General features: G+C 44.4%; 36 protein-coding genes and 1 pseudogene (1 of these 37 only partly in view). 23 read left to right on the forward strand and 14 right to left on the reverse strand.

The window, feature by feature from the left end; genetic code table 11:
- Positions 1-298 carry the 5' portion of a fluoride efflux transporter CrcB gene (gene crcB / locus ACRD7P_RS04950; protein WP_430906403.1) on the reverse strand. 74 nt of this gene lie to the left of the window's left edge, so the window shows 298 of its 372 coding nt (coding positions 1-298); it begins with the start codon at positions 296-298; its stop codon lies beyond the left edge, outside the window.
- Positions 299-1197: 899 nt separating this feature from the next.
- Here crcB and ACRD7P_RS04955 point away from each other — a divergent pair.
- Together ACRD7P_RS04955 and ACRD7P_RS04960 are read left to right on the forward strand one after the other, a co-directional pair.
- Positions 1198-1584 (forward strand): hypothetical protein, encoded by a 387-nt coding sequence (locus ACRD7P_RS04955; RefSeq protein WP_430906404.1) that lies wholly within the window; start codon positions 1198-1200, stop codon positions 1582-1584.
- 118 nt (positions 1585-1702) lie between these two features.
- Positions 1703-2368 (forward strand): hypothetical protein, encoded by a 666-nt coding sequence (locus ACRD7P_RS04960; protein ID WP_430906405.1) that lies wholly within the window; start codon positions 1703-1705, stop codon positions 2366-2368.
- A 172-nt stretch (positions 2369-2540) separates the two neighbouring features.
- Here the strand turns inward: ACRD7P_RS04960 and ACRD7P_RS04965 are convergent, their stop codons facing one another.
- A complete protein-coding gene (locus ACRD7P_RS04965) occupies positions 2541-3608 on the reverse strand; it encodes a branched-chain amino acid aminotransferase (protein WP_430906406.1) in 1068 nt (355 codons plus the stop codon).
- A 107-nt stretch (positions 3609-3715) separates the two neighbouring features.
- On the opposite strand from ACRD7P_RS04965, the gene ACRD7P_RS04970 reads away from it, so the two are divergent.
- The 10 genes from ACRD7P_RS04970 (at position 3716) to ACRD7P_RS05015 (ending at position 13841) form a co-directional block, all read left to right on the forward strand.
- Entirely contained in the window at positions 3716-4219 is a 504-nt protein-coding gene (locus tag ACRD7P_RS04970) for a DUF4920 domain-containing protein (RefSeq protein WP_430906407.1), read from the forward strand.
- 1 nt (position 4220) lies between these two features.
- A complete protein-coding gene (gene mnmD / locus ACRD7P_RS04975) occupies positions 4221-4889 on the forward strand; it encodes a tRNA (5-methylaminomethyl-2-thiouridine)(34)-methyltransferase MnmD (RefSeq protein WP_430906408.1) in 669 nt (222 codons plus the stop codon).
- Positions 4890-5009: 120 nt separating this feature from the next.
- Positions 5010-5969: a TIGR01777 family oxidoreductase gene (locus ACRD7P_RS04980; protein WP_430906409.1), complete on the forward strand. Its 960-nt coding sequence runs from the start codon at positions 5010-5012 to the stop codon at positions 5967-5969.
- Positions 5970-6529: 560 nt separating this feature from the next.
- Positions 6530-7087 (forward strand): nucleotide exchange factor GrpE, encoded by a 558-nt coding sequence (locus ACRD7P_RS04985; protein WP_430906410.1) that lies wholly within the window; start codon positions 6530-6532, stop codon positions 7085-7087.
- Between the two features lie 6 nt (positions 7088-7093).
- Positions 7094-8218 carry a molecular chaperone DnaJ gene (gene dnaJ / locus ACRD7P_RS04990; protein WP_430906411.1) on the forward strand — a complete coding sequence of 375 codons (1125 nt, stop codon included), beginning with the start codon at positions 7094-7096 and terminating at the stop codon, positions 8216-8218.
- A gap of 403 nt (positions 8219-8621) precedes the next feature.
- On the forward strand, positions 8622-9557 hold the full coding sequence (locus ACRD7P_RS04995) for an ABC transporter ATP-binding protein (RefSeq protein ID WP_430906412.1): 936 nt from the start codon (positions 8622-8624) through the stop codon (positions 9555-9557).
- Positions 9550-10890, forward strand: a complete 1341-nt coding sequence (locus ACRD7P_RS05000) for an ABC transporter permease (protein ID WP_430906413.1) — start codon at positions 9550-9552, stop codon at positions 10888-10890. The genes ACRD7P_RS04995 and ACRD7P_RS05000 overlap by 8 nt, the downstream gene beginning before the upstream one ends.
- On the forward strand, positions 10875-11783 hold the full coding sequence (locus tag ACRD7P_RS05005) for a mechanosensitive ion channel family protein (protein WP_430906414.1): 909 nt from the start codon (positions 10875-10877) through the stop codon (positions 11781-11783). Before ACRD7P_RS05000 ends, ACRD7P_RS05005 begins: the two co-directional genes overlap by 16 nt.
- Positions 11780-12667, forward strand: a complete 888-nt coding sequence (locus tag ACRD7P_RS05010) for a DUF6268 family outer membrane beta-barrel protein (protein WP_430906415.1) — start codon at positions 11780-11782, stop codon at positions 12665-12667. The genes ACRD7P_RS05005 and ACRD7P_RS05010 overlap by 4 nt, the downstream gene beginning before the upstream one ends.
- A 10-nt stretch (positions 12668-12677) precedes the next feature.
- The gene (locus ACRD7P_RS05015) at positions 12678-13841 is read left to right on the forward strand and encodes a sigma-54-dependent transcriptional regulator (RefSeq protein ID WP_430906416.1); all 1164 of its coding nucleotides are present in this window, start codon (positions 12678-12680) and stop codon (positions 13839-13841) included.
- A 70-nt stretch (positions 13842-13911) separates the two neighbouring features.
- On the opposite strand, the gene ACRD7P_RS05020 is transcribed toward ACRD7P_RS05015, so the two are convergent.
- Positions 13912-14607 carry a hypothetical protein gene (locus tag ACRD7P_RS05020; protein ID WP_430906417.1) on the reverse strand — a complete coding sequence of 232 codons (696 nt, stop codon included), beginning with the start codon at positions 14605-14607 and terminating at the stop codon, positions 13912-13914.
- Between the two features lie 194 nt (positions 14608-14801).
- Here ACRD7P_RS05020 and ACRD7P_RS05025 point away from each other — a divergent pair, with 194 nt between their 5' ends.
- The 4 genes from ACRD7P_RS05025 (at position 14802) to ACRD7P_RS05040 (ending at position 19916) form a co-directional block, all read left to right on the forward strand.
- Positions 14802-15686, forward strand: coding sequence for a PPK2 family polyphosphate kinase (locus ACRD7P_RS05025; RefSeq protein WP_430906418.1), 885 nt, complete (start codon positions 14802-14804; stop codon positions 15684-15686).
- A gap of 122 nt (positions 15687-15808) precedes the next feature.
- Positions 15809-17194 (forward strand): M28 family peptidase, encoded by a 1386-nt coding sequence (locus ACRD7P_RS05030; RefSeq protein WP_430906440.1) that lies wholly within the window; start codon positions 15809-15811, stop codon positions 17192-17194.
- Between the two features lie 88 nt (positions 17195-17282).
- The gene (locus ACRD7P_RS05035; RefSeq protein WP_430906419.1) at positions 17283-18215 is read left to right on the forward strand and encodes a peptidylprolyl isomerase; all 933 of its coding nucleotides are present in this window, start codon (positions 17283-17285) and stop codon (positions 18213-18215) included.
- Positions 18216-18383: 168 nt separating this feature from the next.
- A complete protein-coding gene (locus tag ACRD7P_RS05040) occupies positions 18384-19916 on the forward strand; it encodes a S8 family peptidase (protein ID WP_430906420.1) in 1533 nt (510 codons plus the stop codon).
- A gap of 1244 nt (positions 19917-21160) precedes the next feature.
- Here ACRD7P_RS05040 and ACRD7P_RS05045 read toward each other — a convergent pair.
- Positions 21161-21355: a cold-shock protein gene (locus ACRD7P_RS05045; protein ID WP_430906421.1), complete on the reverse strand. Its 195-nt coding sequence runs from the start codon at positions 21353-21355 to the stop codon at positions 21161-21163.
- Positions 21356-21654: 299 nt separating this feature from the next.
- On the reverse strand, positions 21655-22293 hold the full coding sequence (locus ACRD7P_RS05050; RefSeq protein WP_430906422.1) for a peroxiredoxin: 639 nt from the start codon (positions 22291-22293) through the stop codon (positions 21655-21657).
- A 108-nt stretch (positions 22294-22401) separates the two neighbouring features.
- Between ACRD7P_RS05050 and ACRD7P_RS05055 the strand changes: the two genes are divergently transcribed.
- Positions 22402-22944 (forward strand): YfiT family bacillithiol transferase, encoded by a 543-nt coding sequence (locus ACRD7P_RS05055; protein ID WP_430906423.1) that lies wholly within the window; start codon positions 22402-22404, stop codon positions 22942-22944.
- Between the two features lie 414 nt (positions 22945-23358).
- On the opposite strand, the gene ACRD7P_RS05060 is transcribed toward ACRD7P_RS05055, so the two are convergent.
- The gene (locus ACRD7P_RS05060; protein ID WP_430906424.1) at positions 23359-23913 is read right to left on the reverse strand and encodes a thioredoxin family protein; all 555 of its coding nucleotides are present in this window, start codon (positions 23911-23913) and stop codon (positions 23359-23361) included.
- 381 nt (positions 23914-24294) lie between these two features.
- Here ACRD7P_RS05060 and ACRD7P_RS05065 point away from each other — a divergent pair, with 381 nt between their 5' ends.
- Positions 24295-25338, forward strand: coding sequence for a lysophospholipid acyltransferase family protein (locus ACRD7P_RS05065; protein ID WP_430906425.1), 1044 nt, complete (start codon positions 24295-24297; stop codon positions 25336-25338).
- Positions 25339-25461: 123 nt separating this feature from the next.
- Here the strand turns inward: ACRD7P_RS05065 and ACRD7P_RS05070 are convergent, their stop codons facing one another.
- The 3 genes from ACRD7P_RS05070 to ACRD7P_RS05080 all read right to left on the reverse strand — a co-directional run bounded on the left by ACRD7P_RS05070 (position 25462) and on the right by ACRD7P_RS05080 (position 30311).
- Entirely contained in the window at positions 25462-27993 is a 2532-nt protein-coding gene (locus tag ACRD7P_RS05070) for a M14 family metallopeptidase (protein WP_430906426.1), read from the reverse strand.
- 102 nt (positions 27994-28095) lie between these two features.
- Complete coding sequence (locus tag ACRD7P_RS05075) at positions 28096-28479, reverse strand: PUR family DNA/RNA-binding protein (RefSeq protein ID WP_430906427.1); 384 nt, start codon at positions 28477-28479, stop codon at positions 28096-28098.
- Between the two features lie 77 nt (positions 28480-28556).
- Positions 28557-30311 (reverse strand): ABC transporter ATP-binding protein, encoded by a 1755-nt coding sequence (locus tag ACRD7P_RS05080; RefSeq protein WP_430906428.1) that lies wholly within the window; start codon positions 30309-30311, stop codon positions 28557-28559.
- A 298-nt stretch (positions 30312-30609) separates the two neighbouring features.
- Here ACRD7P_RS05080 and nusB point away from each other — a divergent pair, with 298 nt between their 5' ends.
- The 4 genes from nusB (at position 30610) to ACRD7P_RS05100 (ending at position 34533) form a co-directional block, all read left to right on the forward strand.
- Positions 30610-31557 (forward strand): transcription antitermination factor NusB, encoded by a 948-nt coding sequence (gene nusB / locus ACRD7P_RS05085; RefSeq protein ID WP_430906429.1) that lies wholly within the window; start codon positions 30610-30612, stop codon positions 31555-31557.
- A gap of 269 nt (positions 31558-31826) precedes the next feature.
- Entirely contained in the window at positions 31827-32312 is a 486-nt protein-coding gene (locus tag ACRD7P_RS05090) for a DUF1573 domain-containing protein (RefSeq protein WP_430906430.1), read from the forward strand.
- 24 nt (positions 32313-32336) lie between these two features.
- Positions 32337-32630, forward strand: coding sequence for a preprotein translocase subunit YajC (gene yajC, locus ACRD7P_RS05095; RefSeq protein ID WP_430906431.1), 294 nt, complete (start codon positions 32337-32339; stop codon positions 32628-32630).
- A 553-nt stretch (positions 32631-33183) separates the two neighbouring features.
- Complete coding sequence (locus tag ACRD7P_RS05100) at positions 33184-34533, forward strand: Gfo/Idh/MocA family protein (protein ID WP_430906432.1); 1350 nt, start codon at positions 33184-33186, stop codon at positions 34531-34533.
- Between the two features lie 33 nt (positions 34534-34566).
- Here the strand turns inward: ACRD7P_RS05100 and ACRD7P_RS05105 are convergent, their stop codons facing one another.
- Both ACRD7P_RS05105 and pepT read right to left on the reverse strand, forming a co-directional pair.
- Positions 34567-35175 carry a YdeI/OmpD-associated family protein gene (locus tag ACRD7P_RS05105; protein WP_430906433.1) on the reverse strand — a complete coding sequence of 203 codons (609 nt, stop codon included), beginning with the start codon at positions 35173-35175 and terminating at the stop codon, positions 34567-34569.
- A 46-nt stretch (positions 35176-35221) separates the two neighbouring features.
- The gene (gene pepT, locus ACRD7P_RS05110; protein WP_430906434.1) at positions 35222-36454 is read right to left on the reverse strand and encodes a peptidase T; all 1233 of its coding nucleotides are present in this window, start codon (positions 36452-36454) and stop codon (positions 35222-35224) included.
- A gap of 476 nt (positions 36455-36930) precedes the next feature.
- Between pepT and ACRD7P_RS05115 the strand changes: the two genes are divergently transcribed.
- Entirely contained in the window at positions 36931-39753 is a 2823-nt protein-coding gene (locus ACRD7P_RS05115) for a TonB-dependent receptor (RefSeq protein WP_430906441.1), read from the forward strand.
- Positions 39754-40182: 429 nt separating this feature from the next.
- On the opposite strand, the gene ACRD7P_RS05120 is transcribed toward ACRD7P_RS05115, so the two are convergent.
- The 3 genes and pseudogenes from ACRD7P_RS05120 to ACRD7P_RS05130 form a co-directional block, all read right to left on the reverse strand.
- Positions 40183-43413: an HET-C-related protein gene (locus tag ACRD7P_RS05120; RefSeq protein ID WP_430906435.1), complete on the reverse strand. Its 3231-nt coding sequence runs from the start codon at positions 43411-43413 to the stop codon at positions 40183-40185.
- A 15-nt stretch (positions 43414-43428) separates the two neighbouring features.
- The gene (locus ACRD7P_RS05125) at positions 43429-44136 is read right to left on the reverse strand and encodes a hypothetical protein (RefSeq protein WP_430906436.1); all 708 of its coding nucleotides are present in this window, start codon (positions 44134-44136) and stop codon (positions 43429-43431) included.
- Between the two features lie 113 nt (positions 44137-44249).
- Positions 44250-44714: pseudogene (locus tag ACRD7P_RS05130) on the reverse strand (hypothetical protein); the annotation flags it as partial.

Here is a 44714-nt window from a genome sequence, read left to right on the forward strand (position 1 = left end):
GGGCGGAGGACCAAAGATCCCCGGAACGAAGTAAGGAATGGCCTTCCAGGGCATAAGTTGAAAAGGTAGTAAAGCCACCACAAAAGCCGGTGACCAAAATCAAAAGCTGGTTACTGGAGAGCAAACCGTTTTTGAGGGATAGTCCCATAATCAGACCAATAAGTAAACAACCGACGCCGTTGACCAAAAAAGTTCCCAGAAAAAAATGTTCGAAATAGTTGTTGAAGGCCTTACCGATAACATAGCGGAGCACGCTCCCAACGCCCCCTCCTAAAAATATAAGTAATACCGGCTTCATTATAAGGGTTTAAACCAAAACTGTATTTGTGGAACGCCTGCCAATGGCGTCTTTTGGTTTTTAAAGATATAAAACTAAACCGCTTTTTTGTACTTGGAGGAAGTTAAGTTGATCGGGTAGATTTTAGAATCGGATTTCTTGGAAACTTCCTTTTTGGTTTTTCCAGCTTTTTCTGAAACTCCGTTCAAACTAAAAAACATAAAAACAGCGTTCGCCCCGATTAAAATGAAAAGTATGCTAAAAAATGTCATCATGTTTACCCCGTTTGTAAGATGAATAACGCAAAATTACGTTAATTGTTATGATATACGCTAGAAATCAGCATATTGTTGTGAAAAGGGGGATTTTTGTGGTAAGCGTAAGCTTTCTGTTAATTTTTAATGAAAAACTTAATCACGAACAGGCTGATTATGAAAATAACAAAGAAAATACCCACCCATTTAACACCTTTATAGTTTTTCCGATGCAACTTTTTGTCTTTTCGATAGGTAGAAACGATAATAACTGCAAAAACGACTACAAACAATAGCGCAAAAATCAATTGCCCAGTGCTGAACATATTCCTTATTTTTAAGCAAAATTAGTGAAGTGTCCCGAACTTTGTACTCTTTATACCATTTCTGGTGTTAAATTACGCAAATAAAAACCAGGGATTTTTTGGGTTGGCGAAAAAGAAAATCCAAGCATAGCAATAGCTATGGTTAGATTTTATTTTGAAGCATACGCGGAAAAGAACAATTTTTAATGGGTAATTTAACACCAGAAATGGTATTACATGCGATTTAGGGGAACGATCTCTTTATCGACCTGTTTTTGCCTAAAGGAACGTAGGGTGTACTAGGGTCGCGCATCAAAAGTCGCTTTCGGCGCTAAAATGGTTTAACTATAATTACCACAACATGAAAGATAAAATACAGGCGGTAAAGGAATTTCATACCGCTTTCGGACTCGGGGTTTCCGAAACCCTTCGAGCGGATTTGGGAACGGAGAAGAACCGATTACGGTTTAACCTGATGGACGAGGAGAATAAGGAATACTTGGAAGCGGCGGCCAATAACGATATGGTGGAGGTAGCCGATGCTCTTGGTGATATGCTGTATATTTTGTGCGGTACCATCATCGAGCATGGTATGCAGCATAAGATTGACGACGTTTTTGAAGAAATACAACGGAGTAATATGAGCAAGCTCGGCGCCGACGGGAATCCGATATATCGCGAAGATGGTAAGGTATTGAAGGGCCCGAACTATTTTAGACCCGACATCAATAGTATTTTGGAGAAGTAAGAGAAGGGCTTTAGGGGCTCTTTGGGTTTAGTATTTCTTAACTGTCATTCATTTAAAAAAAATAGTACTGAAAAATAAATTTATTAATAAAATTGAGATTGACTGGGACTACAGAGATTTGGACCCTGAGGGAAAAGGTGCTGTCAAAAAAATTGATTATAACAAGCATCCCAAACCTTGGATATTCACAGAAGATAAAAAGGTTATTCAAGCCTTCGCGCATATACATAATGGAGAACCAATAGTTATACCTGAATTAGACCCTACAATTTTATATCTTACTTCTGCAAAAAATCTATTGAGCGAAATAATAGAACTGAAAGAACAACTCTTAGAATTGGCAGGAGTAAAAAACTACGCGCAGACCGCTGATGTTTTCATAAAATTCTTTCCAAGGCAATCGATATTTATAACGAGCTTGTTTACGGCATTGGAAGCATTTAATAATGGGCAAATACCGGATGAATATACTTTCAGAAGTAAAAGGAAATCGTTTGATAAGGAGAAAATTCAACGCTACGTAAAATTCAATGATAAAACTGAAATAATAATTCCGGATATTTTCAAGCGGTCTTTTGTAATGGACAAAAAGGAGAAGTATGAATCTATAAAGGGGATTAAAAAAATGCGAGATGACATAATTCATACAAAAAATCGGGGAAAAGGCTATGCGCCCTCTTATAGCGGAATTTATAAAGATTCACTTTCTGTTGATTTTGAAAAGGTATATAGAGTAACAGTTGATTACATAAATTACTATAGACCTAATTGGATTGAAGAGTAAAAACGAAACATAACAAAACCTCCCGTGAAACAATATGGGCTTTGGGCGTAGTTTAAGTATTTAATGATATCCACAAAATTTTAGGCCCCGATGTTTCGGGGCCTAAAACTTAACGATATGTCTAGCGGGAGGCAAACACTGGTTAACTGCTGTATGATGAAAAGCCCAACCGTTACTTCACCTCATAACGCCAACCGAATTTGTCGGCGGAGCGATTGTATTGAATATCCGTAATTCGTTTTTTGAACAATGCCGCAAAACTATCGGTAATTTCGGGCAGTTCATAATCTACTTTCTTGTATCCAAAACCGGCGATAGGGGAAATTACGGCCGCCGTGCCCGCTCCAAAAAGTTCTTTTAACGAGCCATCTTTGGCCGCGGAAACAATTTCGGTGACACTTAGCTTTCGTACTTCGGTACGGATGCCCTCATCTTCGGCAATTTCCAATATGCTTTTTCTGGTGATACCATCTAAAATACGGTCGCTGGTCGGAGCGGTGATCAAGGTGTCCCCGATGCGTGCAAAAATGTTCATCGCACCGGCCTCTTCAATATATTCGTGGGAGTTGTCGTCCGTCCAGATGACTTGGTTATACCCTTTTTTTACGGCGAGCTGGGTTGGGTAAAACTGTCCCGCATAATTTCCACCTGCCTTGGCATATCCGACACCGCCATTGGCGGCCCTGGAATACGTTTCCTCGATAAGTACTTTTACCTTTCCCGAAAAATAGGAACCGGAAGGTGCCAGACAAATAATGAACTTATACTCATCCGCAGGGGAGGCGTGAAATCCTTTACCGGAGGCGAACATAAAAGGTCGGATGTATAGCGAACTTCCGGCCGCCTGCGGAATCCACTCCGAATCCAAACGCACCAGTTGTTTGAGTCCCTCCATAAAATATTCCTCGGGCAATTCCGGAATGGCCATCCTGTCGGCCGAGATGTTCAATCGCTTAAAGTTATCGAGCGGTCGAAACAGCCAAATTTTTTCATCAACATCCTTATAGGCTTTCATCCCTTCAAAAATCGACTGGCCATAATGAAAGATTTTTGCGGAGGGCTCCAAGCTTATCGCCTGATAGGGCATGATTTCTGGAATTTCCCATGCGCCATTTCGAAAATTACAGACCAGCATATGATCGGTAAAGACAGAACCAAAGTTCAAGTTGTCAAAATCGACCTGATCGATCTTGGATTGTTTTGTTCGCTCTACGGGGATCTTTAATGTTGTGGTTTCCATGCGCATGATATTTTAAAGAAATAAAATTAAATAAATATACGGTTTAGCCTTTCGTTTTTCCTCTAAAAATGTCCAATTTTGTATGCAACCGCTCATTATTAGGGAATATGAAAAGATTTAACATTTTGCTTGTGCTTTTTTTGGCGGTAACCGCCGCCTTTGGGCAAGAGAACGTTCCACAGGACGAAACCGAAAGCGCAATTCAGGTTCAACAGGCCATTTTTGGAGCAGCCACCACGGAGGAAGGCAGTCTGGGCAATTCAGAAATGCTGGAACGCTATCAGGGGCTTTCCCAAAACGATTCGATTTCGGTAAAGTTCAAGGGGACCGTACAGGAGGTTTGCCAGGCGAAGGGATGTTGGATGAAGGTGGCACTTGCGGACGGACAAAACGTTATGGTGCGCTTCAAGGATTACGCATTCTTCGTTCCCAAGGATATTGCGGGAAAAGAAGTTGTGGTACAAGGTCTTGCCTATACGGATGTGCTTTCCGTGGAAAATCGACGACACTATGCCAAGGATGCGGGAAAATCCGATAAGGAAATTGAGGCCATACAAGAACCGCAAAAAACCTTCGGTTTTCGTGCCGATGGTGTACTTGTAAAGGAATGATTTGAACAGGCGCATCATTACTACCGGCGACGGATCGAAAACCATTCACCTCGAAGAATGGGACGAACAGTACCACTCCAAACACGGGGCCATACAGGAGGCGTACCATGTTTTTATCAAGAACGGTCTTTTTGAGCTGGAGACGGAAAACGTGGCCATCCTGGAAATAGGCTTTGGTACCGGACTCAACGCCCTGATTACTTATTCGGAAGCGGAAAAAATTTCAAAGTCCATACGGTATACCGGCGTGGAGGCTTATCCTGTAGTACCGGAAGAGTGGGGGCAAATGGGTTATGTATCCCAATTGGAAGGCCAAAACTTGCAAAAGGTTTTTGAACAGCTGCATACGTCAAAATGGGAGACGCCCACGCCCATAGGAGAGCGGTTTCTATTGCTCAAACAACAAAAGTATTTTAAGGACGTTTCAGAAACCAATTTGTTTAACCTTATTTATTTTGATGCCTTCGGGGCAAGAGTGCAACCCGAACTATGGACCGAACAAATTTTCGGGCAGATGTTCCGGGCCCTAAAAAAAGGAGGCATCCTTGTTACCTATTCCGCCAAGGGTAGCGTACGCCGGGCAATGCAGTCGGTCGGATTTGTGGTGGAACGCCTGCCGGGGCCTCCCGGTAAAAGAGAAATGCTTAGGGCCAGAAAACCAATAGAATAGCCCTATTATCCGCAATTTGCCTAAAACATAGCCCATATCCTGCTTACCAAGCTTAAACAACTCTGTTAAATCGAAATTAAACCTACCGAGGGTCCTCTGTAAAACCAATACTTTTACAATATGAAAGTATTGATTACCGGAGCAACGGGACTTGTGGGAGGGGAATTGTTGAAGTTGTGCAAGCAGCAGAACATTACGGTGCATTACCTGACTACCCGAAAGGAAAAACTTGAAAACGAAGCGCTTTATCGTGGGTTTTATTGGAACCCGGCAACCAGTGAAATAGATGCCAATTGTTTTGAAGGCGTTACAGCGGTCATCAACTTGGCTGGGGCCAGCATATCCAAACGTTGGACAGCGGAATATAAAAAGACAATACGCGAAAGCCGCATCAATACGCTTCAAACCTTGCACCGTGCGATGTCTGAAATAGATGTTTCCGAAATCACGTCCTTTGTATCCGCATCGGCAATTGGAATATACCCTACTTCGCTCACCGAGTATTACGATGAAGATTTTCCTGGTGTTGACGATAGTTTTTTAGGAGAGGTAGTGGCCGATTGGGAGAAAGCGGTAGATGCCTTTTCCGGTTTCGATTTTCCCGTGGCAAAAGTAAGGATCGGTCTGGTAATGAGCGATAAGGGAGGAGCACTTCCCGAAATGGCAAAGCCCGTCAAGTATTATGCTGGAGCAGCTTTTGGAAGCGGTAATCAATGGCAGTCTTGGATACATATCCGGGACTTGGCGCGCCTTTTTATGTATGTTGTAGAAAACGGTTTGTCGGGGGTATATAACGGTGTTGGGCCAAACCCGGTAACCAATACCAAATTGGTAAAGGAAATTGCCAAGGTACTCGAAAAACCGCTGTTGTTGCCCAATATACCGGAGTTCGCCATGAAAACCCTATTGGGCGAAATGTCCTATATCCTTTTTGCGAGCCAGCGGGTGAGTTCCAAAAAAATAGAGGAAGAGGGTTTTGTATACCACCATCAGAACATTTGCAAAACGCTGGAACACCTATACCTCAGTTCCGGTGAGCAGGATACCGACGATGTACTGTACCAAAACGGCTATGTATAGGCTCCATGGTTATTGAACGGTAAGCACCTAATTTTTGTGCGATATAACCTTAACAATAGGTACAGATGCTTGGCATTACAAAATCGGTTGCATCAAGCCAATACCTCCGTTCCTTTTTCTAAAGTTGGTTTTCATCGCTTTGTCATAATCATAGGCTCCGAATACAATACTGTTCCGTACCATAGACTTTCTATTCCTTTAGGTGAATGACATCATTTTTTACTACCTCCCATTATTTCTGAGTTAACGCAATAAAGAACGCATTCCGCTTCATTTCTACTCTGTAAAGAAAAAGATTGGCCGTACGATAAAGGTTTAATACCATTTCTGATGTTAAATTACCCGTTAAAAATTGTTCTTTTCCGTGTATGCTTCAAAATAAAATCTAACCATAGCTACTGCTATGCTTGAATTTTCTTTTTCGCCTACCCAAAAAATCCCGGGTTTTTATTTACGTAATTTAACATCAGAAATGGTATAATTGATGACATTTTGACATTTTTAAAGAATTGGCAGTACTTTTGACAACTGTAATTTGTAAATCAATTTAGGAGTATCACATGAGCGATAAAGAGAAAACGGAAGGTATCGAGGAAACCGTTGCAGCGGAAAACACCGAGACAGTTACTGCGGCGGAAGATGCGGAAGCAACGACCGATGAAGAAATTTCTGAGGAAGATCGACTGCGGGAGGATTTGGCCAAGGAAAAAGAAAAATTTCTTCGTCTTTTTGCAGAATTTGAAAACTATAAAAAACGTACATCGAAGGAGCGTATCGAACTTTTTCGTACCGCGGGTCAGGAAGTAATGGTATCCTTGTTACCCGTACTCGACGATTTCGACCGTGCCCTAAAAGAGCTTTCCAAATCCGATGACACCGAAATGTTCAAGGGAGTAGGGTTGATTCAAAACAAACTCAAGGAAACCTTAAAATCCAAAGGGTTAAAGGAAGTAGCGGTAAAGGAAGGAGATGTTTTTGATGCGGAAGTCCATGATGCGATTACGCAAATACCGGCCCCATCCAAAAAAATGAGAGGAAAGATCATCGATGTGGTCGAAAAAGGGTTTTCCCTGGGCGACAAAATTATTCGACATCCGAAGGTAGTCGTTGGAAACTAAAATACTATGAAAGAGGACTATTACGACATACTTGGAGTTGCCAAAGGAGCTTCTACCGCAGAGATAAAGAAGGCCTATCGAAAGAAAGCCATTCAATATCATCCGGATAAAAACCCCGGTGATCCCAAGGCCGAGGAAATGTTCAAAAAAGCTGCGGAGGCTTACGAGGTGTTGAGCGATGCCGACAAAAAGGCCCGTTACGATCAATTCGGCCATGCCGCCTTTGAAGGTGGAGGCGGTTTTGGCGGTGGCGGAATGAATATGGATGATATTTTCAGCCAATTTGGAGATATTTTCGGTGGTGCGTTCGGCGGTAGCGGTGGCTTTAGCGGTTTCGGAGGTTTTGGTGGTGGCGGTCAAAGAAGGGCCAAAGGCAGTAACCTGCGTATTCGGGTAAAGCTAAGTCTGGAAGATGTGGCCAACGGGGTAGAAAAAAAGGTAAAGGTCCGCCGTAAAATTCAGGCCGATGGGGTTACCTATAAAACCTGTGGCACCTGCGGGGGTCGCGGTCAGGTAACCAAAATAGCGAATACCATTCTGGGTAGAATGCAAACCGCGGCTACTTGTAACGCCTGTGGGGGAAGTGGACAGTTATTGGACAAAAAACCTGCCGACGCCGATGCTCAAGGCTTACGGGTACAAGAAGAAACCGTATCGATAAAAATTCCGGCGGGTGTGGAAGAAGGGATGCAGCTCAAGGTCGGCGGAAAAGGAAACGATGCCCCCGGCAACGGAGTGCCAGGTGACCTGTTGGTCGCCATAGAGACCGAGGATCATGCCACCCTAAAACGGGAAGGGGACAATCTTCACTACGATCTGTACATTAGCATATCGGAAGCGGTTCTGGGAAGTTCGAAGGAAATTGATGCCGTTGGTGGTAAGGTGCGTATCAAATTGGAACCGGGTATACAATCCGGGAAAATTTTACGACTTCGCGGTAAAGGTATCTCAAGTTTGAACGGTTATGGTAGCGGCGATCTTTTGGTGCACGTTAACGTTTGGACACCAAAAGAGCTGAACAAGGAACAAAAAGAGTTTTTTGAACGAATGCGCGATAATGATAATTTTGAGCCAAAACCCGAAAAATCGGACAAATCCTTCTTTGAGAAGGTAAAAGATATGTTCTCTTAACATATTTTAATTTCGTTTTTAAAATAAAAACGTATATTTGAAACAGTATTGGGAGACCAATACTAATTTTCTTTTTCATAGCAATTTTTTTCCCATCCTTATTCATTTAAGGGTGGGTTTTGTTTTTTAGGGCCTGCTCAAACGTTTAACCTGATGGAAAAACCCTTCCATCGGGTACATTTTCCCCGACAACATCGTTGGACCATATTCCCCGCTTTTTATGATTCTGGGATATTTTCGTTGAAATATACGTCATAAGAAGCACGATACTACCGGGTGTATGAATGGTCTTTTTTTGGAGCATAAAATGGTACCCTAGCGCCAATAAAAATGATGGGTGCTAAAGTTGCCATTTGCAAATGACTGTTGGGGGCATTTAGCTATCTTTGGGAAAATTGCGTGCATGAACACTATTTTGGTAGCTAAGGAAGTCACCAAACGATTTGGAAACTACACCGCGCTCGATAGCGTTTCCCTGGAAATACCCGAAAACTGCATTTATGGCCTGCTCGGTCCCAATGGGGCCGGTAAAACCACGCTTATCCGTATCATCAACCAAATTTCGTATCCCGATCAGGGGGCTCTTCTGTTCAACGGTGAACCCTTACGACCGGAACATATTACGCAAATCGGTTATTTGCCGGAGGAAAGGGGGTTGTACAAAAGCATGAAGGTAGGGGAGCAGGCGCTGTATTTGGCCCAGTTGAAGGGTTTGGATAAAAGGGAAGCGAAAAAGCGGTTGCTGTATTGGTTCGAACGACTGGAAATCGGTGATTGGTGGAACAAAAAAGTTCAGGAACTATCAAAGGGAATGGCACAAAAAATACAGTTCGTGGTTACCGTGTTGCACGAGCCGCGCCTGCTGATTTTTGACGAACCGTTCAGCGGTTTCGACCCCATTAACGCCAGCTTGATAAAAGATGAGATTTTGGCCTTAAAGGAGAAGGGGACCTCCATTATTTTTTCCACCCACAGAATGGAGTCCGTAGAGGAACTGTGCGAGCATATCGCATTATTGCACCGGTCGGAAAAAATACTCGATGGCAGGCTTTCGGAGATAAAAAAGGCATATAAGAATAATACGTTTCGGGTGGCCATGGTATCGGAACGGGGTACTTCGGTGCTCGGGGAATTGGAAGAAAAATTTAAACTGTCCCAAACGGAGTTCGATCAGGAAGAAAAGCAGCTGGGCTTTACGGTACAACTTCCCTCGGACGATTCACGCTCCTTGCTGTCCGCACTTTCCGAAAAAGGAAGGGTACAACGTTTTGAGGAAATCGTTCCCTCCGCAAATGATATTTTTATACGAACCGTAAAAGAAAAAGGGAACAATGGGTAAATTACGGTTGATCATCAAACGGGAGTACCTGGCCAAGGTCCGCAATAGATCGTTTGTGGTAATGACTTTTTTGAGCCCTATTTTAATGGTAGGGCTGGTAGTGTTGGTCGCTTACCTGGCACAGCTCAACGACGGCGAAAAACGGATTATCGCCATTTTGAACGAAAGTGATTATTTCTCTACCGATTTTCATACCACGGAAAGTACATCCTATGTGCGTCTGTTCGATTTGGACATCGAGACCGCCAAGGATTCTACGGAAAAAATGGGATACACCGGACTGCTGCATATCCCTCAAAAAAAGACGTTGGAAGCGGTGGCGGAAGCGTCATATTTTTTCTCAAAAAATACGCCCAATACCCTGGTGTTGGAAAAGATAGAAGCCGTTTTTGAAGAACGCCTACGGCAGCGGCGACTTCAGGAAATGGGGGTCAGTCCCAAAGACTATGCCATGGTGGACTCCCGCTACGAGGTAAATATTGCCACCTTTTCGGGAGAACAGAACTTAAAACATTTTAATGAGATAAAAGCGGCCATTGGCGGGGCCTTTGGTTATTTGATTATGATGTTCATTATCATTTATGGCGGGTTTGTCATGCGGAGTGTGATCGAAGAGAAAACCAGTAGGATAATAGAGGTCATTATTTCGTCGGTAAAACCCTTTCAACTCATGTTGGGTAAAATAATTGGCACCTCTTTGGCGGGAATTACCCAGTTCACTATTTGGATTATTTCGGCCAGTATACTGCTGCTACTGGCGTTGGCCCTGCTCGATATGGATTTGGCCACATTGCGCACCGGTCCCACTATGATTGCCGATGCCACTGGTCAATTGCCCACCGCCATGCCGGCGACCAATGAAATGTTCGCGCTATATGCGCAGGAAATTTTTAAGATACCCATTTTTACCCTGGTCGGCTTCTTTCTGGTATATTTTGTTTTGGGGTATTTGATCTACAGCTCCATTTATGCCGCTATTGGCGCAGCTGTCGATAATGAAACGGACACGCAACAATTTATTTTTCCGATCATTATTCCTTTGGTATTGGCCATATACGTAGGATTCTTTTCAGTGTTCAACAATCCACACGGACCGATCGCGGTCGGGTTTTCCATTTTTCCGCTTACCTCCCCGATTGTAATGATGATGCGTTTGCCTTGGGGCATAGGCGAAGGCGGCGTACCGATTTGGCAGTTGGTTACTTCCATTCTTCTTTTAATCGGTACTTTTATGGGAATTGTTTGGTTTGCCGCGAAAATTTATAGGGTCGGTATTTTAATGTATGGGAAAAAGCCCAGTTATAAAGAACTGTTCAAATGGTTGCGATATTGATGCAGGAAAAAGATACCGTTGTTGAGGATACGTTGAAAGAGGACGTTTGGGAATCGGTAAAACAGTTTTTGGATATTGGCTTACATTTGGGAGAGGGCGATAATTCCATCAACATTACTATAGGGCTTTTGCTGTTACTTTCCATCGCCTTTATTTCCACAAGTTTTGTGTTAAAATGGCTCCGTAATCTTTTTGTGCGGAAAATGGAACCCGATGACAAATTGAAGTTCATCAGTATCTTCAAGTTCATCAAATATGTGGTGTACATCATTGTGGTGTTGCTTACCGTAAGTGCGGCAGGTATCGATATTACCATTTTGATTACCGCTTCGGCGGCCCTGTTTGTCGGTTTGGGACTTGCATTGCAAGAACTTTTTCAAGATGTTATTGCGGGTGTTTTTATCATATTGGACAAATCGTTGCACGTAGGGGATATAATAGAAGTTGACGATAAGGTAGGGCGGGTGTTCGAAATAAAACTTCGGACCACTAGGGCGATTACCCGTGATGATAAGGTAATCATCATTCCCAACCATAAGTTCATTAGCGAAACCATTTACAACTATACCCAAAACCATAAGACTACCCGGGAGGCCGTAATGGTCGGTGTGGCCTATGGCAGTGATGTCACCTTGGTCACTACAATTTTAGAAGAGGTGGCCCAAGAACAGCAAGGGGTACTGAACAGCCCGAAACCCTTTGTGCTCTTCGAGGATTTTGGGGACTCCGCATTGCTATTTTCGTTACAGTTTTATATCAATGACAGTTTCGGTGGTCCAAAAATAAAGAGTGCGATGCGGTATCGCATCGAAGCTAAATTTCGGGAAAACCATATTGTTATTCCGTTCCCCCAAAGAGATGTACACCTATTTCAGCAGAAACCCAGTTCATGATTATACCGTCGCTACAGCGGTCCATGACCGTTTTGTTTCTTTTTTTTGTTTCGTTCTGTTCCTTACAGGGGCAGACGACCGATCTGTTTCGGTTGGAGTATACGGTAATACCCGAAAACCAATTTGGGATACGTACCAACCGTTATCGTGCCGCTGTAAACGTTCCTGTCAAATTAGGGGAAGAACGGTATTTGGTAACGGGAATGGAATACAATCGATACGAGTTCGAGTTCGATGTTGCCCTGCCTTTTGAAGTGCAAACCTTGGAACGTTTACATATTGTCGATTTAAATTTGGGCTATATCTGTAAGATACATCCCGATTGGCGTATGGTCACCATATTGACCCCCCGTCTGGCTTCTAATTTTGAGCGTGGTATCGATAACAACGATTTTTTGATCAACGGTTCCTTACTTTTTTGGAAGGACATGGCATCCAAGGAAAAACCGGAACGCTTGATTTTAGGATTGAGTTTTAACAGTGCCACCGGTTTGCCCTACCCACTTCCCGTAATCAATTACAACAAACGGTTTCACCCGAAATGGTCCTATACTTTGGGAATTCCCCGAATGGATTTCAAATACCACCTGAACGATACCCATGAGTTTCAGTCCGTTCTGTTTCTCGACGGTTATTTTGTCAACATTCAAAACGAAATCGCATTGCCGGACGATATAGTGGGTGCTTCCATTTCCCTATCCGCCCTAGTGGGGGCGGTAGGCTATCAGTATAAATTCAACAAGATGATTTCATTGTATGCCCTTGCTGGCTATTCTATCATACAGGAAGGACTGATCAGGGACGGAAATAGGAATAGGGCGTTTACCCTGAATGACGAAGGAAATTTTTATCTTCGGACAGGATTTAAAATAGCAATTTTTTAAAAAGGGCAACATGTCAAAAATACTGGTTATAGAGGATGAGGCGGCAATTCGAAGGGTATTGGTAAAAATACTTTCCGAGGAGAACGACGCATACACGGTGGAGGAAGCCGAAGACGGTCTCAAAGGTTTGGAAACCATCAAGAACAATGACTATGATTTGGTACTCTGTGATATTAAGATGCCAAAGATGGACGGTGTAGAAGTGTTGGAGGCCGCAAAAAAAATAAAACCGGAAATCCCGTTCATCATGATTTCGGGTCACGGAGATTTGGACACTGCCGTAAATACCATGCGTGCCGGGGCGTTTGACTACATTTCAAAACCGCCCGATTTAAATCGCTTGTTGACCACGGTCCGAAATGCCCTGGATCGAAAGGAATTGGTGGTCGAAAATAAGATCTTAAAGAAAAAGGTAAGTAAGAATTATGAAATGATCGGGGATAGCGATGAAATTACCGCTATTAAGGACATGATCGAAAAAGTGGCACCGACCGATGCACGGGTGCTGATTACCGGTTCCAACGGAACCGGAAAAGAACTGGTAGCTCATTGGTTGCATGAAAAAAGTGCAAGGAGCGGGGCACCGTTTATAGAGGTCAATTGCGCCGCAATACCGTCCGAGCTTATCGAAAGTGAACTTTTTGGCCATGTAAAAGGCGCCTTTACCTCTGCGGTAAAAGATCGTGCCGGAAAATTTGAAGCGGCCAATAAAGGAACCATTTTTTTAGATGAGATCGGCGACATGAGCCTTTCGGCCCAAGCAAAGGTGCTTCGGGCATTGCAGGAAAGTAAGATCAGTAGGGTGGGTTCCGATAAGGATATTAAGGTAAACGTACGGGTCCTCGCAGCCACCAATAAAAACCTTAAAAAGGAAATTGAGGACGGAAAATTTCGGGAAGACCTCTACCATAGGCTGGCCGTAATTTTGATCAAAGTACCCGCGCTCAACGATCGAAGGAACGATATTCCGCTGCTGATCGGCCACTTCTCAAAAAAGATTACTTCCGAACAAGGTATTCCGGACAAGCGTTTTTCTTCCGGTGCCGTAAAATTGTTGCAGGGTTACGATTGGACCGGTAACATTCGGGAACTGCGCAATGTAGTGGAACGGTTGATAATATTGGGCGGAACGGAAGTAACTGAAGCCGATGTAAAACTGTTTGCGAGCAAATAGGTAACGGGCAGTGTTCGGACCGTCATACAAAAGTAGCACCGTAAACGTGGTACCCGTAAATAGGAATCGATCAGTATTCGCATTCACCGATTTGGGACAATGCTGCGGCGGTTATTTTTTTAGTTTTAAGGTTGTAGTATTTTCGCCCTTCGGAGAGGTTGGGCTGTAACAGTTCCTCTTCACATTCCTCATAAATTTCTTGCGCGAATTCCCGGGCCGCTTTACAATCGACGGTAATCACCACTTCGTCCAAACTCACCCGATATTTTTCCAATGCACGATCAATGTTCTTTTTAAGTTCCTCCGAAGGCTGCTCGATTCGTTTTGCTTCTGCCACATCTACGTGTCGCGATCTTAAACTGTCTTTAGCTACATTAGGAAAAGGCGTTTTTCTATCTGCGGCATGCGCGACGATGGCACCAAGACTTTCCTCCGTGTTGAGCAGCGAGCGTTTCAAAAGGTTTTTTGAGTCGGAGATACTTTCTACTTTAGTAGCTTCTTTGAGCAAATGGTTGCTTTCCTCCATGCCTACCGTCGCATGGTCGCAACCACATTCCTTCATATGTTGTTTTGATTTTTCGATTGCATTCAGTGCCTTATAGGCATGATAGCGGGTAAGATTGATATCTTCCTTGGAAAGCGCTTTTTCCGTTTGTGTCTTAATAAAATGGATATTCGATTGCGCGTACTCGCAAGCATCGTTAGGTTTTAACGAGGTCATCAATAATAAAAGAAGAGCGCAACTAAGCGGGTACAGCTCTTTCATGACAGTATTTTACTTTCGATACAATAGGTTTGGCGTATTGCGAATTTAACTAGAAAAGACTTGGATGGCTATTTTTTTCGACGCATGACATCCCCCTTTCGTTTTTTTGGATGAAGCGTTTACAAAGATTGTTGAACTACTGTTTTTTTTAACAATTTGTACCGCTCAACGAGTAAAAAATTCTATATTTCAGTATGGATAAAATAGAAACGGGAGCCTATCGCGTAAAAGAGGGGATACAGTTGTCCAATATGCCCACCCATACCGATTTGGGGATGTCCGATAAAGCGTTGAAAAAGCTACTGGAAAAAATCCGTGAGCCCTTGGGGGATTTTCAGAATACCCTTTATGCACATGGAAAATACAGTGTACTCATTTGTATACAGGGTATGGATACCGCCGGGAAGGACAGCTTGATACGGGAGGTCTTTAAAGACTTTAACGTTCGCGGTATTACGGTGCACAGTTTTAAGGTACCCACGGCTTTGGAACTTGGGCACGATTTTCTTTGGCGGCACTACATTGCGTTGCCTGCCAAAGGGAAGTTCGGGGTTTTTAACCGTACCCATTATGAAAACGTTTTGGTCACCCGGGTGCACCCCGAATATCTGATTGGAGAACACCTGCCCGGTATCGAAAAGGTAGCGGACGTGGATCAGTCGTTCTGGGACCGCCGTTTTGAACAAATCAATGCCTTTGAAAAACATTTGGCCGAAAACGGAACGATTATTATTAAATTTTTTCTAAACCTATCCAAAGAGGAACAGCGAAAACGGCTTTTAAGAAGATTGGAATTAAAGGAGAAAAACTGGAAGTTTTCGCCCGGCGACCTAAAAGAACGGCAGTTGTGGGACAGGTATCAGGAATGTTATCAGGAAGCGATCAACAACACCTCCAAGCCGCACGCCCCCTGGTATGTGTTACCGGCGGATAATAAAAAAGCGGCAAGAGTCATTTTTGCCGAGATCCTTTCAAAAAAGTTGCGGGAATATTCCGATATTAAGGAACCAAGTTTAGACCCTAAAATACAGGCAAACCTGGAAGCATATAAAAAACAGTTGGAAAAAGAAGCGTTATGAAACGAGCATAAACTTTTTTAAGCATACCCTACCGAGATGATTAAAATAAGTTTATGCGAATTACTGAATTTGCAGAAATTTTTAGTTTCTTCATTTCCAGCGGACTACAAAATTTTAAAAAGATGAATAAAGGAATCGTTTTATTGCTGGTCGTAGGTTGGTTCGGAATGGCCAAGGCCCAGACGGAAGATGAAAAACAGTTGAAAATGCTTTTTGATGCCGCACTGACGGAGGGTAAGGCCTACCAATGGCTTGGTCACCTCTCCAATCAGATCGGTGGTCGTTTGTCAGGATCCGTTGAGGCCGAATTGGCGGTGACCTACACTAAAAAACAGATGGATTCACTTGGCCTGGACAAGGTTTGGCTGCAGCCGGTAAAAGTTCCGAAATGGGTACGGGGAAATCCCGAGTTCGCCTATTTAGAAACCGACCCAGGAATAACGACCAATCTGCCCATCTGCGCTCTGGGAGGTTCAGTGGCAACCCCGGCGGGCGGTCTTAAGGCAAATGTGGTCGAGGTACAGGGCATTGAAGAACTGGAACAACTTGGCAAGGACAAGGTGGAAGGGAAAATCGTGTTTTTTAACAGGCCCATGGAACCGACTTTGATCAATACGTTTAGCGCATATTCGGGTTGTGTGGATCAGCGGTATTCGGGAGCCGAAGCAGCGGCCAAGCACGGAGCAGTAGGCGTTATCGTGCGTTCGATGAACCTTCGTATGGACGATTTTCCACACACGGGATCCATGGGCTACGGGGATACTCCCGTAAAAGACCGGATTCCCGCTGCGGCCATAAGTACCAATGGCGCGCAATTTTTGAGTACTACATTGAAGTTAAAACCGAATATCAATTTTTATTTCCGTCAAAATTGCAAGCAACTGGAAGATGTCGATTCGTTCAATGTCATTGGGGAAATAACCGGAAGTGTCCACCCCGAGAAAGTGATGGTCGTTGGCGGGCATTTGGATTCGTGGGACCTTGGGGACGGTTCCCATGACGATGGAGCCGGTTGTGTGCAGAGTATGGAGGTATTGCGCCTCTTGAAAAAGACCGGATACCGACCACGGCACACCATTCGTGCGGTGTTGTTCATGAACGAGGAAAACGGTTTGCGGGGCGGTAACGAATATGCTGCAGTTGCTAAGGACAAAGGAGAAAAACATGTGTTTGCCCTGGAGAGCGATTCGGGAGGCTTTACCCCAAGAGGTTTCACTTTCGATTGTTCCGATGCGGATCTGAAAAAAATACAGAACTGGAAAGGCCTGTTTGAACCGTATTTGCTACACATTTTTGAAAAAGGGTACGGAGGTGCCGATATCAACCCCTTAAAACAAGAGGGTATCGTTTTGGCAGGACTTCGTCCGGATTCGCAGCGGTATTTTGACCACCACCATGCCGAAAACGATACTTTTGAACACATTAACAAACGAGAGCTCGAATTGGGAGCAGCAGCCATGGCCAGTTTGGTATATCTGTTCGACAGTCAAACTTCAACGGCTAAATAGGGCGGGGTAAATACATTGTTACGGCATTTTCCGGTTTTTAAACTCCAATCAAAAAAGGTACCTTTGCCGCTCATAAAAAAAGAGCGATATGCAAGATGGTATTTATGCCAAATTCGACACCACAAAAGGTGAGATTTTGGTGAAACTTACACACGATAAAACCCCTGGAACGGTCGGTAATTTTGTATCCTTGGCCGAAGGGACGAAAAAAAACACGGTAAAATCTGAAGGGGAACCGTATTACGACGGTCTTAAATTTCACCGCGTCATTCCCGATTTTATGATACAGGGAGGATGCCCCCAGGGTACAGGTACCGGAGATGCCGGATACAAATTCGACGATGAGTTCCATCCGGAACTTGTGCACGATGCTCCCGGAGTACTTTCCATGGCCAATGCGGGCCCGGGTACCAATGGCAGTCAATTCTTTATTACCCATATCGCGACCCCTTGGTTGGATAACAAGCATACTGTGTTCGGACATGTGGCCACCGGTCAGGAAATAGTCGATGCTATTGCCCAAAACGATGTTATCGAGCGCTTGGAAATCGTAAGGGTCGGAGAAGAGGCCAAAGCCTGGGATGCCAATGCCGCCTTCGATAGTCTGGCCGCTACAAAAGCAGCTAGGGAAGCCGAAGCGAAAAAACAACAGGCGGCCGAGCTTGACAAAGTAGCTGCAGGTTTCAACGAGACCGCTAGCGGTTTGCGTTACCAGATCATCCAAAAAGGCGATGGCGCCAAAGCGCAGGCAGGAGATAAGGTAGCGGTGCATTACGAAGGATCTTTGTTGAACGGCCAAGTTTTTGACTCTTCGTACAAAAGAAATGAACCTATTGCGTTTCAAGTTGGCGTAGGCCAGGTAATTCCAGGTTGGGACGAAGGCATTATGCTTTTGGAAGTTGGCGATAAGGCGCGTTTTGTAATTCCATCGGATTTGGGATACGGCAGTGCCGGTGCAGGTGGTGTCATACCGCCGAACGCTACCCTCATATTTGATGTAGAATTGATGAAGGTGGGCTAGTCCATCGGAACTTTTAGAATCTTATAAAAAAAGACCTTGGGAAACCAGGGTCTTTTTATGTCCGTTTTGTACGGACCTTCGCAAATAATTGGGTGTTCCGTCAAATTTGAAGGGCAGGCCTTGGAAATTTCTTATCTTGCATAAGTAAACAATCAACCCATTTCCGATATGAAAAATACACTGCACTTTCGTTTATTTATTGTCGTCTTACTGATGTTCGTTTCTTGTTCAAAAGAAGAAACCTACCCTACCGATCAAATTGCTGGGGAACCTTTGGATATGCAAGAGGAACCGTTTTCAAAAACGCAAATCGATGAAATCATTGAAAAGGAACTTTCCGCTAAGGGCGAGTTTAATTGGAATAGCGTTTCCGACAAGGTGCTCTGGAGTGCCGTGAAGCATTCTGAGGAAGTTTTGACTATAGGATATAACGGAGACAATGGTGGTTTTGAGAATAAAAATTCCAGTACTGCCTTGAACGCCAAAAACAACATTATCGAATTGGTTCGGAAATTGGAAGACAAGAACCCGGACGCTACTGAAAAATCCTCCAAAGTATTGTTGTACGATGATGCCACACTGACCCTCATCGATGTAAGGGCCACAAATATGGCCACCATTGCCGAATTGCGCAAAAATAAGGATATACGCTATTTGGAACCCGCCGGATATCCGTTTTTACAACAAACAGCGGAATCGAAATCGGATCTATCCAGCTTGGGCTGCGGATTTGAGGGCGAAGTGGTGCGACAAGAAGACTTTATCCCGATTCTCCCCAATGCCAAAATGCCCTGGAATTTTCCTTTGCACAATATCGATCGGGCTTGGGACTATAGCACTGGGAGCGGTATTACCATTGGTGTTGTCGATACCGGGCTATCGGCGGGGCAGTCGTTGTTGGGAACCGATTTCGGTAATGGGTATTCCAATACGGGAAGAACGATCGAAAGTTATGGGGTATATGTAGATTCTTTCTGGCCATGGTCCACAAAGACCGATGGTCCCGATGATAAGTGCGGTCATGGTACCAGTATGTCGGCAGCGGCTACCGCTCCTCGAAACGATATGGGACTACCGGTGGGGGTCGCCTACAACGCGGACTTGTTGTCCTATAGGGCTGCAAAGGATGTGCTTTTGAACGGTTATCATGAACAAAAAGGCGTGGCCCGTGCCATTACCGAGTTAGGAGCTCGGGATGATTTAAAGATCATTTCCATGTCCATGGGATATGTTTTTTCGGTTGGGCGAATAGCGGACGCGATCCGTTACGCACATGCCCAGGGAAAATTGATTTTTTGCGCAGGTGGTACGTCTACCAGTTTTACCAATTTCGTTGGGGTCATTTTCCCCGCATCTATGAGCGAGACGGTTGCGGTAACGGGAGTACGGGAACAAAACAGCTATAACGAATGCGAAGTATGCCATAAGGGCTCTGCCATCGATTTCACCATGATTATGGAGCGTGCTTCAGGGGAACATGTACCTACCTTGGGCTATTACAATGCAGAGGAGGACTATGTGGGAGGTTCTTCCGTGGCAACGGCAAGTGCGGCCGGTATCGCTGCGCTGGTTTGGTCGCGCAATCCCGAATGGTCGCGCGAGGCGGTATTGGACAAAATGATCAGGGCTGCGGACCTATATCCGAACCGGGACAGCGATTATGGTTGGGGCAATTTGGATGCGCTGAAGGCCGTACAATAAAAGGATCCAGAGGCGTGATGTCGTTTTTCATTGAGAAAAGGCATCGCGCTTTTCTTATAATGGGACGCCTAATCTTGATTTTTGGAGGAATCCACAGGAGTTTCTACGCTGACGACCAGAAGAACAAGATTGATAACAATCAATAAGAATAGAATAGCGAAAAAAGTAATCATGAGGTAGTAGGAGTCTTTTTTTTACGTCGTCTAGTATAATAACAACGCGCTATAAGAAAACCCTACCCGTAAAATTTAGAAGTTTTCTACCTCCACCGAACTGTACTTCATAAGAAGAATATTCAATAGTACAAGTGCGGCAAGAATTCCAAAAATGTAGAACATATCTTAGGTTTAAAAGCTCGAAAATAAGAATTGTTTAATAATTAACGCGTAAAAATGCGAATTATTGTATCTGCTTTGAACAAAAGTATAGGAACTGCAACGTTTTGGGTAATACGATAAGGGCAACTTGTTCCTATAATTTAACCAATTTTCCGTATCAACTAAAAAAAGGGTAGTGTAGCAGCAGTTTTTATGAAAACTCTCAGGGGTTTGGGTGTTTTAAAATGATAATTCCCCACTATCCTTTAGAAACTCGCTTTGGCATTAGTTTTTATGGTCGTTGATGGTAAGTAACAAGAGACCGATATTGGCAATCACTAGGGCAATAAGAATTATAAAGAAAGTCACCATCCAAGATCTTGTGTTTTTCATCGACATTAGGAACACCTTGCAATGTTTTCGTTTCCTTGAGGAAATCACCTAGTACTCCCTTATTTTACCATTTTTAGTTGACGTAAAATGATTTCATAAGGTCGCAAAAGTTGCTTTTCGAAGTTTCAAACAAACTGGTTGAAACGAGGTCAGTAAAGGCGAATAGCGTGCTTTATGTCGATTCTGTTTAAGATAAGACGTGAAATTTCGTTATGGTTGCGTAAAAAGTTAAACAAATTTCAGTGGTCGCAGCGGTTGGTTGAAAGGATACGCTTTACCGCATGACTTTTCTTCGAGTACTCGGAGTTACTGATCTTCATCCATTCTGCAGTCGCACTTGGCAGTTCGTTATTTTAATGGATTACAAAATAGCTTACTACCAACTGTCCTAATGCAATGATGAAAGAGAATTCGATTCTTTTTCCATAAACCGGTGCATTTTAGGTGCATAATAGGTTGGTTTCGATACTTATGGGGTCAAAAAAAAGACCCCTACTTGTGTAGAGGTCTTGTATCAAAAAAGTTTATACGTGCCTAGTCAACAACTTTCACATTTACCGCGTTTAATCCTTTTTTTCCTTGTTGTAGCTCAAATTCTACAACGTCACCTTCGCGTATTTCATCGATTAAACCTGAAATGTGTACAAAGTGATCTTCGCTTGAACCATCTTCAGTGATAAAACCATAACCTTTGGAATCATTGAAGAATTTTACTGTTCCTTTACCCATAATAAAAAATTAAAAAATTATAAATTAAAACGCGAAGATATGATTTAATTTTTTAACACTGCATATTTTGGTAATCTTATCTTTGGTTCGTTTCGTACGATGGTTTAAAAAGAATGCTTTGAAAAAAATGCCAACATTCGAAATCCGATTGGGAACACCTTTTTTACAAGCCTCGTCGCCGATATTCAAATGCTTATTGATTTGAATCGCGGTGGTAAAATATCGTGCCCGATACTACCTTGTTTCGGTACGTATGAAACATAAACAAAAAGGCCCCGTTCTGGGGCCTTTGGTAATTACTATGCTGTTGGATCTGGTGTCATCCTAAGATAGGGTTTTACTTCTTCTACACCCTTTTCAAAAATCTCTTTCGCCTTATCCGTCGGTATGGCCGGACTGACCACCACATCCTGACCGGACTCCCAGTTCGCCGGTGTCGCCACTTTATGGTAGGCCGTAAGTTGTAAAGAATCGATTACGCGCAGCAACTCATAAAAATTCCGGCCTGTGGAGGCAGGATAGGTAAGGATCAGTTTTACCGTTTTGTCGGGAGCGATGATAAATACCGAACGAACGGTAAGGTTGTTATCCGCATTCGGGTGTATCATATCGTACGAACCACTTACCTTTTTGTCCTCATCCGCAATGATGGGGAAGTTTACGGTGGTGTTCTGCACTTCGTTGATATCCTTGATCCATTCGGCATGGGAAGCGGCGCCATCGACGCTCAAGGCGAGCATTTTTACATTTCTTTTATCAAATTCTCCTTTGAACTTTGCGGCCGTACCCAATTCGGTAGTACATACCGGGGTAAAATCGGCAGGATGTGAAAACAGGATACCCCAACCGTCGCCGAGATATTCATATAAATTTACAGTTCCCATAGAACTGTCCGCTGTAAAATCGGGGGCTTTATCGCCTAATCGTATTGTTGCCATTTGACACGTTTTAAATTAAATAGTTTGAACTCTATAAAATTAGTAGATTATATAGGAATACCCTATCAAGGGCCGTAAAAAAGTGTTTAAGTTTAGTACTTTTATGATATGGATAACATTTCTCTAGAAAAATTAAGATACCCGATAGGAAAATTTAACGCTCCCGAGCAAATCGATGCCACCATGCTCGCCAAATGGATAGAAATCTTGGAAACCTTACCAAAGCGTTTGGAAGATATGGTTACACCGCTAAGCGAAGCACAATTGGATACGCCGTATCGCTCTGATGGTTGGACGGTTCGGCAAGTGGTACACCATGTATCGGATAGCCACCACCATAGCTATATCCGGTTTAAATGGGGGATGACCGAGAATGCACCGGTAATAAAACCCTATCTGGAAAAGGAGTGGTCGAATCTTTTCGATGCCAAAACGGCGCCAATAGCACTTTCGCTAGCGCATTTGACGGCCGTGCATGCCAAACTGGTGTATTTTTTAAAAGGGCTTTCTAGTGCGGAGTTAGAGCGGACCTTTATACACCCGGAAGGAAACGTGGAAACTACTTTGGCGGTCAATATTGGAAGATACGCATGGCATGGCAGTCATCATTTCGCCCATATCGCGGAACTCCTGAAGCGGAGAGGGTGGTAGTTTTACGGCCAAACCCTTACTTTGGTCAGTGAAGGGATTTAACGTTTTTAGCGGGTGCCAGGGCTACGAATCTTCGACAAGTTCTTGGTCCAATATGTCGGCCGGTAATTTTTATGGATTATAAAATCTAATACCGCCAACTGTTTACCGCTACTTTGACTCACTATTAAGACAGTGTTATCCTTTTCCAATAAACCGATGCATTTTGAATAGATCGCGGTTTCGTCCATTCTTTTAAACGATATATGGAAAATACAAAGGGGTTCAATTTCAAATGCCGATACTAGGTTTCGGGCTATTGTCGACTACATGGATCCCGGATAAGATTCCCGTTAAGGATACAATATCATGTGGTTTATAAACCAAAGGCACTTGTAGCTATTAGGTCTTTCGACACCTTTGAACACGGTGGGCCTACCGCCATTTAATATTGCAACCGATACTCGGTTTCTGATTTTCGGAAATCGGTCTTCCATCTAAAAGGGCATCCATTGCCCCGCTTAGGTCAGCCCCTGAAAGGGGTAAACCATTTCCCGGTCTGGAGTCGTCAAGCTGCCCCCGGTATACCAACTTCTGGGAACCGTCAAAAAGGTAGCTGTCCGGGGTACAGGCCGCATCATACGCCTTGGCGACCTCTTGAGAGGCATCATATAAATATGGAAAGGAATACCCCTCCTTCAGAGCCGTCGCCTTCATCAAGTCCGGAGCGTCTTGGGGATAGTTATCAATATCGTTGCTCGATATCGCGACAAAGGCAATTCCTTTCGCCTGATATGTTTTGGCCAACGAACTGAGCAATGGGTTCACATGGATAACAAAGGGGCAGTGATTGCATATAAACAGCACCACCGTTCCCTTCTCTCCCTTACAGTCATCAAGTGTCATTATCGTGTCGGAAACCGTATCGGGTAGTTGAAATGCAGGTGCTTGGGTGTCTAAGGGCAACATATTGCTGGGCGTTCTTGCCATATCTTCGCTGTTTTTATGGTAAAGTTAATGGATTCGAAGGTTTTTTCCGATAGCTGTGGATTTTCAAATATCGGGAGGGGATATCGCCACAGGGAAAGACCATTAAAAAGGGAACACGTTAGCGTGGCGTACCGAATGGTCAGGAAGTGTAAAAGTATGGGACTTATACAGTATCTTGAGGTCTTGTATAAGACCAATAACATTAAATCGTTCATCATTGCTATGGGAGTACCAAATACCGCCCTTTTTCTTTTTTGCACCTTCACCTGGTGTAGGGCAGGGGGAATGGCTTTTCCTGGTGCCTTTTGGGGAACATGGCATTTAAATTTTGGGCCGATACGTTTTACAATCCGGGACAGGTTGCCCACAAAAACATAGCAATTGAGGGGATTGGCCTATGGAATAATAAAAATATGGATTCGGTGTGCACTGTTTTGCTATTATGGTAAAATTCGCCGTGTAGGGGTCGGTAATGTACCAAAGAGCGGAGCGGTACTCTTATTGCCCAACCACCAAAATGCCTTGATGGATGTGCTTTTATTGGCGGTATACTGTGGCAGAAAGCCCTATTTTTTAACACGGTCGGATGTTTTTGCACATCCCTTGTTAAAACGATTTTTCACCTATTTGCAGATGCTTCCCATTTACCGTTTGCGAAATGGCAGCGCGGCCCTGCAAAAAAATTATGCCGTTTTTGAAAGCTGTGCCGACCTTTTAAAGAAGGATAGTGCAATCCTGCTTTTTCCCGAGGCTAATCACGATTTAAGAAGAAGGGTGCGTCCGCTCAGCAAAGGCTATGCCCGAATCATCCATACGGCAATCGGGAACACTCCCGATCTGAAGATCACTATCGTTCCCATAGGGCTCAATTACAGGAACGGAACGCATTTTCCCGACCGGGTATCCCTTTACTTTGGTAAACCCATTGCGGTAAACGGGGATGGGGATGATGCTTTTCTTCCCGAAAATGCCCGAAAGCTTACGGAACTATTGGCCGCCCGTATGAAAACCATAACGACCCATATCGACGATACGGACAGTTATGAACAAATCGTTTCACGATTGCATGGCAAAGGGGTGGATTTTTTAGATCCGGTATCCGTAAACAAAGTTATTGCCAACTTGGATGGCCCGGAAGAGGGGACCCGCCCAAACCGTATTTTAAAAGGTGCCCAACTTTTTTTGAAGCCTGTTTTTGTGCTCTTGAACCTGCCGGTGGTACTCGTGTGGTGGGCATTTGTAAAGCCACGAATATGGGAGCCCGAGTTTACGGCGACGCTCCGTTTTGCCTATGGCCTTTTTGCGCTTCCGATATACCTTATCATGTTGTTTTTCCTTGTAACCATATGGGCAAGTGCCTTATGGGCCGTGGTTGTGATCGGGTTTCTTTTCTTGTTCGATTTCGGATATGTAAAACTGTTTTAAGGGGCGCTGTCAAGAGGGCCAAGAATCGGTCTGTTTTTGATTCTGGCATCGGGGAGTATCGGCTACGGGCGCGCATATCCTATCGTCCTCGGCGACATTTGAAATTTTAAGGTAGAAATGGTATTACATCATGTTTCCAAAAAATATGGCATTCATAAGCAGCTTATTGGTGCCGTACCAAAAACCCCTGAAGTTGGTGTTGTCGGTAAAGGCGATAACTTTTCCGCTGCCCAGCCTTTGAACTTGGAACGGAACGCTATTCTTGATCAATTGTTGGTTTTCCTCCGAGATATAGCCGCTCAATAAAGGCTTGCCGGTGTATTGAATGGGGTTGTCATAGCTGTCCTTTGCTGGGGCCATGTAAATATTGGTATTCCGAAACAACGGTAGTTTGTTGTTCTTATACCCGTAGTTTATGGGGTGCGACCGATCGATGTTCGCTTCAAAAATAGCACCTCCGGTGACCTGGGCACCTTTAAAATCCCGTTTTTGCTCAAAAGAGATATTCTTAGCGGTCAAGGTATCCCTTTTAAATTCGAGGTCCATGAATTTGTTTTTATGGAACCATTCCACGGTATTGCGATATCCGACAAGGGTACCGCCCTGTTTTACCCAAGCTTTCAATTTTGTGGTCGTTGCTTTGTTCAAGGTGCCATCGCCCCAAAAACTTGGAAGTACGATATCGGTATAGGCATCCAAATCGACCCCAGAAATATAGGAAAGGTCGATTTTGGTAATGTTCATATCGTATCGGGTATCCAGTAAATGCCAAATTTCACCGGCATCATAAGAGCGGATCCCGTCTCCGACGAGCATGGCCACTTTTGGTTTTTTTATTGCCTCAAAATCATTGCTTCCCAAATCGATGCCCTGGGTGGCTCCCGTTTCCGTTGCGGTAATTTGAATGTTGCTTTCCGCGGCAATTTGGCCGAGCAGTTCATATAAGGCATCCGAATTCAGCTTTTGATTTTGTACGGGTACCATGATCGTTCCATAATCATAGTCCTTGCCCCCTAAGCGAAACTGAGATCGGGCGACCTTTGCACGGACTCCTTTTCGCAACAATGCCTGTAGCGCTTTTGGGGTGTAGTATTCGTGCCACTCGAACAGATAGGCGTAATCGCTTTTTGCATTTACGCGGCCTTTCGGTTGTTTAAGTTCGGTCACTAAAGGCCCTACTTGCTTTAAGCTGGCCAGTTCCGTATGGTCCACGTTAAAGGATAGGGGGAATGTCCAGGCCGATACGTCATAAAAGATACTATCGGTAAAAGTGGTGCGTTTTTCGAACATGGCACGGAGCAATCGCGGATTTTTTTGGTCCATCGGTACGATGTAACTTTTCCCTTGTTCATACTTTTTTCCGTTAAGGGTAAGCGGTTGTGCCAGTTCGTGAAATCGGATGTTGTGCCGATTTAGGATTTCGGCAAGGTGCCATGTTTTGGAAGCATCTTTTGCATCGCCAAAAAGAATCGCTTTGCCCTTGTTTTTGGCGCTTTCTTTACGGAGTTCCGAATAGTAATCACTTTGATATCGCAGGATTTTGACCCGCATGGCGTTGGCGGCGGTAATGGTAGAAACCGCGGTCGTAAATTGATTTCGGATGGTAAACGGGAAGGTAAGTAGTCCATTTTCGCTTTGTTGAACATGGCCTCTAGAGCTGCCCTGTTCAAAAAGGATACCGATACAGCCGTTTACATCGGGAAAGGTAGATCCCTTTCCGTAATAATAGTCATCAAAATTTTCCTCGGAATAATACAATGACCCTATGGCATCCAACGCTTTGGCATGGTAGGTTCCTATTTCTGCGGTGAGTTCCTGATTGCGTTTTGGCGTCAATGGATGCACTCTGCTCGGTTCTCCCGGTTGAAAGAAAAAGGTGGAATTGGTTCCCATTTCATGATGGTCCGTTAAAATGTTCGGCATCCATTGATGGAACGATCGTATCCGGGCCCTGCTTTCCGGCAGTTGCACCGGTAACCAATCGCGGTTCATATCGAACCAATAATGATTGGTGCGGCCACCCGGCCATACCTCTTGGTACTCCCTATCGTTGTTGTCGGGATTGAGCCGATTACTGCTCCGATTGGTATTCGCCCAATAGGCGAAACGTTGCAGGCCATCGGGATTGTAGGAGGGGTCCATTAAGATCACCGTATTTTTTAATATCGCATCGATTTCCGGGCCTTGCGCAGCGGCAAGGTAATAGGCATAGGCCAAACCGGCATTGGCACCACTGGGCTCGTTACCATGGATGGAAAAACCCTGGTACACCACAATGGGCATATTTTCAAGATTGGCATCCGGGACTTTTTTTTCGGTCAGACCCATATGTTGGATGCGAATGTCCTCAATTTTGTTATGGTTTTCAGGGCTTGTAATGGTGAGTAGCAGTAGCGGTCGGCCTTCAAAAGTTGCCCCGCGGTTCTCAATGGTAATACGATCGCTGACGGCGGCCAAGCGTTGCATGTAAAACTGGAGCTTATCATGGGTTACGTGCCATTCTCCCACTTCGTGCCCGATAACCTCTTTTGGTGTAGGGATCTTATCGTCATAAGTAACGCCCTGGGGTAGGTAATAGGATAGATCGGTTTGGTTTTGCGCAAACGATTGGAAGCCCAATAAAAAGATAAGGCCGATAAATAAATTGTTTTTCATTCGTTGTATGGATAAATGTCCTTATACTATTAGCTCCCTGCCCAAATTGAAAAAACGGCTTTTGAAGGAAGCCGTTTCTGAAAAATTTAAAAAAAAGATGGACTAGATATCGTCAAAGTCGATATCCGTAAAACTATCCGTTGGGGTAACTTCGCTACCCGTATCTTCGGAAGGTTCGTTTTCTTCTTTTTTATAGTCTTTCTGATGGCGTTCCGAAATGACCTCGGTCCCTTTTTCGGCTATAATGTAATCCATCATTTCACCTACATGTTCGCGAAACGATTCAAAGTCTTCTTTATAAAGGTATATTTTATGCTTCTTATAGTGAAAAGAGCCATCCTCGTGCGTGAACTTTTTACTTTCGGTAATGGTGAGATAGTAATCGCCTGCCTTGGTGCTTCTTACATCAAAAAAATACGTTCTCCTTCCAGCTCTTAAAACCTTGGAATAAATTTCTTCCTGCTCATCTGTGTGTCTTTCGCCCATGTTATGAAGTGTCTAGTTATTGGATTAGTGTTATTCTTTCAAAAATGAAAAAAAAAAGCGTATCCAACAACAATTTTTCAGTTTTCTTTCTCGGACAGTTGGTTGCGGTAAAGCTCTTGGTAGTAGCCATCTATGGCGTTCAATTCGTCATGGGTACCCTGTTGGATGAGCTTTCCATCTTCCAACACCAAAATTTGGTCGGCATTTTTGGCCGAGGAAACCCTATGGCTTACAATTAATGTAGTTCTATTCTGAGATGCCTTTTTCAGGTTGTTCAATATTTCCTCCTCGGTTTCGGTATCTACTGCGGACAGGCAATCGTCAAAAAGATAGATGTTTGGGTCCTTTAATAAGGCACGTGCTATCGATACCCTTTGTTTTTGACCGCCACTTAGGGTAATTCCCCTTTCTCCCAGTACGGTATCGTATGATTTGGAAAAACCGATAATATTTTCATGTACTACGGCATCTTTTGCTTTTGAAACGACATCCTCATCAGTGGCCTCGTTTTTGCCGAACTTAATGTTGTTTCGAATGGTATCGGAAAATAGAAAGGCATCTTGCGGAACGGTCCCGATTCCTTCCCGTAGACTGGTAAGGTTCAATTCCCTTATCGGAACATCGTCGATCAGAACCGCTCCCGAACTTACGTCGTACAAACGGGTTATCAGTTCCAGAACGGTCGATTTTCCCGAGCCCGTTTTCCCTAAAATGGCTACGGTTTCGCCTTTGTTGATCGTAAACGAAAGGTTTTGCAAGGCCGTAATTTCGGTATCTTCATAAGTGAAGGACACATTATCAAAACGGATCTTCCCCTGTATCGGGGTTTTTTCTACGACCTGATTTTGTATTTCAGGTTCTTCCTTTAAAAACATATTGATCCTTGCTTGGGAAGCCTCGGCCCTTTGTACGATGGAGGTCAGCCATCCGACAATGGCCACGGGCCAAGTGAGCATGTTCACGTAAAGGATAAACTCGGCAATGATGCCTATCGATTCAATTTCGCCGTTCATGTATTGAAGGCCACCGATGTAGATGACAAAAATATTGCTGATACCGATCATCAAAATCATCAATGGGAAGAACCAGGCATCTACCTTTGCCAGATTGATACTTTTTGTTTTTCCCTCAATGGCCAAATCGGTCGCCTCGTCGTGGATCTTGGGTTCCAGACCGTAGGCCTTGATTACCGCAACGCCAGAAAAAGACTCTTGGGTAAAGGTGGAAAATTTCGAAAGAAACTCCTGTACCTTGGTACTTCTCCGATGGATAATTTTACTGATTTTATAGATCAAAAACGATAAGATCGGAAAAGGGGCGATGGTATAGAGGGCAATGGTAGGGGCCTTTATGAACATGAGGGGGATCAAACAGGCAAAAAGCGTTAGGGCGTTCATGCCGTACATGATGGCGGGGCCTGCATACATTCGAACCTGATTGACGTCCTCGCTGATCCGGTTCATTAAATCGCCCGTTCGATTTTTTTTATAAAAATTGAGGCTGAGCCGTTGGTAATGATCGAACACTTCATTTTTAAGGTCATATTCGATATAACGGGAAACGTTTATAATGGTCTGTCGCATCAAAAATGTGAACAGTCCCGATAACAATGCCGTTGCCAGAATAATTAAAATGTATTGAAGCAAAAGTTCCCTTGCCTCCGTTTCCTGAATGGTATCGGCCGCAAAGCCTTCGATGACCTCTATCGACTTTTTTACGTAAGAGGGCATTACCAAGGAAAAAATACGGGCAATGATCGTGATGAGTACTCCCACCAATAACTTTAACCAATATTTTTTGAAGTATTTGTTAAGATGCTTGAGTTCTTTCATGTACTGGTACCGGAAATCTTTTTAAGGGAGTTTTCGGGTCGCCGAACTTTTGGTGGTTTAACGGTCCCAAAAAGCCGTAAAGATAGCGGCGTTCCGCTTAGCTAACAAATTTAGGTTGCAAAGAAAACCTTAATATCTGCTGACATACCTTTCCGTAACGCAACAAGGGTATCGCGCAGGTGCTGATAAAAAGGTCATAGGGGGTTCCATATTTAAGGCGTTGCAAACGGTGCGGTATTGGAAATAGATTCCTATTTTTGCAGGCTTAAACGAACAGGTATTTTAAAAGTTCTTTAGCATGTTAACAAGAAGACATATTCGGGTAAAGGTGATGCAATGTATCTACGCGTTGACCCAATCAAAGGACGATTCGTTGCAGAAACAGGAAACTTTTCTGAAAGCGAGCATTGAAAATATGTACACGCTCTACCTGTTAATGCTCAGTTTGTTTATAGAACTGCATGCCATGGCAAAAGACCGGCAAGCGCGCTCCGCTAAAAATTATATTTCGGAAGGCAAGGACGCCTATCCCGATCCCAAAAAGTTTGTGGAGAACCAGTTGCTGCGCCAACTCGTTGAAAACGATGCGTTACGTAACGAGATCGAGGGTCGAAAATTAAAAAATTGGTATTTGAACGAGGAGTATGTTCGGCTGATCTACAAGGCGGTCACCGAAAGCGAGGCATATCGTACTTACATGGGTTCGCCAAAAAAATCATATGAAACCGATAAGGAACTCATCGTTACCCTTTTTAGGGAAGTCATCGCCCCGAACGAAAAAATATACGAGTATTTTGAAGACGATAAGTTGACATGGGTCGATGATTTTCCCATAGTGAACACCTTTTTGGTAAAACGGTTCAAAAAGGCAAAATTGACGGAGGAAGATTCCTTTTTCCTTCCGGCATTGCTAAAAGATGAGGAAGATATGGTATTTGCGAGGGACTTATTGACCAAAACCCTTTTGAACAATGAAAAATGGGAAAAGGAAATCGAGGGCAAAACGCCCAATTGGGATAAGGAACGCATCGCCGAGATCGATGCGGTGTTATTGAAAATGGCCATTTGTGAGTTGCTCAACTTTCCATCCATTCCCGAAAAGGTAACCATTAACGAATTTTTGGAAATCGCCAAGGAATATTCCACTCCCAAGAGTAGCATTTTCATTAACGGAATTCTGGATAAATTGGTTAAGGAGTATCGAAAGGATGGCAAACTCAACAAAATGGGTAGGGGCCTGCTGTAGTGCGTTATCCCGTATTTTTTGGTTTCGGCCGATAACCTATGCAGTCCTGTTTTGATTTCTAATGCTGGTTTTCGAGTGGTTTAAAGCGGGCAGTTTTTGCATCCATGAGGTTGATATGGGAAAAGTTTAACCGACTGCTAAAAATAATTTAATTAATTTTGGCGCCGATATCATAATAAAGCAATAAGGTGCTTCGTTACCTTATAGTGCATGTTTACAAAGGCTAATCGATAAACGGCACGCGAAAATAGTAACAAAAAAGTAAAAAGATGAAAAGAGTTTTTTTGGCTTTTGGAGCCATCGCCATGTTAAGTTTAACTTCTTGTAAGGAAAACGCAGCCAGTAAAATTAATACGGCCAATGTTTCGGATGCTGCCGAAAGGGACGAAGCCGCAAAGTTGGTGCCTGTAATGACTTTTGACAAACAGGAACACGATTTTGGTACAATCGATCAAGGAACCCCGCAAGAAACGGTTTTTGCATTTACCAATACCGGTAACGGCCCGTTGATCATTACCGACGCTAAAAGTAGCTGTGGTTGTACGATACCCGAATATCCAAAGAACAAGGCCATCGCTCCGGGAGAAAAAGGAGAGATGATCGTAAAGTTCAACGGATCCGGCCAAAACCAGGTGACCAAGACCGTTACCGTTACGGCCAATACCGAAAAGGGTTCGGAGCTAATTCGTATCAAAGCTTTTGTAAACCCGAAGAACGGAGGGCCACAAGCAGCAGGACCAACAGTGGTCGAATAGACAAACCAACTATAGAACAGTTATATGGAACAGATTGGGCAGTTTGCGCCGATGATTTTAATTTTTGTGGTAGCGTATTTTTTTATGATCCGCCCACAAATGAAACGACAGAAGGACGAACGAAAGTTTGCTTCCGCGCTTAAAAAGGGCGACCGTGTCATTACCAAAAGCGGGCTTCATGGAAAAATAATGGAACTCAACGATAAAGATACCTCCTGTGTTCTGGAAACCATGGCAGGGAAGTTAAAGTTCGATCGCTCCGCTATTTCGATGGAGATGAGCAAAAAACTAAATGCACCTGCGGTCGTTAAAAAATAAGCCGTCGTTATACTATAAAATAGAAGCGCTTGTGCACTGGCACAGGCGCTTTTTTTGTTCAAACATACTGTACATTTCAAGCCTAAAATGGTATAAGGAAGTGCAATATCGAAAGGGCCGGGGGGGCGTATAAAAAAAGGAAGTCCATATTGTGCAGCGATGCCCATGTCCGGGATAAGGGTTTCGCCATGGACAACCGACTGGAACACCGCACTCTAAAAAGGGCCATTAAATAAAGGGCAAGGGACGGTACCTCCCATATACCATTGGTGAACTGGACATATATCAGGGTCAAAAAATGGCGGAACAACGACCACTGCGGCCTGTCGGCCAAATACCTTGAGGGGTACTTGGACCGGTTCTGGGACGGGGCCGGTTGAAAAACAACAGGGACCAGCACGGGGATTTTGTGCTGAAAACCGAGAATAACAGTGCCGCATACGAAAGGTACGGCAATGTCCACGATAGGGAGCAACATCCAATAGCAACGCCAACCTAAACTAGAACCTTTTGAATCTAAATCGATATCTTTAAGGTTAAAAACGGACCGAACATGAATACACGAAGAGCGTTTATAAAACAAAGTGGTTTGGTTTTGGCCGGTACTGCGGCATCGTCATTTTTTTCAATGGAACTGTTGGCACAAATGCGAAGACCGGTCAGTCCCAACGACCATATTCAGGTGGGAGTTATCGGTTGCAAGGGAATGGGTTTCTCGGATTTGTCTTCCATGTTGAAAATGAACGAGATTACCGTGGTGGCAATTTGTGATGTCGACGAGACCGTATTAGAAGAACGCCTTTCAGATCTTCAAAAAGCGGGCATTAAGAAAAAACCAAAACAATACAAGGATTACCGTAAGTTATTGGCCGATAAAGACGTGGATGTAGTCATTATTGGTTCTCCCGATCATTGGCATTGTCTTATGTTGACCGATGCGCTAAAGGCGGATAAGGATGTGTACTGCGAGAAGCCCATTGCCAATTCCATTGAAGAGGCAGATATCATGCTGGCATTGACGAACACGAGCGATCGCATTGTTCAAATTGGACAATGGCAAAGGAGTCAACCACATTTTGTAGATGCGATAAATTTTGTACACTCGGGAGCGTTAGGTGAGATCAGACTGGCCAAGGCCTGGGCGTACCAAGGTTGGATGAAGCCCGTGCCGGTACTTCCTAACGCTCCGGTACCCAAAGGTGTGGATTATGACATGTGGTTGGGACCTGCTCCAAAAGTACCGTTTAATGCCAATCGGTTTCATTTTAATTTTCGATGGTTCTGGGATTATGCCGGTGGCTTAATGACGGATTGGGGCGTTCATTTGATAGACTATGCGCTCTATGGAATGAAAGCGGCTACACCTTTATCCGTAATGGCCCTAGGAGGAAAATTTGCCTATCCGGATGATGCCTCGGAAACACCGGACACTTTGCAAACTGTTTTTGAATATAAAGATTTTTCCATCTTATGGGAACATGCCACAGGTATTGATGGGGGCAACTATGGGCGAAACCATGGTATCGCATTTATCGGAAACAACGGTACTTTGGTACTGGATAGGAACGGGTGGGAAGTCATTCCAGAAAAGGAGTTCCTTGGCTGGGGTGAGGAAAGACCCGCAAAGATGGATGCCGTGCCTTTAAAACAGGGAGAAGGAAGCGGCCTCGATCTGCATACCCGAAATTTTATAGATGCCGTCAAAAGTCGCAATGCAACAATTTTGAACGCTCCTATTCAAGTGGGCTACCAAGCCGCGTTGGTATCGCATATGGGGAATGTTGCCTATAAAACCGGAAACCGAGTGTATTGGAATGCGGAGGAACATTGTTTCAAGCAAGCGGAAGCCAACGCTTTAATGACCACCACCTATCACAATGGGTGGAAAATGCCAAAAATGTAATTGCTGTCACCCGAAAGTAAGGTAGGGTTATCGCTAAGGGTCACTTTTACGATATAACGTATTCAGTGCTTTACCAGCTTTGATCAAGGGCAGTATTTTTTTCAAACGCATTTCCTTGGTCGTCTCACGCTTTGCCGAGCGAATGTATTCGGAATAGTCTCTTTGCTGAAACGGGGAAAGCGTATCAAATGCTTTTTTAATGTCGGCCGATTTGGAGAAAACAGCGGCCAATTCCTGCGGAACGACTACTTTTGGCGCTGTCTTTTTCTTTGGGATCAGCTTAACGCCCTTTTTTTCGTTTTCAATGGCTTCCGTAACGTAGGCCAATACCGCCATGGTATCTATTGCGTTCGGCTCGTGAAACTTCCAAATACGCATGGCCTGGGTCTTTCCTTCCTGGGCATTGGAGAGCACTTGTTTTTTATCGCTTAAAAAAGCACCATTAAAGAACCAGATACAAAAATGCTTTTTAAACCGGCAAATGGACAACACATTTTTACCGTTGTAGGTATACGTAGGATACAACCACTTATAGGTTTCACTGAGCTCGGTCTTAAGAACGACTTCCCGTAATTGTTGGATACCCGCTTTAAACGGATGTTCCTCTTCAAAATACGCCGCTACCTTTTCAGAAATTTCCATGGTAATGCATCAGCCTGATAAAAATACCAAAAAAAAAGTTTTGCCCCTATGCTTGTTTTTGGGTCGCCGTCAGCTCACAAATTTTAACGATAACCTCCACCGCTTTTTGCATACTTTCTACGGGTACATATTCATATTTCCCGTGAAAATTATGTCCCCCCGCAAAAATATTGGGACAGGGCAGTCCCATAAAGCTGAGCTGCGAGCCGTCCGTTCCCCCTCTAATGGGTTTGATAATGGGGGTAATGCCCAAGGCTTCCATGGCCTGTTTTGCGGTTTCAACGATATGAAATACCGGAGCGATCTTTTCCCGCATGTTTTTATATTGATCGGTAATGGTTATCGCAATACAATCGTTGTAAAGCGAGTTCAATTTTACGGTAACATCAAGGAGCAGCTGTTTTCTTTTTTCAAACTGCTCCAGATCATGATCGCGGATGATCAATTCGAACGTGGCCTCCTCAATACTTCCCTGCATGCTGTGAATATGAAAAAAACCTTCCCTTCCAGCGGTGTTCTGAGGGGTTTCCTCAATGGGCAAGATCCACATGAACTCGTTCGCGATGCTTATAGCGTTTACCATTTTTCCTTTGGCATAACCCGGGTGAACGCTTTTTCCCCGAATACTGACTTTGGCCGAAGCGGCATTGAAATTTTCATATTCCAGTTCCCCTATCTGGCTCCCGTCCATGGTGTAGGCCCAATCGGCTCCGAACTTGGTTACATCAAAAAGATGCGCACCCCTGCCGATCTCCTCGTCAGGAGTAAAACCGACCCTGATGGTTCCGTGGGGAATCTCCGGATGTTGGATGAGGTACTCCATGGCACATATAATTTCGGTAATGCCCGCCTTGTCATCGGCTCCCAATAAAGTGGTGCCATCGGTAACGATAAGGGTCTGCCCGGTATACAATAAAAGGTCCTCAAAGTAGTCCGGGGAAAGCACGATATTTTTGTCTTTGTGCAGTAGGATGTCCTTGCCGTCATAGTTCTCAATGATGTTGGGACGTACATTGGTGCTTGAAAAATCGGGTGAGGTATCGTAATGTGAGATAAAACCGATTACCGGAACCTCCTTTTCGATGTTACTGGGCAAGGTGGCCATAATGTATCCATTATCGTCAATGGTCACCGCTTCCATTCCGATATGGGTGAGTTCGTCGACCAACAGATCGGCAAGTACCCACTGTTTTTCCGTACTGGGAGTAGTGGTCGAATTTGGATCGCTCTGTGTATCTATGGTAACATAGGAAAGAAATCGGTCGATAAGTTTTTGCATGTGTTCAAGTTAAAACAATGTTACTATTTTCAAAAATACAGTTCCATCTTTAATTAGGGCAAAAGGGTTATCAAAAAAGCAACTGGCACCAATATAAATACTACTAATGAAAAGGATAGCGTTTTGAATTCGTACGCGACTTGACCTAATTAAAGACTACCAACGGTTGTAAATAACTTATGGACAAAACTTTTTTTAAGGGTCCGAAGGTGAAATCACTCTATTTTAAAACAACTTTCCAATATTGAAGATTTTTATGAATATGTTGTTAAGAAAAAGATTATATTCATCGAATGGACGGCCAAATTAACATGAAACGGTACAATCCATGAGACAACTTAAAATAGAACAATATGAAGAAAAAAAACATGCTGTTACCTTTGGTAATGGCTTTACTAGCTGTAGCGAATGCCTGGTCTTATGGCGAGAATACGGTGCCAAAACATCTTTCTAATGAGTACTCCATCGTTGGGAATATGGCATTTCAAGAAGAGGTGAGTGGCGTTGTGACTGATGAGGATGGTGCGCCCTTGGGTGGAGCATCCGTAGTAGTAAAAGGTTCGACGGTCGGAACGGTAACCGATTTTGATGGAAATTATAGTATTTCCGCGGCGCAAGGTGACGTATTGGTCATTTCTTATATCGGTTTCGAATCGAAAAACGTAACCGTGAGCGGCAGTACCATCAACGTGCAGCTGAGCTCCGGGGTGGCGCTTTCAGAAGTGATTATCGTAGGTTCCCGTAACCCCAGCAGAACGGCTACCGAAAGTACGGTGCCCGTGGATGTTATCGATGTAAAGGAGCTCAATGCGGTTGCACCGCAGGTGAACTTGAATCAAATTTTGAACTATGTGGCCCCTTCGTTTACTTCGAACACCCAAACCATATCGGATGGTACGGACCATATCGATCCGGCCTCTTTAAGAGGACTTGGCCCCGATCAGGTGTTGGTGCTGATCAATGGTAAAAGAAGGCACACTTCTTCCCTGATCAATGTAAACGGAACCTTTGGTAGAGGGAGTGTGGGAACCGATTTAAACGCCATTCCCGCCTCGGCCATACAGCGTATCGAAGTTTTACGTGATGGTGCCGCGGCACAGTACGGATCTGATGCTATTGCTGGGGTCATCAATATCGTATTGAACAAGAGCGTAAACGAGCTAACGGCTACGGTAACGACCGGTGCCAACTTCTCCGAAAATGCGAATGGCCAGACCGGCGGGGTCGACGGGGAGTCTACCAACGTGGCCTTGAGCTATGGACTTTCCTTAGGTGATAAAGGTGGTTACCTGACCATGGCGGGCGATTTTGATGTTCGTAACGATTACAGCAGGATGAAGGAATGGGAAGGAAACGTATTCAACTTGTACAATGTAGTAGAACGTACCGCCAACGATACCGGATACAATATTGCCAATCTATTGGACGATGATGTTAGCGATGTCATCCAATTTGCGAACCAAGCGGGCATCGATTTGGGTGGAGCAACCACTAAAGAAGAGTTGCAGGGCGTTCTTTCCGCGGATGCTACGGATGCCGAATTGGCGGCAAGGGGGCAGCAAAGAAGTGACTATAACATGCGTGTGGGCCAGTCCGCTTTGCGCGGTGGTCGGTTGTTTGCCAATTTTTCATTGCCTTTGGACGATAACGGAACCGAAGTGTATTCCTTTGCGGGCATCAGTTCCCGTACGGGAAATTCTGCAGGTTTTTATCGACTGCCAAACCAGAGCAGAACGTTTACCCCCGCATATATCAATGGTTTTCTTCCGGAAATCAATTCCACCATTTCCGACCGCTCCTTTGCATTGGGTATTAAAGGAAAAGTAGGCGATTGGAATGTTGATTTGAGCAATACCTACGGAAAAAATTCCTTTTTGTATACCATTGGAAATACCTTTAACGCTTCCTTGCAAAGTGCTTCGCCAACGACATTCGATGCCGGCGGTTTTTCTTTTATGCAAAACACCGCAAATTTGGATGTAAATCAGTTTTTTGATGATGTTCTCTCTGGATTGAACGTGGCTTTTGGCGCAGAATATCGCTTGGAAAATTATGAGATAGCCGCTGGTGAAGAGGAGTCGTATTCTCAATATACGGCCGACGGACAGCAAATAACCTTGGCCTCACAACAGGCTTCTCAGGACTTTTTTGGAAATTCCAGACCAGGCGGTTCCCAGGTGTTCCCAGGTTTTAGTCCCGATAACGAACTTTCCAGGGGGCGCAGTAGTGTTGCCGGGTATGTTGATGTGGAGGCGGACTTTTCCGAAAAGTTCTTAATGAGTTTGGCCGCGCGTTTTGAAGATTATAGTGATTTTGGTTCTACCATTAACTTTAAGCTATCGTCACGTTATAAGGTGTCCGATAACTTTAATATAAGGGGAGCCGTAAACACGGGTTTCAGGGCACCGTCCTTGCACCAGATCAACTTTAATTCTACGTCAACGATATTCGACCAGAACGGAGATCCACAGGAGGTAGGTACCTTTGCAAATGATAGTAGGGCGGCCCAACTGTTGGGAATACCACAATTGAAAGAAGAGGTGTCAAAAAGTGCCAGTTTAGGGTTCACCACCAAATTGCCCGATGCGAACTTGACGATTACGGTCGATGGCTATTTTGTCAGTATCGATGATCGTGTTGTGTATACGGGACAGTTTAGTGGTCCCGGAACGGGAACGGAATTGGACAATTTGTTGCGACAGGCGAATGCCACTGCCGCATCCTTCTTTGCAAATGCGATCGATACCGAATCCAAGGGACTCGATGTGGTGTTGACGCATAAGATGGATGTGAGCGATAAATGGCGACTACAATCCGATTTGGCCGGTACGTTCTCCAATACCCGACAGGTAGGGGATATCAAAGCCTCGGACGTATTGCGAAATGCCGGTTTGGTCGACACCTATTTTCCAGAGGATAGTAGGGTATATTTGGAGGAAGCCGTACCGCGGACCAAAGTCAATTTATCGAACAGCCTACGTTCGGATGCCTTTACCTTCTTCTTAAGGAATGTCTATTTTGGAGAAGTTACGGAAGCGACCACTAACGTAGACCGCCAACAGGTGTTTGGAACCAAGATCGTTACCGATCTTTCTATTGGCTACAAAGCCACCGATGCATTGACACTCACAGTGGGTGCGAACAATTTATTGGACGTATATCCGGATAGGGCGGCACAAGAGTTGGCCGATGGTGGCAATAATCGTAGTTCGGGCCGTTTTGATTGGTCGAGAAGGGCCCAGCAATTCGGAATCGGTGGGCGATTTCTTTTTGCAAGGGTAAGTCTTGCACTGAAGTAGGTCCAACCAATTTGGCCATGATTTAGAAAGTAGGCTTTTCCCATGGGGATTAGCCTACTTTTTTGGTATTGGGAGTTCTGAAAAATTAGAAGGAGTCGCCTCCGTACGAACCGTAACGTAAATCCATAATGCTACAGGGGATTGATGATACGTCCTCTGAAAGCCTTTTGCGGCAATTGGTTAAAAACCAATACAAAACCGTAATAACCTTTAGGGGTAAATGCGATGGTTTAGTTAAAAGATATTTACTGGTATTTTGCTCTTGGCATGTTTGATAATCCTTTTACTTAATACGTTCCGGTAAGTACTTTAAAAGACTTTTTCGGTTTAGTCGGTACTATGGTTTTAAGAGATGGTTCATTTTATTTTTTTATAGCTTCTCATTTTCACTGGGCGATATCTTTGCTAAAAGGACACCATTTTTAACGGCTACCGTATAGGGTAGGGTACTCGTAATCGTTGGCCTGGTTTAATAACAGTATTGATCAGATGGTTCATTTTGATCAGGACTTCTGGGGTTGTTCGGCCCTTGACCGCTATTCCAGATAAAGTGTCGCCCGATTTAACGGTGTAAAAATTGTTGTTGGGAAGACAAGCCAGTGGTTTTGGAAATTTTTCTTCCCACTTGATCTTTATTTTCATGAGCCGATTCATTTGTTCACGACTTTTTTGCATACCGGATTCTAAAAAGTCAGTTAACGCTTTTGCATCCGTTTTTTTACCGCTTTCCTGTTCGATATAGGCTACGACCTGAGCAATTACTTTTTGGTTCTCTGCAACATACTTTTCTACATTTTCCAATGTTTCGTCTATCTCTTTAAGGGCGTGCATACTCCGATCGATCATTACACTGGGCGAGCAGGCCAAACAGACCTTTTCTCTATTTTTTTTGCCCCAGTTTCTCACGATATCGTCTTGCCAGTCCGTGGCTACCGGATGGCGAATGGCTACCCTTAGGAGATTGATTACCTCTTTAGGCTGTGCGGCACCTCCCCATACCTGAAACACTTTACCGGCTATTTTCTCCACGGCCTCAATGGCCAAGAGTGCCGAGAGTTCGTGTAACGGATGCCCGGTGTCGTCTTTCGCTACCTGGGTATGCGAGGGGTTTTTACCGATACGAAAGTTGCCGGCCTCCATGGTAGCGAGTTCCTTGTCCAACAAGGTCTGGGCATCGCCAATAATGGACGCTGCCCCTCTAATGGTAAAATAAACGGTATAGTCGAAGATCCGTCCTATAGCGGACGTGACCCAAGAAAACCCCTTTCTCAAGTTATCGGGAATATAGTCTTTGGCTTCGGCCGCGGTGTCGCGTAGTGTCAACAAGGCGTTAAAGCCCTTGGTGAACCTTCCGTTCTCCCCTTGATCTTGATTGTTGTTATTGGCACTGTCCAATTCCCGACATAATGCCTTTATGAGCATATCGGCCTGCGTGCGGTCTCCGGGCATACTTTTTACCCAAGGGTCTACTTCCGCACCGAACAAGACTTCGTTCATAATGGGCAGTCCGCTCGCGACGGTGTCCACAAGTCCAAAAGTGCCGGTAACTATGGGGATATATGCGGCAATCTGATGGTCTCCACCAAGCTCGAACCGGGGATCGTCAATTCCTTTCAACACATGATAACCGCTATTTCGGGTCATCCGTACATACTCCCGGTTATAATCATATTGGTAGCCGGTTTCATCGACCTGATCTACCCAAGGGTATACCAAGGGTTCTACCGTTTTCATGAGCGTTACCTCGGTATAATTGGTATGGGCATAAAAGTCTTCCAATGCATGCAATGCTGCGCCCAAGGCCATTTGGCAATCCCTTTTTTGAAAACCGTCTTTTTTGGCCGCCAATAACAATTGGTCCTTAATGTATTGGTAACCGGTACGATAAGGAACTCCCTCTACTTGAAACGTACGATCGGCCCTGAGATATTTTTTCATTCCATACTTAAGGTCGATTTGGTGCAATGGGTGTCCGTTATGGATGAAGCCCACAAATTTATCATAGAGTTTGCGGTCGTTTCGGTTGAAACCGTCACCGGTTTTTCCCAGCCCCATGGGATTGTCCAAATGTTCTTCGGGGCGGTAAACACCTAGGGTGTCAGGATCAATGGTCACATACTCCTCCCTTAGTTTTTTAAGATGCAGGTCGTAGCGTTCCGTCTGTGGTTTTTCGCCATCCTTGGGGTTTATAAATTCACCGGCCGCCACGATTTCCACCAAACTCGTCAAAAATTCTATCGAAAACTTTACTGGGTTCAACGCTTCGATGGTGAGCAGAAAACCGGCATCGATTTTTACGGTATGATCTTCTGATAGGGTTCTGTCCATAATACCGCCGGAACCGACCACGGTACCTTTGGTATTGTCCGTGCCCAGATTGTCCAGGGCATTGGAGAGCGGCCGTACCGTCATGGGATCGACCAGTTGGGACATATCACGCAACCAGTTGCCAAAGTAGATGGTGTCTAAAAGTTCTTGATAAAAGTCGTCATCATCCGAAATAAATCCTTTGCTAAATGCATCTTCAAAAAGTGGTAAAATGGCCTTTTCCTCAATATCTCCGTGTGCATACTGTCCAAACTTTCTTAATTTCCCCGCCTTATAAAACTCCAGATACCCGGTGGCATCATCACCGTTTTGGCGTTCTTGGGCTACATAGGCTTTAAGGTCGTTGTGCAACGGGCTGTAGTCCCATAGGAACGTTTGTGCGTTCCCGTCGATAACGGCCTCGGCAAATTGCTGTTTTTCCTGTTCCAAGGGGTTGAGGTCGTACAAATGGTAAGCAAAACTGGCACCTTCGTCGCGCAAGGCATCGGTACGCAAGGTTTCGGCGTATACATTTCGTAAAAGATAATCCAGATAATGTCCGAATTCTTCGATCAACGCGGTCATCAGCTCGCCCCGTCTGTCGTTGTCGGTGGCGGCTTCTCGTACAAATTGTTCGGCCACCCATATTTCAGGTTCGTTTTTCCGGTCGTAATAAAAGGCGGCGCCCCCACCCCCGACGGCGGTTTTTACGACCAATGTCGGGTCCAAACGGGTATGGCCGTTTTTGGCATCGACAAACAGCTCGTCATAGGCTTTGGTTGGGATGTCCGTGCCAAAAATTTTCGCCAATATGGCCATAAAATGCACCAAGTTGGTTCCTTGGGCCAACCATTGCAACTGTTCCCGGGCAAAAGTGCTGGTCAAGGTCACCGTGGTACTATCTTCGGGAATCTCTTCTACAGGTGCGGCCTCCCTTAGCTGTTGTTGAACGGCCGCTGCCATGGCCAAAGCCACCCCCGCTTTTTTGGCACCTTTATAGTCGTTTACGGTAATCTCTGGAAAGGGTATTTTATGGAGCGCCAAAGTTTGCTGTGGCGTTGCGGCCCCGATGACCACCCCTTCCTGGCCGGAAACCACCACCCCGCCATGGGCCGTGAGATCGCCCATACATACCGCGGGTACGCCGTTAAAAAGCACCCCTGCACTGCCCTGGGCAATAACGTCCACGGCGCTGGTACAGGTGCAGGTATCACCGATCAGGGCCGCTACCTTTCCATTGACCAATACCCCAAGTGCCCCCGGGCCGATGATGGGACCCCCCACATGGGCCACAGGGCCGCTGCACATGGGGCAGGTATGGAGGTCGGTAATAGTGGCTACTTTTCCAGGCATAAAAAAAGACTTTGGTTAATCGATATCTTCATTTTGGTATCGAAAAACGATTAAATCAACAGGATTCGTAGATTGCGGGTCAAATTCACCTCGCAATTGGATATGACCTGCATCTTTAACCTTATAGGGTACGGAAGAACGAAAATATAGTTTCAATTTTTCACCACCTTTATTACATTTTTTTACTTCAAAATTGTAATTATACTTGGAGAATCTAATATCATTGAAAGTATAATTGGAACTCTCTAGAAAATCCTTAAAAACCATCTTCTGATTTAAAGGTACGCCACTAATTAATTTATATTTATCATTCGGTGTCATCACGTTTTCTAATACACGGTGCAAGTATAAATAAATAGTAGAGACGATTTTGGTGTCGTCGTCTAAGAAAACCTCCAAATTTAAATGCGACCATGAAAACCCTATCCCTCTATTATAATCATGCTTACCCAATACGGCCTCCACTTCTTCCAAGGTATCGCCAAGGAAAAATGATTTTCCGTTATAGCGCATTTCGCAACCGCTAAACTCCAAACGGTGTTCTTGGGCGTTAAATGCGGCAAGTCGTTCGCGTACTTCGGGGGTGTCCTTGGCCTTGAGTTCTTTATACGGTTTTTCGCTTTCTCCGTCGATAACTTCCGTAGGTTGTTTTTGTTGCCCGAAACAGCTTGTTAAAAGCAAGGGAAACAGGAATAGGAAAAGATTTCTTATAGGTCCGCTCATTTTCCGGTGTTTTTATTCTTTAAAATAGTTCATCTTTGGTTCTTTTTTCTTTCGTCCGATATATATCTTATGGAATACCCCTTTTAATGCCGTTGATTCCATGCTCGGGATCATCAGACCACATCAATTTTGCCGGTAGTTCCCTGAATGGTATTGGTCTTTCCTTTGATATGTGTTTTTGCTCCGGATAGGGTCGCTTCGGTTGATGCCTCCACAACAACTTTTTTTCCCGTAATGGAACCGTCACCTTCGCTTAAGACCTCGATATTTCCTTTTGCCCGTATTTTGGTATCCTCTTTTGAGGAATGTGTGATTTCCTTTTCGGCAATGGCATTGATATTCCCTTTTGCCTGTAAAGTTAGGTCTTCCTGGGCGGTAAGTTGTATGTTCTTCCCTTGCATCAAAATATCCCCCTCAGAAACGATACGGATTTGGTCATCCTTGGTGGAAAGCGTTATGCTGTGTTTTTTCTCTTTGGTATAAATTGAAATCATCTCCCCGCCATCGGTATCGTTGAGTTCGATCACATGTCCGCTCCTTGTCTTAATGGCCTTGATGTTGTTGTCGGCATCGGCGAA

Origin of the sequence: Maribacter sp. 2-571, assembly GCF_050589625.1 — a bacterium.
Classification (GTDB): domain Bacteria; phylum Bacteroidota; class Bacteroidia; order Flavobacteriales; family Flavobacteriaceae; genus Pelagihabitans.

Coding starts and splice junctions, on each gene's coding strand:
- ACRD7P_RS04955 (WP_430906404.1), top strand. CDS start 1,198: ATGAAAGATAAAATACAGGCGGTAAAGGAATTTCATACCGCTTTCGGA.
- ACRD7P_RS04965 (WP_430906406.1), bottom strand. CDS start 3,608: ATGGAAACCACAACATTAAAGATCCCCGTAGAGCGAACAAAACAATCC.
- ACRD7P_RS04970 (WP_430906407.1), top strand. CDS start 3,716: ATGAAAAGATTTAACATTTTGCTTGTGCTTTTTTTGGCGGTAACCGCC.
- ACRD7P_RS04980 (WP_430906409.1), top strand. CDS start 5,010: ATGAAAGTATTGATTACCGGAGCAACGGGACTTGTGGGAGGGGAATTG.
- ACRD7P_RS04985 (WP_430906410.1), top strand. CDS start 6,530: ATGAGCGATAAAGAGAAAACGGAAGGTATCGAGGAAACCGTTGCAGCG.
- dnaJ (WP_430906411.1), top strand. CDS start 7,094: ATGAAAGAGGACTATTACGACATACTTGGAGTTGCCAAAGGAGCTTCT.
- ACRD7P_RS04995 (WP_430906412.1), top strand. CDS start 8,622: ATGAACACTATTTTGGTAGCTAAGGAAGTCACCAAACGATTTGGAAAC.
- ACRD7P_RS05000 (WP_430906413.1), top strand. CDS start 9,550: ATGGGTAAATTACGGTTGATCATCAAACGGGAGTACCTGGCCAAGGTC.
- ACRD7P_RS05005 (WP_430906414.1), top strand. CDS start 10,875: ATGGTTGCGATATTGATGCAGGAAAAAGATACCGTTGTTGAGGATACG.
- ACRD7P_RS05010 (WP_430906415.1), top strand. CDS start 11,780: ATGATTATACCGTCGCTACAGCGGTCCATGACCGTTTTGTTTCTTTTT.
- ACRD7P_RS05015 (WP_430906416.1), top strand. CDS start 12,678: ATGTCAAAAATACTGGTTATAGAGGATGAGGCGGCAATTCGAAGGGTA.
- ACRD7P_RS05020 (WP_430906417.1), bottom strand. CDS start 14,607: ATGAAAGAGCTGTACCCGCTTAGTTGCGCTCTTCTTTTATTATTGATG.
- ACRD7P_RS05025 (WP_430906418.1), top strand. CDS start 14,802: ATGGATAAAATAGAAACGGGAGCCTATCGCGTAAAAGAGGGGATACAG.
- ACRD7P_RS05030 (WP_430906440.1), top strand. CDS start 15,809: ATGAATAAAGGAATCGTTTTATTGCTGGTCGTAGGTTGGTTCGGAATG.
- ACRD7P_RS05035 (WP_430906419.1), top strand. CDS start 17,283: ATGCAAGATGGTATTTATGCCAAATTCGACACCACAAAAGGTGAGATT.
- ACRD7P_RS05040 (WP_430906420.1), top strand. CDS start 18,384: ATGAAAAATACACTGCACTTTCGTTTATTTATTGTCGTCTTACTGATG.
- ACRD7P_RS05045 (WP_430906421.1), bottom strand. CDS start 21,355: ATGGGTAAAGGAACAGTAAAATTCTTCAATGATTCCAAAGGTTATGGT.
- ACRD7P_RS05050 (WP_430906422.1), bottom strand. CDS start 22,293: ATGGCAACAATACGATTAGGCGATAAAGCCCCCGATTTTACAGCGGAC.
- ACRD7P_RS05055 (WP_430906423.1), top strand. CDS start 22,402: ATGGATAACATTTCTCTAGAAAAATTAAGATACCCGATAGGAAAATTT.
- ACRD7P_RS05060 (WP_430906424.1), bottom strand. CDS start 23,913: ATGGCAAGAACGCCCAGCAATATGTTGCCCTTAGACACCCAAGCACCT.
- ACRD7P_RS05070 (WP_430906426.1), bottom strand. CDS start 27,993: ATGAAAAACAATTTATTTATCGGCCTTATCTTTTTATTGGGCTTCCAA.
- ACRD7P_RS05075 (WP_430906427.1), bottom strand. CDS start 28,479: ATGGGCGAAAGACACACAGATGAGCAGGAAGAAATTTATTCCAAGGTT.
- ACRD7P_RS05080 (WP_430906428.1), bottom strand. CDS start 30,311: ATGAAAGAACTCAAGCATCTTAACAAATACTTCAAAAAATATTGGTTA.
- nusB (WP_430906429.1), top strand. CDS start 30,610: ATGTTAACAAGAAGACATATTCGGGTAAAGGTGATGCAATGTATCTAC.
- ACRD7P_RS05090 (WP_430906430.1), top strand. CDS start 31,827: ATGAAAAGAGTTTTTTTGGCTTTTGGAGCCATCGCCATGTTAAGTTTA.
- yajC (WP_430906431.1), top strand. CDS start 32,337: ATGGAACAGATTGGGCAGTTTGCGCCGATGATTTTAATTTTTGTGGTA.
- ACRD7P_RS05100 (WP_430906432.1), top strand. CDS start 33,184: ATGAATACACGAAGAGCGTTTATAAAACAAAGTGGTTTGGTTTTGGCC.
- ACRD7P_RS05105 (WP_430906433.1), bottom strand. CDS start 35,175: ATGGAAATTTCTGAAAAGGTAGCGGCGTATTTTGAAGAGGAACATCCG.
- pepT (WP_430906434.1), bottom strand. CDS start 36,454: ATGCAAAAACTTATCGACCGATTTCTTTCCTATGTTACCATAGATACA.
- ACRD7P_RS05115 (WP_430906441.1), top strand. CDS start 36,931: ATGGCATTTCAAGAAGAGGTGAGTGGCGTTGTGACTGATGAGGATGGT.
- ACRD7P_RS05120 (WP_430906435.1), bottom strand. CDS start 43,413: ATGCCTGGAAAAGTAGCCACTATTACCGACCTCCATACCTGCCCCATG.
- ACRD7P_RS05125 (WP_430906436.1), bottom strand. CDS start 44,136: ATGAGCGGACCTATAAGAAATCTTTTCCTATTCCTGTTTCCCTTGCTT.